This window comes from Burkholderia sp. L27(2015) (assembly GCF_009765705.1).
Lineage (GTDB): Bacteria > Pseudomonadota > Gammaproteobacteria > Burkholderiales > Burkholderiaceae > LMUX01.
In genome coordinates this window covers 287,134-332,290 of the sequence record NZ_LMUX01000020.1, presented here as the reverse complement: position 1 = coordinate 332,290, position 45,157 = coordinate 287,134, and the positions used below count along the sequence as shown (strand labels likewise).

The 45,157-nt window shown below is 60.4% G+C and carries 41 protein-coding genes and 1 pseudogene (1 of these 42 cut by a window edge); 25 read left to right on the top strand and 17 right to left on the bottom strand.

The genetic code is table 11. From position 1 onward, the window contains the following. Positions 1 to 93, top strand: a pseudogene (locus GSQ77_RS18435) (succinyl-CoA--3-ketoacid-CoA transferase); the annotation flags it as partial. A 376-nt stretch (positions 94 to 469) separates the two neighbouring features. Further along, positions 470 to 1,636: a YbfB/YjiJ family MFS transporter gene (locus GSQ77_RS18430; protein WP_158904221.1), complete on the top strand. Its 1,167-nt coding sequence runs from the start codon at positions 470 to 472 to the stop codon at positions 1,634 to 1,636. 60 nt (positions 1,637 to 1,696) lie between these two features. Here the strand turns inward: GSQ77_RS18430 and GSQ77_RS18425 are convergent, their stop codons facing one another. From GSQ77_RS18425 to GSQ77_RS18415, 3 genes are all read right to left on the bottom strand, one after another. Next, entirely contained in the window at positions 1,697 to 1,987 is a 291-nt protein-coding gene (locus GSQ77_RS18425; RefSeq protein WP_158904220.1) for a DUF1330 domain-containing protein, read from the bottom strand. 22 nt (positions 1,988 to 2,009) lie between these two features. Beyond that, entirely contained in the window at positions 2,010 to 3,041 is a 1,032-nt protein-coding gene (locus GSQ77_RS18420) for an NADP-dependent oxidoreductase (RefSeq protein WP_158904219.1), read from the bottom strand. An 87-nt stretch (positions 3,042 to 3,128) separates the two neighbouring features. Beyond that, positions 3,129 to 4,313 (bottom strand): thiolase family protein, encoded by a 1,185-nt coding sequence (locus GSQ77_RS18415; RefSeq protein ID WP_158904218.1) that lies wholly within the window; start codon positions 4,311 to 4,313, stop codon positions 3,129 to 3,131. 434 nt (positions 4,314 to 4,747) lie between these two features. Between GSQ77_RS18415 and GSQ77_RS18410 the strand changes: the two genes are divergently transcribed. Together GSQ77_RS18410 and GSQ77_RS18405 are read left to right on the top strand one after the other, a co-directional pair. Next, positions 4,748 to 6,001 (top strand): cystathionine gamma-synthase family protein, encoded by a 1,254-nt coding sequence (locus tag GSQ77_RS18410; RefSeq protein WP_158904217.1) that lies wholly within the window; start codon positions 4,748 to 4,750, stop codon positions 5,999 to 6,001. A gap of 98 nt (positions 6,002 to 6,099) precedes the next feature. Further along, positions 6,100 to 6,393: an acylphosphatase gene (locus tag GSQ77_RS18405; protein ID WP_158904216.1), complete on the top strand. Its 294-nt coding sequence runs from the start codon at positions 6,100 to 6,102 to the stop codon at positions 6,391 to 6,393. A gap of 30 nt (positions 6,394 to 6,423) precedes the next feature. Here GSQ77_RS18405 and GSQ77_RS18400 read toward each other — a convergent pair whose 3' ends face one another. Both GSQ77_RS18400 and GSQ77_RS18395 read right to left on the bottom strand, forming a co-directional pair. Next, entirely contained in the window at positions 6,424 to 7,368 is a 945-nt protein-coding gene (locus GSQ77_RS18400; protein ID WP_158904215.1) for an ion channel, read from the bottom strand. Positions 7,369 to 7,448: 80 nt separating this feature from the next. After that, complete coding sequence (locus tag GSQ77_RS18395) at positions 7,449 to 7,760, bottom strand: hypothetical protein (RefSeq protein ID WP_158904214.1); 312 nt, start codon at positions 7,758 to 7,760, stop codon at positions 7,449 to 7,451. On the opposite strand from GSQ77_RS18395, the gene GSQ77_RS18390 reads away from it, so the two are divergent. The 4 genes from GSQ77_RS18390 to GSQ77_RS18375 all read left to right on the top strand — a co-directional run bounded on the left by GSQ77_RS18390 (position 7,759) and on the right by GSQ77_RS18375 (position 11,982). After that, positions 7,759 to 9,885 carry a CHASE domain-containing protein gene (locus tag GSQ77_RS18390; protein WP_158904213.1) on the top strand — a complete coding sequence of 709 codons (2,127 nt, stop codon included), beginning with the start codon at positions 7,759 to 7,761 and terminating at the stop codon, positions 9,883 to 9,885. The genes GSQ77_RS18395 and GSQ77_RS18390 overlap by 2 nt on opposite strands. Next, positions 9,882 to 10,529: a response regulator transcription factor gene (locus GSQ77_RS18385; protein ID WP_158904212.1), complete on the top strand. Its 648-nt coding sequence runs from the start codon at positions 9,882 to 9,884 to the stop codon at positions 10,527 to 10,529. The genes GSQ77_RS18390 and GSQ77_RS18385 overlap by 4 nt, the downstream gene beginning before the upstream one ends. A gap of 194 nt (positions 10,530 to 10,723) precedes the next feature. After that, the gene (locus tag GSQ77_RS18380) at positions 10,724 to 11,167 is read left to right on the top strand and encodes a response regulator transcription factor (RefSeq protein ID WP_158904211.1); all 444 of its coding nucleotides are present in this window, start codon (positions 10,724 to 10,726) and stop codon (positions 11,165 to 11,167) included. A 125-nt stretch (positions 11,168 to 11,292) separates the two neighbouring features. Continuing rightward, positions 11,293 to 11,982 carry a helix-turn-helix domain-containing protein gene (locus GSQ77_RS18375; RefSeq protein ID WP_254067695.1) on the top strand — a complete coding sequence of 230 codons (690 nt, stop codon included), beginning with the start codon at positions 11,293 to 11,295 and terminating at the stop codon, positions 11,980 to 11,982. Positions 11,983 to 12,120: 138 nt separating this feature from the next. On the opposite strand, the gene GSQ77_RS18370 is transcribed toward GSQ77_RS18375, so the two are convergent. Next, the gene (locus tag GSQ77_RS18370; protein ID WP_158904209.1) at positions 12,121 to 14,559 is read right to left on the bottom strand and encodes a penicillin-binding protein 1A; all 2,439 of its coding nucleotides are present in this window, start codon (positions 14,557 to 14,559) and stop codon (positions 12,121 to 12,123) included. Positions 14,560 to 15,234: 675 nt separating this feature from the next. Between GSQ77_RS18370 and GSQ77_RS18365 the strand changes: the two genes are divergently transcribed. Next, positions 15,235 to 15,909: a PspA/IM30 family protein gene (locus tag GSQ77_RS18365; protein ID WP_158904208.1), complete on the top strand. Its 675-nt coding sequence runs from the start codon at positions 15,235 to 15,237 to the stop codon at positions 15,907 to 15,909. Positions 15,910 to 16,119: 210 nt separating this feature from the next. Then, on the top strand, positions 16,120 to 17,274 hold the full coding sequence (locus tag GSQ77_RS18360; protein WP_158904207.1) for a tetratricopeptide repeat protein: 1,155 nt from the start codon (positions 16,120 to 16,122) through the stop codon (positions 17,272 to 17,274). Between the two features lie 18 nt (positions 17,275 to 17,292). Here the strand turns inward: GSQ77_RS18360 and GSQ77_RS18355 are convergent, their stop codons facing one another. From GSQ77_RS18355 to GSQ77_RS18330, 6 genes are all read right to left on the bottom strand, one after another. Continuing rightward, a complete protein-coding gene (locus GSQ77_RS18355; RefSeq protein WP_158904206.1) occupies positions 17,293 to 18,165 on the bottom strand; it encodes a carboxylesterase in 873 nt (290 codons plus the stop codon). 245 nt (positions 18,166 to 18,410) lie between these two features. Then, entirely contained in the window at positions 18,411 to 19,814 is a 1,404-nt protein-coding gene (locus GSQ77_RS18350; protein WP_158904205.1) for a methyl-accepting chemotaxis protein, read from the bottom strand. A gap of 124 nt (positions 19,815 to 19,938) precedes the next feature. Then, entirely contained in the window at positions 19,939 to 20,727 is a 789-nt protein-coding gene (locus GSQ77_RS18345) for a molybdopterin-dependent oxidoreductase (protein ID WP_158904204.1), read from the bottom strand. A gap of 9 nt (positions 20,728 to 20,736) precedes the next feature. After that, a complete protein-coding gene (locus tag GSQ77_RS18340; protein ID WP_158904203.1) occupies positions 20,737 to 21,441 on the bottom strand; it encodes a cytochrome b/b6 domain-containing protein in 705 nt (234 codons plus the stop codon). Between the two features lie 27 nt (positions 21,442 to 21,468). Next, positions 21,469 to 22,338: a thioredoxin family protein gene (locus GSQ77_RS18335; protein WP_158904202.1), complete on the bottom strand. Its 870-nt coding sequence runs from the start codon at positions 22,336 to 22,338 to the stop codon at positions 21,469 to 21,471. 213 nt (positions 22,339 to 22,551) lie between these two features. Next, the gene (locus GSQ77_RS18330; RefSeq protein ID WP_158904201.1) at positions 22,552 to 23,532 is read right to left on the bottom strand and encodes a LysR family transcriptional regulator; all 981 of its coding nucleotides are present in this window, start codon (positions 23,530 to 23,532) and stop codon (positions 22,552 to 22,554) included. 200 nt (positions 23,533 to 23,732) lie between these two features. Between GSQ77_RS18330 and GSQ77_RS18325 the strand changes: the two genes are divergently transcribed. The 7 genes from GSQ77_RS18325 to GSQ77_RS18295 all read left to right on the top strand — a co-directional run bounded on the left by GSQ77_RS18325 (position 23,733) and on the right by GSQ77_RS18295 (position 30,452). Further along, positions 23,733 to 25,268 (top strand): efflux transporter outer membrane subunit, encoded by a 1,536-nt coding sequence (locus tag GSQ77_RS18325; RefSeq protein ID WP_158904200.1) that lies wholly within the window; start codon positions 23,733 to 23,735, stop codon positions 25,266 to 25,268. Beyond that, complete coding sequence (locus GSQ77_RS18320; protein ID WP_158904199.1) at positions 25,265 to 27,532, top strand: FUSC family protein; 2,268 nt, start codon at positions 25,265 to 25,267, stop codon at positions 27,530 to 27,532. Before GSQ77_RS18325 ends, GSQ77_RS18320 begins: the two co-directional genes overlap by 4 nt. After that, the gene (locus GSQ77_RS18315; RefSeq protein WP_158904198.1) at positions 27,522 to 27,722 is read left to right on the top strand and encodes a DUF1656 domain-containing protein; all 201 of its coding nucleotides are present in this window, start codon (positions 27,522 to 27,524) and stop codon (positions 27,720 to 27,722) included. The genes GSQ77_RS18320 and GSQ77_RS18315 overlap by 11 nt, the downstream gene beginning before the upstream one ends. Before the next feature lie 107 nt (positions 27,723 to 27,829). Then, the gene (locus GSQ77_RS18310; RefSeq protein ID WP_158904197.1) at positions 27,830 to 28,825 is read left to right on the top strand and encodes an HlyD family secretion protein; all 996 of its coding nucleotides are present in this window, start codon (positions 27,830 to 27,832) and stop codon (positions 28,823 to 28,825) included. Between the two features lie 135 nt (positions 28,826 to 28,960). Next, on the top strand, positions 28,961 to 29,416 hold the full coding sequence (locus GSQ77_RS18305) for a universal stress protein (RefSeq protein ID WP_158904196.1): 456 nt from the start codon (positions 28,961 to 28,963) through the stop codon (positions 29,414 to 29,416). Positions 29,417 to 29,551: 135 nt separating this feature from the next. Next, complete coding sequence (gene mscL / locus GSQ77_RS18300; RefSeq protein ID WP_158904195.1) at positions 29,552 to 29,995, top strand: large conductance mechanosensitive channel protein MscL; 444 nt, start codon at positions 29,552 to 29,554, stop codon at positions 29,993 to 29,995. A gap of 34 nt (positions 29,996 to 30,029) precedes the next feature. Further along, positions 30,030 to 30,452, top strand: a complete 423-nt coding sequence (locus tag GSQ77_RS18295; protein ID WP_216854919.1) for a hypothetical protein — start codon at positions 30,030 to 30,032, stop codon at positions 30,450 to 30,452. A gap of 96 nt (positions 30,453 to 30,548) precedes the next feature. Here the strand turns inward: GSQ77_RS18295 and GSQ77_RS18290 are convergent, their stop codons facing one another. Then, a complete protein-coding gene (locus GSQ77_RS18290) occupies positions 30,549 to 32,912 on the bottom strand; it encodes an AsmA family protein (RefSeq protein WP_158904193.1) in 2,364 nt (787 codons plus the stop codon). A 250-nt stretch (positions 32,913 to 33,162) separates the two neighbouring features. Between GSQ77_RS18290 and GSQ77_RS18285 the strand changes: the two genes are divergently transcribed. The 3 genes from GSQ77_RS18285 to fetB are packed head-to-tail and all read left to right on the top strand — an operon-like array spanning position 33,163 to position 36,407. Continuing rightward, complete coding sequence (locus tag GSQ77_RS18285) at positions 33,163 to 34,794, top strand: cyclic diguanylate phosphodiesterase (protein WP_158904192.1); 1,632 nt, start codon at positions 33,163 to 33,165, stop codon at positions 34,792 to 34,794. A 30-nt stretch (positions 34,795 to 34,824) separates the two neighbouring features. Further along, positions 34,825 to 35,592, top strand: coding sequence for an ATP-binding cassette domain-containing protein (locus GSQ77_RS18280; protein WP_158904191.1), 768 nt, complete (start codon positions 34,825 to 34,827; stop codon positions 35,590 to 35,592). After that, on the top strand, positions 35,589 to 36,407 hold the full coding sequence (fetB, locus tag GSQ77_RS18275) for an iron export ABC transporter permease subunit FetB (RefSeq protein ID WP_158904190.1): 819 nt from the start codon (positions 35,589 to 35,591) through the stop codon (positions 36,405 to 36,407). Before GSQ77_RS18280 ends, fetB begins: the two co-directional genes overlap by 4 nt. A gap of 76 nt (positions 36,408 to 36,483) precedes the next feature. Here the strand turns inward: fetB and GSQ77_RS18270 are convergent, their stop codons facing one another. Continuing rightward, on the bottom strand, positions 36,484 to 37,485 hold the full coding sequence (locus GSQ77_RS18270; protein WP_158904189.1) for a D-2-hydroxyacid dehydrogenase family protein: 1,002 nt from the start codon (positions 37,483 to 37,485) through the stop codon (positions 36,484 to 36,486). 380 nt (positions 37,486 to 37,865) lie between these two features. Here GSQ77_RS18270 and GSQ77_RS18265 point away from each other — a divergent pair, with 380 nt between their 5' ends. From GSQ77_RS18265 to GSQ77_RS18255, 3 genes are read left to right on the top strand one after another with little or no spacing between them, the layout of a single operon-like run. After that, positions 37,866 to 39,164 carry an NAD(P)/FAD-dependent oxidoreductase gene (locus tag GSQ77_RS18265; protein ID WP_158904188.1) on the top strand — a complete coding sequence of 433 codons (1,299 nt, stop codon included), beginning with the start codon at positions 37,866 to 37,868 and terminating at the stop codon, positions 39,162 to 39,164. Then, positions 39,161 to 40,036, top strand: coding sequence for a DUF1365 domain-containing protein (locus tag GSQ77_RS18260; protein WP_158904187.1), 876 nt, complete (start codon positions 39,161 to 39,163; stop codon positions 40,034 to 40,036). Before GSQ77_RS18265 ends, GSQ77_RS18260 begins: the two co-directional genes overlap by 4 nt. After that, positions 40,033 to 41,241: a cyclopropane-fatty-acyl-phospholipid synthase family protein gene (locus GSQ77_RS18255; RefSeq protein ID WP_158904186.1), complete on the top strand. Its 1,209-nt coding sequence runs from the start codon at positions 40,033 to 40,035 to the stop codon at positions 41,239 to 41,241. The genes GSQ77_RS18260 and GSQ77_RS18255 overlap by 4 nt, the downstream gene beginning before the upstream one ends. Positions 41,242 to 41,296: 55 nt before the next feature. Here GSQ77_RS18255 and GSQ77_RS18250 read toward each other — a convergent pair whose 3' ends face one another. From GSQ77_RS18250 to GSQ77_RS18240, 3 genes are read right to left on the bottom strand one after another with little or no spacing between them, the layout of a single operon-like run. Next, positions 41,297 to 42,205, bottom strand: a complete 909-nt coding sequence (locus GSQ77_RS18250; protein WP_158904243.1) for an alpha/beta hydrolase — start codon at positions 42,203 to 42,205, stop codon at positions 41,297 to 41,299. 14 nt (positions 42,206 to 42,219) lie between these two features. After that, the gene (locus tag GSQ77_RS18245; RefSeq protein WP_158904185.1) at positions 42,220 to 43,329 is read right to left on the bottom strand and encodes a cyclopropane-fatty-acyl-phospholipid synthase family protein; all 1,110 of its coding nucleotides are present in this window, start codon (positions 43,327 to 43,329) and stop codon (positions 42,220 to 42,222) included. After that, complete coding sequence (locus GSQ77_RS18240) at positions 43,326 to 44,129, bottom strand: DUF1295 domain-containing protein (protein ID WP_158904184.1); 804 nt, start codon at positions 44,127 to 44,129, stop codon at positions 43,326 to 43,328. Before GSQ77_RS18240 ends, GSQ77_RS18245 begins: the two co-directional genes overlap by 4 nt. Positions 44,130 to 44,297: 168 nt before the next feature. On the opposite strand from GSQ77_RS18240, the gene GSQ77_RS18235 reads away from it, so the two are divergent. Together GSQ77_RS18235 and GSQ77_RS18230 are read left to right on the top strand one after the other, a co-directional pair. Next, positions 44,298 to 44,897, top strand: a complete 600-nt coding sequence (locus GSQ77_RS18235) for a sigma-70 family RNA polymerase sigma factor (RefSeq protein ID WP_158904183.1) — start codon at positions 44,298 to 44,300, stop codon at positions 44,895 to 44,897. Then, on the top strand, positions 44,897 to 45,157 hold the start of the coding sequence (locus GSQ77_RS18230; RefSeq protein ID WP_158904182.1) for an anti-sigma factor. The gene runs 537 nt beyond the window's last position; the window shows 261 of its 798 coding nt (coding positions 1-261); its start codon is at positions 44,897 to 44,899; its stop codon lies beyond the right edge, outside the window. The genes GSQ77_RS18235 and GSQ77_RS18230 overlap by 1 nt, the downstream gene beginning before the upstream one ends.

The following is a 45,157-nucleotide window of genomic DNA, read 5'->3' as shown; positions in this document are numbered from 1 at the left end:
GGCCTCAAACTGATCGAGTTGGCGCCTGGCGTGACGGTCGATGAGGTCAAGCAGAAAACCGGCGCACCGGTGGATACCAGCGCGATTGCCTGAAGTCGGTCTGCAAGCCATGCACCATGGGCTCGAGTTTGAACACCTGGATGTCCAAACTCGACTATCCCTGCGCTAACTGATTCTTGGTCAGAACCGGTCGCGCATTCCCACAAAGCCCAACCCCTGTGTCGGGGCTCCTGAGTTCGCGTTATACGAGCCTATGGATGCGTCAGCCGTGATAAGTTGACCTGTCGTGCCTAGCGATTTACCACTCGCTTTTTGCCATGCAGCCATCACGAACTGAGCCGAACAGCGGATCCGACGAACTAATGAGCGTCGATACGCTACTGTTCAGCCGCAAGGGCTATGCGCCTGCCGCATTCGAGGCGTTCGCGCGCATGCTGGCACCTGCTACAGCACAGGCCGGGGAGGCACGATGAATACCGTCGCACTGCCTATCCCTCGACGCTCGCCGCTCCCAGCAACGCTGGCCGCGGCATTGATACTCGCAGTGGGCATGGGCTTTGGCCGCTTCGCGTTCACCGGCATGTATCCGCTGATGGTGCGTCATGGCGAATTGAGCCTGCGTGCAGGCTCGCTTGCCGCTTCGGCAAACTACGTGGGCTACTTGATAGGCGCGTTATTGCTCAGCTTGGACACGCCTGAACAGTCCGCGCGCCTGTGTCGATATGCGCTGGTTGGCACGGTCTTATGTCTAGCGATGTTGGCCTGGGACGGCGGCATGGGATTTGTGTTGGCCGTGCGTTTGCTGGCGGGAGCACTCAGTGCGGGGACCCTGATCGGGGCGTCTGTGTGGCTTTTCCATGTGGTCAATCATCCGCGCGGCGCGCCCCTGTTGTTTGCCGGAGTAGGGATAGGCATCGCGCTATCGGCCGAACTGATCGCCTTGGGAAATTGGCTAGGCGCCAGCCCATCAGCGTTGTGGCTCGCGTTAGCAGGCGCTGGCGCGATCCTCGCGGCATTGGCCTGGGGCGAACTCAAGTCTTGTCCGAGTGCGACCGCAGTAGCGCCTGCTGAAACGGCGCATGAACCCGACACGAACGACATGCTGCACCCGGGCCCACTCGTGCTCATCTACGGTTTGGCCGGGTTCGGTTATATCGTCACCGCCACGTACCTGCCCCTGTTCGTCAAAAACGTACTGGGTCAGATCGATCCCGCTCACGTGTGGGCTGCTTTCGGCTTGGCGGCCGTGCCATCGTGCTTTGTTTGGCATAAATTGCGCGTGCGCTTTGGGACGCGCTGGGCCATGGCGCTGAATCTGGCGGTGCAGACGGTAGGCGTGGTTCTGCCTGCTATCGCGCAAGACGCATGGGCGTTCCTGGCAAGCGCGGTGCTGGTCGGTGCGACCTTCGTGGGTACCGTGACGATTGCGATGTCCGCCGCTAAACAGGTGGCGCGGCACGTCCGCTTCAACATGCTCGCGACCATGACCGCTGCTTATGGGGTGGGCCAGATCGTAGGGCCGCTTGCCAGCGATGCCCTGTTTGCTTGCGGTCTGACATTCCATGCGCCGCTATTTGCGGCGGCCGCCGCGTTGCTGTTGGCGGCATTGACTTGTTTGGTTGGAAGGTCGCGGTGACGGCAAGCGATCTGTCTTTATGGACCAATCGCAGGCCATCGCCCTACTAAACGCTTATCATCAAGCGCCTTCGACAATCCGGAAATCACGCTCTACGCCGTTGCCCAACGCCGTCAACGCGGCTTTATAAGCGTCGCCTTCATAGACTTCAATTGCGCGCTCGAGGCTGTCGAACTCGATTATCACCGCGCGTTCCACCACACCGACGCCGTGGGCTTGTGCTGCCACGCCCCGCGCGAGAAATCGGCCACCGCCCGCTTCCACCGCAACCGTTGCCAATCCCGCATAGGCCTTGAGCGCATCCGGATTCGAAACCGATCGATAACAGCTAATCCAATATCCTTTTTTCATACCGTTCTCCGTGAATGAATGATTATTGATCCAACGACGTGTCGACACGTACCGATACCTTACCGAAATTTTTCCCTTCAAGCATACCGATGAAGGCTGCCGGCGCACTTTCCAGTCCGTCGACGATATCCTCGCGATATTTGACTCGACCGTCTGCAATCCATCCCCCGACGTCGCGCAAGAATTCCGGACGTTGCACCGCAAATTCATAGTTGATAAAACCACGCAGCGTCAGGCTACGTGACAACACCTCGCGCATGGTGGTGGCGAATCGAGCCCCAACTGCATCAGGGCCCTGATTATATTGCGCGATCAGCCCGCAGACCGGCACGCGTGCATAGGTATTGAGCAGCGGCAACACAGCGTCCCAGATCGGGCCGCCTACATTTTCGAAATACACATCTATGCCGCTCGGGCATGCCTGCCCCAACTGCGCGGCAAAATCCGGCGCACGGTGGTCGATGGCAACGTCAAAACCGAGTTCATCGATCAGATAGGCGCACTTCTGCGCGCCACCGGCAATACCCACTGCCCGAGCCCCGACGATGCGCGCGATCTGACCGACGAGTGAGCCGACCGGTCCGCTCGCCGCGGCGACCACAACGGTCTCGCCTGGCTTCGGTTTGCCTATGGTCAACAAGCCCGTATACGCTGTGAACCCTGGCATGCCGAGCACACCGAGTGCAGTGGTGACTGGCGCGAAATCGGGATCAAGCTTGCGCAGGTCCGCGCCATTCACTACGGCGTGAGTGCGCCAACCCGTTTGACCCAGCACGATGTCGCCGACAGACCAGTCTGGGTGGTTCGACACCAGGACCGAAGCCACGCCCTCGCCCATCATGACGGCGCCCAGTTCGATCGGTTTGGCGTACGATTTTCTGTCATCCATGCGTCCGCGCATATACGGATCGAGCGAGAAATAGTGCACTTTGACCAATACCTGGCCAGCCTCCGGGCGGCCCAGTTCGGTTTCTTCCAAGCGGAAATCGGCGGGCGTGGGCCGGCCCTTGGGACGTGCGGCAAGTACGAATTGGCGTGCGTGTTGAGCTTCCATGGTGTCTCCTTCTTGGCTGTGTCTTTCCACGGGTCAGCGCGACCTGTGGCAATTCTTCTTGGCGCTTCTTTATGTAGCCGTGGCGGCTTAAAGCGCCTCCAGCGCCAGTGCGATGCCCTGCCCGCCGCCTATGCACAGGGTCACGATACCGCGTTTGAGACCGTCGCGACGCATCGAATGCATCAACCGCGTAGCGAGCACCGCACCGGTGGCACCAATCGCGTGACCATGCGCAATGGCGCCTCCTTCGACATTGACGATGTCCTCGGGAAAGGGCAGTTGCCTCAACACGGCAAGCGGTACCGCGGCGAACGCTTCGTTGATTTCGATGCGCTGCACATCGCCGCGCTCCCAACCGGCGCGGGCCAACGCCTGCGTGACAGCCGGGACAGGTCCGAGGCCGAACATGCCCGGCTCGACTGCGGCAATGCCGAAGGCCACCAGGCGTGCGAACGGCGTCAATTCATTGGCGTCGGCAAAAGCGCGATCGGTAACGATCATCGCCGAGGCCCCACTGTTCAGTCCGGGGGCATTGCCGGCGGTAATCGTGCCGGTATCACGGAATGCGGGCCGCAGTTTAGCCAACGTTTCAAAGGTGGTGTCGGGGCGCGGGGCCTCATCGACTTCGAAGCGTGTCGTGCCTTTACGAGCCTTCAACTCGAGCGCTACGATCTCGTCGGCAAAATTACCCTTGGCCTGCGCCGCCGCAAACCGTTGCTGCGAACGAGCGGCCCAACGGTCCTGATCTTCTCGCGTGAGTTCGGCCTTGGTGACCACATCTTCGGTATGCCAGCCCGAATGCTCGCCGGAAAACGCGTCGTTCAAACCATCGCGCAACATGCTGTCGTGAATTTCGGCGTTGCCCATCCGATAGCCCCAACGGCCACCAGGCAGCAGATAGGGAGCACGATCCATGTTTTCCATGCCGCCTGCGACGGCCGCATCGACCAAGCCGAGCGCAACTTCCTGCGCGGCCGAGATGATGGCCTGAGCACCCGATCCGCAGACGCGGTTCACTGTCAGCGCCGGCACCGACACGGGCACGCCACCGTGAATCGCGGATTGTCGCGCGGGATTCATTCGATTGCCCGCCTGGATCACGTTGCCCATGATCACCGAGCCGATTTGCTCCGGTTTCAAACCGGCACGCTTGAGCGTCTCGCGGATCACGGCTGCGCCGAGATCCGTCGCAGGCGTGTCTTTCAGCGCACCGTTGTACGCCCCGATAGCGGTACGCACAGGCGCGCACAGCAAGATTTCACGTTGGTTCATTGTCACACCTCGTTGTCATACCTCGTTGCATGGATTGAATCGCCAATCAGGTCCGCGTTTGATGCGCCGAGCGCGCGGCACAAGGCGCCGCAGAACACGCCGCAGAACGCACGACCGACGCCGACGAGCCAGTATAGTGCCGATTAAGAGTATATGCATTCAATCAGCCGTTCATGCCCGCCGGTGAATGATGCGCCCCTTTACCATGCGCCTTTCGTCGAGTCTGGCGAGGGCATCTCCCATGGGCAGCTTAACGCCTTCCGCGCGCGTGCGCTCGAGTGGGAAATATGGCACGACGCGATGCTAGCGACGTTTATTGCAGATTTTGTAATTGTCGAATTGATGCATAATTCTCGATCTCGAACCCTGCCGCATACCTAAAATCATGCGGGCGCACAAAGCATCCCCGCACCGCGTCCTCATCTGGAAACGACATGTCCAACACGCCACCCTATACACCGATTACCCGCCTGCTCCACGCTGACCGCTTGGCCACCACCGAGCATGGCGCGGTCCATAAACCCCTACACGTCGCGGCGGCATTCGCGTATCCGTCGGCGCGCGACCTTGTGTCGGTGTTTCAAGGCGACAAATCCGGTTTCATTTATGCACGTCAGGGCAACCCGACCGGCGCAGCGCTCGAGGCGAAATTGTCGCTGTTGGAAGATGCGCGCGCCACGGCCTGCTTTTCGACCGGCATGGCGGCCATTGCGGCGCTGCTGGTCGCGTTGCTGCGCGCGGGCGACCATCTTGTCAGCAGCCAGTATCTTTTCGGTAATACCAATAGTCTTTTTCAGACACTGCAAGGCATGGGCGTCGAAGTCAGCTTTGTCGATGCCACGGACACCCGGGCGGTCGAGGCCGCGCTGCGCCCGACGACACGCATGGTCTTCGTCGAGACAATCGCCAATCCGCGCACGCAGGTGGCCGATCTGGCGGGCATCGGCGCCTTGTGCGCACAACGCAACTTACTATATGTCGTCGACAGCACGCTCACCACGCCGGTACTGCTTCGCGCACGCGACGTGCAAGCGAGCCTGATCGTGCACTCGCTCACCAAAGGCATAGGCGGACACGGCAATGCCATGGGCGGAGCCATCTGCGACACGGGCCTGTTCGACTGGACCTCGTTCGAAAACATCGCGCCCGTGTACCGCAAGGGCGACCCCGCCGGCTGGGGTATGTTGCAGATCCGCAAGAAAGGCCTGCGCGATTTCGGCGCCACGCTGCGCGCGGAGGATGCTCACCGTATCGCGATCGGCGCTGAAACCCTCGCCCTGCGTGTGGAACGCGCCTGCGATAACGCGCTGCGGCTGGCGCAGTGGTTGGAGGCGCAGCCTCAGGTGGCACGCGTGCACTATCCCGGCCTGCCCAGCCATGCGCAGCACGCGCGCGCGGCGGCGCTGTTCGATGGTGGATTCGGCGCGCTCATGAGTTTCGAGTTGCGTCCCTGTGCACCTTGCTTCGACTTTCTCGATGCCTTACGCTTGATTCCGCTGTCCAGCCATCTGTCGGACACGCGCACGCTTGCGATCCCGGTCGCTCACACGATCTTCTGGGAAATGGGCAGCGAAAAACGGCAGGCAATGGGTATTGCTGACGATCTGATTCGTTTGTCGGTGGGCATCGAGGATATCGCCGATCTGCAGAGCGACCTTGAGCAGGCCTTGGGGCAATTTCCGGTATAGCGAGCGAGGACGACGGTGTAAGGCCTATCGCGCAGGCAGATAGTACGGGCTCGTCTAAAAATCGCTAAAATAGGCCGCTCTTGAACATCACGCCTATCATGCCTCGTACCCACGACCCCTTCATCGAAACTTACCATGTCCGCGTCACTGGCCGCGTGCAGGGCGTCGGCTACCGCTGGTCGGCGGTGCGCCATGCACACATGATTGGCGTGCGCGGCTGGGTGCGCAATCTCGATGACGGTTCGGTCGAAGCCATGGTTCAAGGGCCGCCCGACCAGGTCGACCGTATGCTCGAATGGATGCGTCAGGGTCCGCCTGGCGCCAAAGTGCTGGAATTGGCGAGCGAGCGGCAATTCATCGACCGCCGCTTCGAGCGTTTCGAGCAACACTAGGCTGAGACCGGTTTTCTCCAACGCATAGGCCTACACAATATCCGCCGACACAACGTTCCCCTGCAAATCGTCCGCCGACAACGGCTCGGTATCGTGGAATTTGGTGTAATCGACGTAGTTCATACCTTGCTCGTCCTGCTCGATGAGATCGGGATAGCGGTGATTCCAGCGGATCACTTCGGAACTATAGATCTGCCGACTGCGCATCGTTTGAGAGGTCGTTTCGTCCACACCGGCTAGCGACAAAATCAAGGTCGTCCCGCTCTCCGCCATGGTCTCAGCCGTTTCGTTGTATAGCGGGCTCGACGCATCGATCACATGGGTCAAATTCCAGCCGAGCGAAAAAATCGGATGTTGCTCGCGGGTGAGAACCAGATCGTATAGCCTGCGGTTTTCATAACCCTCGGTAGTAACGTGCAGCCGCATGAGTCGTAACCGTGCGGACGCTTCCGTGATGACATTCTGACGCGCATTGGCCGCGCGTATCATCAAGGTCGGGATGCCGTCCAAGGGACGGATGATTGGGTGCTGCGCAAACAGGATCTTGGCGTGGGGGCGCGAAAAGCGGGTAAAGATCAACCCGGTAAATACGGCCAGCCCGGACAATCCGCTGAAAATCTCGATGGTCGCAATCACATGCCCATAAAGGGTTTGCGGGTGCATATCGCCGTAGCCCACGGTCGCGAGCGTTTCGACGCTGAAGAAGAATGCACCGAGAAAACCTTCAGGCGCCTGGTTGGCGATCGGGTGGTTACCGAGCATGTACAAAAGCGCGAATCCGCTGTTACCTGCAAAGAACACGCCTGCGATCACCGCAAAAAAAGTCGGCCAGCGGATCGTCATAAATTGATGGTACAAGTCCTGCCAGATATGATCCGGCAAGCCCACCGTGATAAATTTCTGGCTACCGACCTGCACGTGCCGCCCCCTTCCGGACAGGCTGGGCCTTCGAGCCGTGGCTTCAACGCGTTCCATTGCAACTCCCATTTTCTCCATCAGCGAAATTTACCATTGCAGCAGGCGAAAAGGCAGCCGCGTTGTGAACCTTTGGCCATTCAGCCGCGTTCTGCGGCATGAGTGAACAGTGAGGCCTTGCGCCAGAGCGTATGGGTTATGGGAATAGGCCGTATGGCCAAGCGCAACGAAATGGGCAAAAATCCTGTAATAATCCCCATCACACACGCGTCTGCTGCCGTAGTATCGAGAAAATTCGCCGGCCCGTTTTGATTCGCGACGGCCTCCCCGCGCTTTGTTTTGTATTGACCATCGTCCATGGCGGCTAATTTAGAAATGCCCCGCAGCGGGCAACCGAGCGACACCCTGCGAACGCGCCCCTCCTCGATAGAGCGGCGCGGCGCGTGGGTCATGTTGCTGGCTTGTTTGCTGATCACGCTAACCGTATGGGCTACGTTACGCCATCAGGAGAGCGAAGAGGTCGCGCGAGATTTCGAACGGCGCTGCGAGACGGTTACCGCGGCGGTGAAGCGCGAGTTCAGCGCTTACGAGTTGGTGTTGCGCAGCACGGCCAGCATGGTCGCCGCAGCTCAAAACGGGCCGCTGGGCATGGACGCGCTCTCGCAGCCGCTGTGGCACGACTACGCCGCGCGTCTGGATGGCGCACGCACGCTGCCCGGCATCAACGCGCTCGGATTTGCCGAGCCGCTGGCACAGGCTTCGGTTCCCGCCAGCGCCGCGCGACTGGCGTCCAGCATGCCGCCGGCCGCCGCCGGCTCGGCCGTGGGTTCGGCCGTGATAACTCGCTACATCGATCCGCTGAATAGCGTCAATCGCATCCTGCTCGGTTACGACCAGGCGGCCAACCCGGCGCGCAGGGCTGCACTCGAGCTGGCCCGCGACACCGGCGCCATCGCTCTGGCGGCCAACCCTGTGCCCGGAGCGGCAGGCGTGGACGCCATATTTCCCGTGTACCGTAGCGGTCCGCGACCCGACTCCACGGCTGCACGCCGAACTGCGCTCATCGGCTACGTCTTCGCGTGGATCGACGCACGCCGCACCCTTGAAGCGCTGACCACGCAAAATCTGCAGGACGTGCAAGTGGCGGCGTATCTCGATACCGCCTCGCATCAGACGCTGGTGTACAGCCAGCAGTCTGCCGTGCAAGCCTCGGGGGACGACGGGCCTTTCGAAACCGACACCGTCGCCGTCGGCAACAACGCGCTGGTTCTCCAGTACGACGGCAGACAAAGCAGTGTGCCGCGCCGGGTATCGCAGACCGCCTTGACGCTCGGCTTGATCATCAGCTTTGTCGCATTCGTGGCGATGCGTGTGAGCGGGAACAAACGCCACCAATTGGATCGCGCCAGGCAGAATGCGCAACTGAGGGTGAGCCAAAACGAAGCCCGCATGCAGGCGATCGTGCGCGCGGCAGTCGAGGCCATCATTACGATAGACGAAGATCAGAACATCGTTATTTTCAACCCCATGGCCGAACACGTGTTCCGCTGTCCGGCGGCCGAGGCGATCGGCTCGCCGCTGCATCGGTTCATCCCCGAGCGTTACCGTCAGGCCCATGCCGGGCATGTGACGCGTTTTGGCGTCACCAGCGTTTCGGAGCGCGTGATGGGTGGACAGCGCTCGCTGTCGGGCTTGCGCGCGGACGGCGAGGAATTCCCCATTGAAGCGTCGATTTCACAAATCCATGAGGCGGGCCGCAAGCTTTTTACGGTGATGCTGCGTGACATCACCGAGCGGCTGCGCGCCGAAGCCGCACTCGAAGCATCGCGCAACGAGCTGCGACAGCTCTCGGGCAATATCCAGAATGTGCGCGAACAGGAAAAAACACGCATCGCTCGCGAATTGCATGACGACTTGGGGCAGCAACTGACCGCATTGAAAATGGACTTGTCGATTCTCGAATCCGATCTCAGGAAACTGCCGAAACCGCAGGAACAGGCCTCCAGCGGGGACGCAAAGCAGACGGCAACGCCAAACCCGGCAACGCCAGACCCGGTCACCCTACTTTCGCAGACCCGTAATATGCACGCGCTACTCAATTCGACGGTTGCGTCGGTGCGGCGCATTGCCGCCGACCTGCGCCCGGTCATGCTCGACGATCTTGGCTTGGCCCCGGCCATCGAGTGGCTGGTCAACGATTTCGAAGCCCGATACGGTATTACGGTGCAGCTCGAAATGAATATCGACGAGTTCGAATTCGACAGCGCCAGCGCCACGGCCATCTTTCGTATCGTCCAGGAAGGGTTCACCAACATTGCGCGGCACGCCCAAGCGAGTAAAGTCACTCTGTCGCTCAAACGCAATGCCATGGACTGTGTCGTGCAGATCACCGACAACGGTCGAGGCACCGACCTGAGCGCGGCCCAAGCCGGCAAGTCGTTCGGCTTGCTCGGAATCCGTGAGCGGGTGCATTTACTCGGTGGCCAGGTCGAATTGACCAGTCTGCCTGGCAAGGGTTTGACGCTACGTGTGACCTTACCAGAAGCTGCATTCCAGACCGCAAGGACTAACGCATGATCCGTGTCTTGATCGCCGATGACCATACTCTGGTTCGCGATGGCTTGCGACACATTCTCGAAAGCGCACATGGCTTCGAAGTGACGGGCGAAGCCGCAGACAGCGCCGGTGCGCTAGCGCTGGTGCGCACGCATGAGGCCGAAGTGATTTTGCTGGATTTGTCGATGCCCGGGCGCAGCGGACTCGATATGATCAAGCAGATCAAGGACGAAAAGCCGACTTTGCGCATCCTGGTGCTGACCATGCATGCCGAAGAGCAATATGCGGTGCGGGCTTTTAAATCGGGGGCCTCAGGCTATCTGACCAAAGAAAGCGCGGCTGCCGAGTTGGTCGCGGCCGTCACCAAATTAGCGGTGGGCGGAGTCTATGTCAGTTTGACGATGGCCGAGAAATTCGCCCTGAATCTGAACGCACCGCAAACCGCACTGCCCCATCAACAACTGTCGGATCGTGAATTCGACGTATTCAAACGCCTCGTCGCCGGCGTCAGCATCTCCGAAATCGCCAATCAACTCTGCGTGAGCAGCAAAACAGTCAGCACCTACAAAACCCGCGTCATGGAAAAACTGCAGATTTCCACCGAGGCTGCGCTGATCCGATACGCGATCAAGCATCACCTATTCGAAGACGAGCCCGATCTATAGGCCACTTGGCCTATGCGTTGCCCGATCTATACGCTGCTTGATTCATAAACCGCGCAATAAACCACGCGATTAGCCGCACGATAAACCCCGCGGCCCCTCCGTGTAGGCCAATTCCTACAAAGCTTCCCGCGCACCTACATCATTTACGGCGCGCGACTATCGTTTTTCCCAGTGCCTTCCGCAATACTGGGTTCATGAACTCCTCACACGTCCACACCCCTTTGCGGATCTACCTGGTCGAAGACTCGGCGCTGATCCGGCAACGCTTGACAATGTTGCTCAGCAACTTGGCAGGGGTCGAAGTGGTGGGATGGGCAGAGGATCCGCACAGCGCATTGACGGGAATCGCGGCAACGCAAGCGGACCTGCTGGTTATCGACTTGATGCTGGTACGCGGCAGCGGTCTGACGGTTTTGCGCGAGTTGTCGGCGAAGCCCCATGCGCCGGTGTCCATCGTGCTGACGAATTACGCGATTGCGCAGTTCAGGCACGAATCGATTCAGGCCGGGGCAGATTACTTTTTTGACAAGACGAATGAATTCAACCTGGTGCTCGATACCGTACAAACCCTCGCGGATCGACGGATAAGCGCCGCGGCGGTGGGGCCTTCGGCAATGACAGCGGAAGGCACTCACTAATTTTGGAGCAAACCATCATGTCCTTATCCCCCTCTGGCAATGTTGCGACCGTTGAATCACCTATCGCACCGTCCCTGCGCAGCTCGACTCAAATCGGCGCACGCACACACGCGTTAAAGCCCAACATGCAACCCGCCCTGCGCTGTTCGACATGCTCGTTGCGCACGCTGTGCATGCCCGCCGGCCTGACGCACGAGGATTTCGACAAGATCGATTCCATGATTTGCAGCACCCAGATGATCAAGCGCGGCGAGGCGCTGTATAGCGTGGACGCCCCGTTCAAAAACATTTACGCGGTACGTACCGGCTCGTTCAAAACCGTAGTGACCCACCCCACCGGACGCGAACAAGTGACCGGATTCCAGATCGCCGGGGAACTGCTGGGCCTGGACGGCATCTACGCGGGTGCGCACACCGGCACGACGATTGCGCTGGAAGATAGTTCTGTCTGCGTGATTCCGTTCCACTTGCTCGAAGTGCTGTGTCGCGAAATCAGCGCGATGCAACATCATGTGCACAAGTTGATGAGCGGGGAGATCGTGCGTGAATCCACGCTGGTGATGATGCTTGGCAACATGCGCGCCGAAGAGCGCGTGGCGGCTTTTCTGCTGAATCTGTCCAAGCGGCTGAGCGCGCGCGGTTACTCGTCGACCGAGTTTCATTTGCGAATGACTCGCGATGAAATGGGCAGCTACCTTGGCATGAAACTGGAAACCGTCAGCCGGATGTTTTCCAAGTTCCAGCGCGAGGGATTGATTTCCGTGCAAGGCAAGCAGATTCGCTTTCTCGATCTCGAAGGCTTGCGCGCCGTGTAAATCAAGCGCCACGCACGCCGGTCGATAAAAAGCCCGGGTAGCGCTTTGACGCTCCCGGGCTTTTTCCTTTTTCTATCGCTCAGCTCAGCTCAGCTCAGCTCGGCTCCACGCAACGCCCAGCGTCTGCTCAGTGTGTCTTCAATGCCTGAACAGATCAATGATTTGCTGGCGTTCCTGATCGGTTTGCACAGGCGGAGCCGGCGGCGCTTGCGGCAATTCAGCGCCGCTGGGCAGGCCGCTGGCATCGACCGGCACGCCCAGCGTGTCCTGGCCTACCCCGATATTGGTCACGAAGCCGTTGCCTGGCGTGAAATTATCATAGTAGATTTCCCCGCCGATATTGGTGATGCCTGCAGGTACCGGTTGCTGATATTGCGGCACGTTTTTCAACGCGTGGCCCATATAGTCGACCCAGATCGGCAGCGCCAGTTGCGCGCCGAACTCACGCGTGCCCAAGCTCCTGGGCTGGTCGTAACCCATCCAGGCCACGGCCACCAGCGTGTGCTGGTAGCCGGCAAACCAGCCGTCGCGCGCTTCGTTGGTGGTACCGGTCTTGCCGGACAAATCGGTCCGATGCAGGACATTGGTGCCGGCTCCTGTGCCCCCTTGCGCGACCGACTTCAGCAAACTCGTCATGATGTAGCTATTGCGCTCGTCGATCGAGCGTGGCGCGCTCGACTCGGCGACCAACGGCTGCGCCTTGGAAAGCACGTCGCCGCGCGAATCCGTAACATCGTTGATCAAATACGGATTGACGCGGAAACCGCCGTTGGCAAATACCGAATAAGCGCTGGCCAATTGCAACGGCGTGACCTGCCCGGCGCCGAGTGCCAGCGGCAGATAGGGCGGTGTCTTATCCGGATCGAAACCGAAATGCTGGGTGACGAATTGCTGTGCGTAAGTGACGCCTATGAAATTGAGAATCCGGATCGATACCAGGTTCTTCGACTTTTGCAGCGCCGTGCGCATCGTCATCGGGCCTTCCGGCTGATCGTCATCCTTGGGTGACCACGATTCGCCACCCGGCGTGCTCGGCGGGAAATACAGCGGTGCGTCGTTGATGATCGAAGCGGGAGCCAAGCCTTTTTCCAGCGACGCCGAATAGATGAACGGCTTGAAGCTCGACCCCGGCTGGCGCCATGCCTGCGTGACGTGATTGAATTTATTCTTGTTAAAGTCAAAACCGCCAACCATCGCGCGTACCGCGCCATCTTGCGGCGTCAGCGAAACGAGCGCGCCCTCCACTTGCGGCAACTGGATGATGTTCCAGTTATTTTTCTGATCCTGTATGAGTCGCACGACCGAACCCGGACGAATCCGCTCCGCGTCCTTGGCCTTGGGGCTCAGCGCATTGGCCGCAAATTTGAGGCCATCGGGATTGATCGTGAGCTGATCGCCATCGAGATTTTGCACGACCACTTGCTTCGGTGTCGCGGTCAACACCACCGCGGAAGTAATATCGCCATCGTCGGGGTGATCGGTCAGCACATCGTCGATAGCCTGGTCGCGGTCATCCGTATCGTTGGGCAGTTGGATATAGGCTTCCGGCCCACGATAACCGTGGCGCCGATCATAATCGAGCACCCCTTTGCGCAAGGCCTGATAGGCGTTTTCCTGATCGCCGGAATCGATGGTGGTCGTCACCACCAGGCCGCGCGTATAGGTGTCTTCCTTGTACTGCGCATACATGATCTGCCGGACCATTTCGGCAACGTACTCGGCATGCACGCTGAACTCGGTGCCGGCCGTGCGGGTGCGCAGCTCTTCGTGGATCGCCTGGTCGTATTGCGGTTGCGTGATGTAATTCAGCTCGAGCATGCGCTTCAGGATGTATTCCTGGCGTATCTTGGCGCGCTTGGGATTGACGATCGGATTGTAGGCCGACGGCGCCTTGGGCAAGCCCGCCAACATGGCCGCTTCCGCCAGCGTGACGTTTTTCAGGTCGACGCCGAAATATACGCGCGCTGCGGCCGCGAAGCCGTAGGAACGTTGCCCCAGGTAAATCTGGTTCATGTACAGCTCGAGAATCTGATCCTTGCTCAGCGCGGATTCGATCTTGTAGGCCAACAACATCTCATAAACCTTGCGCGTAAGCGTCTTCTCGCTGGAGAGGAAGAAATTGCGCGCGACCTGCATCGTGATCGTACTAGCCCCTTGGCTCGGACCGTGCATCAAATCCACCAGCCCGGCGCGCAGGATGCCGATGAAGTCGACGCCGCCATGCTCGTAGAAGCGGTAATCCTCGATCGCCAGGACGGCCTTTTTCATCACGTCTGGAATATCCTGGAACCGTGCCAGATTGCGCCGCTCGTCGCCGAACTCGCCGATCAGGACGTGATCCGAGGTGTAGACGCGCAACGGCACCTTGGGCCGATAGTCGGTCAACGCCTGCAGGGAAGGCAGATTCGGTTCCATGACGATCAGCGCGTAGCCGACCACGAGTGCGCCGATGACGCCCAGCGCAACCCCCGTACCCAACACGCCGAGCAGGAATTTGGCCAGGAACGAACGTCTGCGCGGCTCATTGCGACGTTCTGGATCACGCGGTGAATTCGAAGGTGTGTTTGGTGTGGACATGAATTATGGTGAAAGGGATACGCCGGGCATGATAAACCCTATGCCCCGGCCACGAACCGCAACTGCGATTCGGGCGACCCTAGGCCGGTCCCGTAGCGAAACGCCACGGGTTCGTGGAAAAGTCGGTCAGCTATGACAGACTCGCATTTTAATGAAACATGCGGACCGCCATAACTTTTTTTGCGCTGGGTGGCCCGATTTGGCCCGAAGACATCTGCCCCCATGCCCGCGCGCATGGCTCGCGATCGCGCGCAGGGCGTTTGTGCATCGGATACATGCAAAGTTATCCCCGTTTTTTGTTGATAGGCTTGTTGATAACCTTTAGCAAAGTCACCCAAGTCATTGAAAAATATAAATTTACAGCCATAGCCTGCGAACCGTGCAATAGCGGCGCAGGAAGGCTGCGACTCACCTTAACGCCCATTTAAGCTTGGGTGTTCAGGCTAATAAGCGCAATAGGGACAGGTGTTGCTGCGGCAATGCGTGGTGTAGACTCGATGAAGGTCCGGGAGTTGCATACCGCCTCTCGCGAGCAGCGCAAATTATTGTGGTAGCGACCCTTGGTTTTGTTTAACCTCGCTACCATCTTGAGTATGGCAGACACCCGCGCCTCATTGCAGCCAGAGGCCCGGTGTGGTGATACCAGCCGAGCTGCTTTTTAATTTAGGGGATTCCATGTCACTCTTGAATACCGTTACGCGAACCTTGAAGGGCCTACTCAACGATGCCGCCGATTCGGTGCAGGATCCTTCGCGCGATGCGCGCCAGATCGTTCGCGAACTCGATGACAGCATCGGGCGCGCCGAGAACTCGCTGGTCGAGATAGAAGCGCAGGTCAGCACGCAACAAAGCAAGCGCGATATAGCCGATCAAAAGGCCCGCAAATATCAGGATGGCGCAAAGCGCGCGCTGCAAAGCGGTGACGAAGCGCTGGCACGCGAAGCATTGGCTGCCCAGTCCACCGTGGAAGCCGAGCGCGATGCGTTGAGCCAGGAGTTGAACACCTTGGTGCCGTCCGTCGATCATTTGAAAGAACAGATCAACGAAATGCGTTCGCGCCGCAACGAACTCAATTCGCGTTCGAACATCCTGCAGGCCAAGCAGCAAATCGCCCAGGCCAAAGACACTGCGGCCACAGCGCTGGGCGGGATCGGCGGAAAGAACCTGGCCGAAGATTTCAACAAATTGGAAGACAAGGTCAATCTGTCGAACGCACGTAGCGACGCTCGACTGAACTCCGCCGACCAGAAAAGCGGCAAGGCGCTCGACGACAAGCTCGCCGACCTGAACCGCGGACCGTCGATCGACGAACGCCTCGCGGCGATGAAAAAAGAGATCGGCGGCGGCTAAGCCGTGTGGTCCGGCAAGCGTTCAGCCTCGTGGTTCGTTTTCGAGGCTGCTCTGCGCCCCGGGTCGTCAGTGGTCGAGGCGCAGGCAATCTGTGCCCAACGCCACGCTGACCGGCACGGTGTCGTGTCGGACTTTTTTTAAGCGTCGCGCTCCTTTTTTGCGCGCGTCAACTCTACGGAAACCGGACGGCGCCCCCGTCCGGCTGTTGCCATGAAAAAGCTTTTCTCGCGGATTTTTGTCAGTGCTGCCCTGCTAGGCTTGCTTGGCGTCGCGCCGTTGGCGCAGGCCGCGCCGCCGACCCTCAAGCAAGTCGAGACGACGCTGAACCAGGGCGATTTCGGGCGAGCGCAGCAAATGCTGGCCGAGGTGGTGCAAGCCTATCCGCGCGACGCCCGCGCCCGCTACCTTTATGCACAGGTGCTGGATCGCAATGGCCAGCCCGCTGACGGTCTGCAGCAGCTCGCGCAGGCGCAGCAGCTCGATCCCGCGTTGAAGTTTGCACAGCCGGGCCGCTTCGCCGAGGTCCAACGCAAGATCGGGGCCGACGCGCAGCGTGCTTCCAACTCCGGTGTGACGCCGCGTGCGGATGTCGCCTCGGTGACGCCGGCCGTAGCGCCCCTGGCCGCCGCCGGTGCGACTGAGCATCATGGCTCAGGCTTCGGCATGATCTTGCTGGTGCTGGTATTGGTCGCGGTGGGGGCCCTGATGGTGTGGGGGGTACGGCGCGCGCGCCGTAACGAAGAAAACCGCGCTACCGTGAGTCGCCGCGAGCAACTGCGGCAGGCCACCGACTTGCTCAATGGCGTGCGCGCACTCAAGCTCGATATTCGCTTATCGACACAGGAGGGCCACGAGCTATTCGCAACCGAAGCGCAAACGCTGGAAAGCCAGTTGCTCAAGGTGATCGAAGGTCTCGGGGACGGCTCAGGCCGCCCGACGAATCCCACCGACTTGCCTGCGTTCGAGCAACTTGGGTCGCTGTCGCGTCAGTTCGAAAGCCTGAAAGCGCGAGTGGAAGGCCGGCCCGACCCCTACCCGCCGCAACCGGCAGGCAGCGGGCAATATGCCAATGAGGCAGACCGCTTCAGCCAGGCTAGGGATGCCGCGCCGCAGACCGTCATCGTGCAGCAACCGGGCGGTGGCATGGGCATGGGCGGTGGTTTGCTGACCGGCGTGTTGCTCGGAGAAATGCTGGGCGGCGGCCGTGATCGGGTTGTCGAACGTGACGTGCTGGTGGATGACCAGCGTCAGCGTCCGTCCGACCCCGGTGTCGACTTCGGACAGGGCGGTAACGACTGGAATGACGGCGGCAGCAATTTCGATGTCGGCAGCGACGACTCGGGTGGCTGGTCCGATAATAACTAAGCTAGGTCCCCAACCTATTCAAGCCCGCGCCGCCGCGCGTTGTGCCCGGCGCAGGGCTTTCGAAATAATGTGAGTCTCCGAGGGCCGTCCGCTGCCGTTGAGCCGGCGGATGCTGTCCCGAAAGAACGCCACCGTTTCATTGGCGACGATTTCGCGTTCGTTATCCATCGTGATGATGTGGTAGCAATCATCGAGCAATATCTTGCGTTTAATCGGCGAGCTGATTGTGTCGTAGACGTGCAAGGTATTGCGCGGGCTGGTGGTGTCGTCGTCCACGCCGTGAACCAACAGACAGTCGTTACGTATCTGCGAGAGCCGCGCGTTCACATGCCGGGTTAGCAAGTCGGCCTGATGAATATGGTCGATCGATGTCGAAGCTTCGCCCACTTCCGACTCCGCGTGCTGCTTCATGGCCTTGGCCACGCGTGCGCGCAGCGCCTCGTTTTTCAAGCCATAGGGTTCGCGCTCGAAAAACGAATACTTATTGCGCCACGGCGTCAGGTACCACACCTTCAACAAAACGCGATACCAGGGGATAGCCCAGCCGTCCCACTTCAGGGTCACCGCGTACAGCGCCAGCGAATTAATGCTCGGCTCTTCCACTGCCAGCGCCAGCGCCAGGGCTCCCCCGATGCACAGGCCCCCGACCGACACCGTCTCGTGCGTCTTGCGCAATTCACTGTAGTGCTCGCGCAAAGAGGCCAGCCACGCTTTCCAATTCGTGGCACGACTGCCCATCGTATAGCCGGGGATGACCGGCACCGAAACGGTGTAACCCTCGTTGACCAGAGCTCGGGCAACGAACCGCATCTCACGTGGCGTGCCCACCAGCCCCGGAATCAGCAAAACAGCATGCTGTTTGCCTTGATAAAAAATTGCCTCGTCAGCCATTCAACTAGATCCTGTAGTGCGCGTTTCGTGCAACGTGTGAGCCTGGATGCAGCGCCCGTCATGGTCCCATTCTGACCTCGGTAGCGCATGCGCGATAGCGGCCATTATAGAGAGGTCGCGTGCGCAGCCCTCTAAATTGGGCCAAACGCCAGCGGCGCCCCGTCCGCCGAGACCATGCGCGTGGCCACGGCACACGCGCCGGACGACCGAGGAACGATCACAAAACGACCGCGGAACAACCGCAATCAGGCCGTATAGGCCAGCCGCAAACCACCCCAATGGCGTCCGCCAACCATGATGGGAGCGGAGACATCTTTCATCACCGTATGTTGACCGCCGCCCATGTCACGCCGGTAGGTCTGCAGCAAAAAGGGCTTTTGATGGGTGGCCGCCGCCAACCCGGTCCGATCGTTGAAAATCCGTCGATTGCGGCAATTCCCTGCGTTCCACGCCGGATCGTCACTCTGAGGGTGGGCGAATTTCTTGTTATGAGTGGGTAAATAGCCTTGTTGATCGACCGCCGCGCAAAACACCACGCGCGAATCCAGTGCGAGCGCCGGTTCGATAATCGACGGCAACAGGCGATCCGTCAGGCCGACATAACGCGTCGTGAATTGTTGCGGGTCGGTGCGCGCGATCGGTTGATAGTGTCGATCGAACAGATCCTCCAACGTGACTTCGCGGCGTGCCACGGCCTGTTCGAACGCCGCACCGATCCTGCTCGCCGCAGCGATGGCCGCCTTGATAAACCGCGTATCCGGCGTTTCGATACCGGTTTCCGCCGTCAGTTCGATCAGTGTTTCCGAAACGCCCAGCAGATTGCCCAATTGGTCACGCGCCTGCATGAAGTTGGCATTGCACCGCTCGACGCCGACGACCATTTCCTGCACCTGCGATTCGAGGTCGCCGCATTGCCGTTCGATCTGATCGGTTTGCAGTGCAATTTGTCCGGTTTCCCGGTTCAGTTCGGCAAGGGCTTCGCCGGCCAATCCCACCACCTGGCCGATCGCACGAGTCCCTTCCTTCACACGCTCGGCCCGCTGCGCACTGGCGGTGCTTTCGGCGATCAGCAAATCCGCCTGGGCAGTCAGCGACGCCAGCGTCGACTCGATCTGGGCGGTGGCCTGTTCGGTTTTGCCGGACAGGTTCTTGACCTCGGAGGCCACGACCGCAAAACTTTTTCCGTACTCACCGGCACGGGCCGCTTCGATCGCCGCGTTCAGCGCCAGCAAATGCGTCTGCCGGGCAATCATGGAGATCTCTTCCGAGACGCGGCTGACCTGGGCCAGCGAAGCGCGCAAGGTGCTGATTTCGCGCGCCATCACCGAGACGCTATCGACCAGCGTATGGATTTCGCTCAGAGAAAGCGTGACGGTGGCATGCGACTCGCTTACCTGGCTAGCCGCCTGCTCGGCGACGCTACGCATCTGGCGCGCCGCCACCGCAATATGCTGATTGCCCTGCATCGTGGAGACGGCGGCATTTTGCACCGCGTGACAGAGGTCGGCCTGGCGTTGCACCCGGCTCGCAACCTCTTCGACATTGCCCGATACATCGCAGATCTCGATGCCGAGCTTGCCGGCTTGTTCTGCAATCTTGGCTACCGAGCCGTGGTACCTGCTTTGACGTGTAAACGTGAAACCGGCCATCCGTCGTCTCCCCTTTTTTTCGGCAGCGCGCGCAATCGTTACTCGCCTTGCACGGCTGCACGTTCGTGGTACGAATATATACGGAACCGCGCCACAGAACTTGAGGGAAGATACCTATGCCGGCTCAGGAACCGCCGAACCAGTTGTATCCCTGATCGACCCAATAGCCACCGGGATAGGTATTGGTTACGAACATCGAGACGATATGCTTGGGATTTTTGTAGCCCAGCTTCGTCGGCATGCGCAGCTTCATCGGATACCCATATTTGGGCGGCAGCGTCTGGCCGTCATAGGTGAAGGTCAACAAGGTTTGCGGGTGCAGCGCCGTCGCCATGTCGATGCTTTCGTAATAGTTATCGGCGCACTTGAAACCGATGTACTTGGCGGTCGTATCCGCGCCGATGCGCTTCAAAAAGCCCGCGAACGGCGTGCCGCCCCAGTGCCCGATCGCGCTCCAGCCTTCGACGCAGATATGCCGGGTGATCTGGCTAGCCTGCGGCAGCGCGTAGAGCTCAGGCAGCGTCCACGCATGTTTGTCCTGCACGAGGCCGCTGATCTCGAGCTTGTAGCTCGCGCCATCGACTTCCGGCGCGCTATCGATGTCGTAGAACGCGTTGAAGGGAAACGGCTTGGTCAGCATCGACTCCGGATAGGTCGGCGCCAGCCGGTTCGGGTCGAAGAGCAAACCCTGCACGCGGTCGTTCATGCGCGACACCGCGGTCAGGAAGCTGTTGACCGATTTGTCGTCGGTAATCGAGCAGCCCGTGAGCATCGACAGGCCGCCTAGCGTGATCGCGCGTTTAGCGAACAAGCGCCGGGCCGGAGCCTGTAGCTCGCGCTGCGCATCTTTCAAAATCAAGCGTCGATCCAACGATGGATCGATCAATGAAGGCTTTCGTTTCGGTGTGGTCATGGCGATCTCCTAGCGGCCCCGCAACATCGTCAACAGCGAGCGCGGCACCAGCGCGACCATCGCAATATGAACAAAAAAGAACAGCACGATAAACGTCATCGCGCAGAAATGCACAATGCGTGCCGTGTCATAGCCACCCATCAAATCGCGCAGCAACGGCAGTTGCACCGACTTCCAGATCGCCAGCCCCGACAGGACAACCACGATCAGTGCAACAACCACCGAGAGGTAGGCGAGTTTCTGAACGGCATTGAAATGCCGCAAATCCTCATGGCCCAGCTTGCCGGTCAATGCCTTGACCAGATCACCGATCACGGCTTTGGGCGAAAGCGGAAAGAATTTGCGAAAGAAGCGGCCGGTGAACAGATTCATCGTCAGATACACGAGGCCGCAGCCGAACACCAGCCACATCGCGGCAAAATGCCACTGCAGCGCGCCGCCCAGCCAACCACCCAAGGTGAATTGAGGCGGAAATGTCCAGCTCGGGAAAATCGGCGAGGCGTCGTAAATACGCCAGCCCGAAAGCACCATGATCACGACGGCAAAGGCATTGAGCCAATGCGTGATGCGCACCCATAGCGGATTGATCGGCTTTGTGTCGCGCGAACGTAGCGCCTGAGGTGCATGGCGCTCCTGGGGCGTATGTGGCGCCGTACTTTCAGGTGGCGCCGCACCTTCAATAGGTGGCGCCGCACCTTCAATTGATGTTGTCATGGTCTCTTTCCTGCAGTTTGAGTCGATTCAATGGCATTCGGGTAAAGCCAACGCTTGTAGGATGTCACCCTGACTATTCTGCACGAAAGCGACGACGCCCGTCGGCCTGTCAGAATGCGCGTTTGCGTCGGGCGCCAAGGCAATTTTTTGCGTAATGCGTGCGCGGCCGTCGGTGATGGGCACGGGGCCCAGCCATTGCCGCACGACGAATTGATGATGCAAGGTTGCGCCCATATTCTCGCCAGCCTTTACCTGACTGGTCAGATTGTTTTCGAACACCGCGACGTAAGCTTGGGCCCCTTGGGCTCCCGCACCGGCGGGCAATGTGAAATGCGCGTCCAGATCAGCGGTCGTGGGGCCAGCACTGTCCGGCGCCAGACTCAATTGAATATCGGCACCGCTGGGTTGGGCATTGATCTTCGCCACCGAGCTCTTGAACGCGGCGGCCGAATTCCAGTCGCGCAGTTCGAAGCCGCCAACCGCGACCTCCGGCGTGTAGACGATGTGGCTGCCGGCACGCTCGCTCAAGCTTTGCTGGCGCTCGGTAAATTGATGTTGGGCAAAGCGATCGTGCCAACCCAGGCTATCCCAGTAGTCGACATGTAATGCGAGGGGAATAAAGTGAGCTTGCTGGTCGGTGCCGCCGGTGTTGCCACGGGTGTTGCCAATTTCGCCCAGCCACTGATCCGCAGGCGGGCAACTGCTGCAACCTTCCGAAGTGTAGAGTTCGACCAGTGCCAGGCGCTGCGCGCCGCTGTGAGCCGTGCACTGCTCAGCGGCCCATAATGTGCACGACCAGAGCATCGCCAGAGCGGCGAACACCAAGCCAGCATGGCGGCCGACGCGTCGCAGCACGGTCCGAGCTTGCGCGGCGGTATGGAAAAAAGAGGATTTCATGGCTCACGTCCGTTCGGTAGGATGATTCTTGGTCGCAAGAACGATCGATACCTTACAGCAGTGACACAAATAAATCCGTGTCGCGGGCGGCGACAAGGCAGTGATTGATTACCGTTTGCTACAAAGGCTTACTACGAAGACTTACTGCGAAGGCTTGCAAGGGCGTATTGCAAGCGCTTTACTACAACGCTGCGACGGCCCATCCAAACGATCTCACAAGGCTTCGGCCAGCACCCCAACAGAAGCACGCGCCGTCGGCGCCGCGGCTGAAAACCTGGCCAGGGCATCCTCATCGCCCTGCATCGCGGCCGGCAGGGTCTGGCGCAGCACGTCGATCCAGGCCTTTATCTTGGCATCGAGATATTGGCGCGACGCGTAAAGCGCGTACACGTTCAGGTGCTGTAGACCGTGCTGCGGCATGACTCTGACAAACTCGCCGCTCTTGAGCCCCTCAACCGCCGAATAAACCGGCACCGACCCTATCCCCATGCCTTCGCGCACGGCGACGAGCATGGACTCCGCCACGTTGACCTGAAACGAGCCGGTGATCGGTACGTTTTCGATACCGCCCGGCCCCTGGAAGGCCCACACATCGGGCACGAATACCGGGCTCACCAATTGCAGGCAATTGTGCTGCTGCAATTCCGCCAAAGTGCGCGGCGTGCCATAGCGTTCCAGGTAGTCCGGGGACGCGCACAAAATACTGTAGCTCACTCCCAGTTTCTGCGCGATCAACCCGGAATCCGGCAAGTCGGTCGCCAGAACCACCGAAACGTCATAGCCTTCGTCGAACAGATCCGGAATGCGCGGCGCCAGCGTCAGTTGGACGTTGACTTCGGGGTAAACTTGCTGATATCGCGAAATGGCGGGAATTACATAGTGCTGGCCAAGGCTGCTCATGGCGTGCACGCGCAAGGTGCCCGACGGGCGTGCGTGCGCATCGCTCGCTTCCGCTTCCGCTTCATCGACGTAGGCCAGAATCTGCTCACAGCGCTGCAAATAGCGCTCGCCCGCCTCGGTCATGGCAATGCGCCGGGTGGTACGATTCAACAGCCGCGTACGCAAATGCGTCTCGAGGTCGGAGATCGCCCGGGACACATAAGCTGTCGTCGCGTTCAGGTGGCGGGCGGCGGCGGTAAAACTGCCATCCTCCACTATGCGCATAAAAACGCGCATGTTTTGTAGCGTATCCATGATGCAGCTTTGGTCGTTTCAGAATGGTCCTATTGTTACCCAAAACATCACAAATATTATTGCTGAAAATGCAATAAGCCTTTACTGCAATACCGCTTAGTGGTTTGATACCACCCCCATAGAATCGACCACTTTTGGATGCATAGGGAGAAGTCGCGGTGTTTTCCATATTGCGCAGAATCACGTCAATGCGGCGGTTCTTGACCGTATCGATCACAATTTTCGGTTGCGCGGTGTGTGCAAGTTGTGCCGACACGCACGGAATCGCGCCGCAAGCGCATCCGCTTGCGGCGAGCCAGATCGATCAGGGTGTAGCGCTACGTACGGCAAGCCAGAACGCTGCGTGGCCGAGCGACGCTTGGTGGCGCGATCTCCACGACGCGCAACTCAACCAATTGATCGCCGTCGCGTTGCAGGACAACCCCACTCTCGCTGTTGCCGCCGCGCGCACGCGGGAAGCCACGGCGTTGGCGCAGGAAGCCCGCGCCGACACCCTCCCGCAACTGAATCTGGACGCGAGCGTGGCGCGCGAACGTTGGCCCGATAACTTTTTCTATGGCCCTGGCGCTCTCGGCGGCGCGACCACTTGGAACAACACCGCCACACTTGGCCTGTCGTACGATCTCGATCTGTTCGGACACAATAAAGATCTTGCCCGGCGCGGACTGGATGTCGCTCACGCCACGGCCGCGGACCAGCGGGCCGCACAGTTAAGCCTGGAAACGAACATTATTCGCACCTATGTCGAGTTTTCGCTGAACTATGCGCTGCGCGACAAATTGACCGCAATTCTGGGCGAACAGACCCACATCGTAGAGATTGCCGATAAGCGCTTAAGCGGCGGCATCGGCACGCAGTTCGACGTCAGCCAGGCTCAAGTGCTGTTGCCCGAGACACGTCGACAGATCGAGGCGCTGGACGAAAGCACTGCGCTGTTGCGTAACGAGTTGGCGATACTGATGGGCAAAGGCCCCGGAGCCGCCGATGGGCTGCAACGTCCGAGCCTGATCGATATCGTCCAGAATGGCGGCGCGCCTGCGTTGCCTGCCAATTTGTCGCTCGACCTGCTCGGCCATCGTCCGGACGTCGTGGCACAACGCTGGATGGTCGAAGCACAAAGCCAGGGCGTGGCGGCCGCCAAAGCGGCGTTCTATCCCAATGTAAGCTTAGTGGCTACCGCCGGCGGCTTTGCAGCAGCGGGTGGTCCGATCGGGGGCGGCCTGTTTACCTTCCTGGCCGCCAAGAATCTGAGCTATACGGCCGGACCGGCATTATCGTTGCCGATCTTCGACGGCGGCCGGTTGCGCGCGCAATTGGGCGCGGCATCAGCGAGCTACGACGTCGCGGTGGCTCAATACGACCAGACGGTGTTGAACGCATTTAAACAAGTCTCGGATCAAATCGTCACGCTCAACTCCCTGGCGCGGCAGCAAACCCAGGTCGATCAGTCGCTCACCATCGCGCAGAAAAACGACCGGCTCGCGACCGAGGGTTTTCGTCGCGGCTTGACCGATTACCTGAATGTGCTCGATGCACAAACGCGTTTGCTGACCGAGCAACAAGCGCAACAGCGCCTGGTCGCCAGCCGGATCAATGCTTACGCGACCTTGATGAGTGCGCTGGGTGGTGGCCTGCCGCCAGAAAATCCGAATACCGCGCCGTCTGACGTCGCCGCGATGCCGCCCGCGATGTCCCCGGCAGCGACGCCGGCGGTTTCCCCCGCGGTGTCCCCATGAGCCCTACCCCGAGCTCGACTCCAGCCCCACGCGCGGCCCACGGTTGGGAGCCGTGGCGAGACGGCGCCCAGGAGTGGCTGAGCAGCTCCTTGCCGTCCTGGCTATTCATCGCGAAAACACTCGCCGCCGCATTGCTCAGTTTGTGGATCGCGATGCGCCTCGAACTGCCGCAACCGCGCACGGCGATGACCACCGTGTTTATTGTCATGCAGCCTTATAGCGGCGCGGTGATCGCGAAAAGTTTTTACCGGATCGCCGGCACCGTCATCGGGTCCCTGGTTTCGCTGCTTGTGGTGGGGTTGTTCGCGCATGAACCGACCATATTGCTGGCGGCCACGATCGTATGGATCGCGATCTGTACCGCGGGTGCCACCCGCAATCGCAACTTTCGTTCGTACGCGTTTGTGCTGGCGGGATATACCGCCGCCTTGGTGGCAGTCCCCACGATAGCGAACCCAGACAGCATTTTTCAGGCGGCAGTAACGCGGGTCAACGAAGTGTCGTTGGGCGTGATCGTTTCCACCGTTATCAGCGCGCTGGTATTCCCTCAATTTGCCGGTGACGCGCTGCCGCGTGCGGTGCGCTCGCGCTTTACCGGGTTCGTCGAATTTGTCGCAGCCACCTTGGCGGGTCGTATCGACCGCGCCGGGATCGAGGACACCAACGTGCGTATCGTGGGGGACGTGATCAGCCTCGAAGCGACGCGTAGTGTCGCAGTCTTCGAACATCCCGAGATCCGGTTGCGCAGCCCGATCCTGATGCGGATGAATCACGATTTCATGGCGGTCTCGACTCGCTTGCATGCGCTGCACCAGTTGTTCAACCGGCTGCGCGACGGGCAAGAGGCCGGTAGCAGTCTGGTGCGCGAATACTTCGAACCGTATTTGCGCGAAATTGCTCCGCTGCTCAGCCCCGAAACGGCGCCCGTACTGAAGCCTGCGGATGCGCGGGCGTCGGTCGAACGCCTGATGTCGTTTCGCGCGAGCTTGCCGCAACGCCTGCGTGCCACCCGTGTGCAATTGACCGCAGCCGGGCTGGCCGCAAACCAGAGCACCGGTTTGCTACTGGACTTCGACACTGCATCGGAACTGCTGCTGCGTTTTGTCGACGAGTTGTATGCCTACACCGACAGCTATGCTGCGCTAGCCAAGCCGACCGCTAGCCAGACGCAGCAAGCAGCGCGACCCTATGTGCCCAAAACCGGCCTGCTCAGCTCCGCGGTATCGGGCCTGCGTGCCGTCGTAGTCCTGAGCACGGTGGGCCTGTTCTGGTTCGCCACGGCGTGGCCCGGTGGCGAATTGATGATGATCCTGGCAGGCACGGCGGTCGCACTGGCGGCCACCACAGCGAACCCGGTACGCGTTGCCACCGGGCTGTTATTCGGCGCCGTGCTGGCGTTGCCGGCCGGCGCGATATGCGTGTTTCTGCTTTATCCCCTTATCGACGGATTCCCGCTGCTATGCGTGGTGCTCGCGCCATTCCTGGTCGGCGCACTTGCGCTCACCACGCATCCGCGCTGGGGCGGTGTGGGCACGGGCTTTCTGATTTTCTTTTGTTTTAGCGCCGGACCCGACAATGTGATCCATTACGATCCCATCGGTTTCTTCAACAACATGCTCGGGATCATTTTCGCCAACGGGATAGCCACGGCGGCGTTTGCCTTGATCTTGCCGCCCACCAGCGGCTGGTGGCTGGCGCACATCGTGCGCGATTTGCGACGGCAAGTGGTGATGGCCTGCAGCAGCGACCGCGCCGGCCTGCCGGAACGCCTGGAAGGCGGCACGCGAGATCTGATGCAGCAGGCCAGCATGTTGGCGACGGAGCGTCTACACGCCCCACAGGTCGCGCTTTCCTGGATGTTTCTGGTATTGGAAATCGGCCATGCCGTCCTGGAATTGCGCGACGAGATAGCCTCGATGGGCATCGTTACGCCGATCCCCGCAAGCGCCGGTGAGCGCGGCGGCTGGCAGCAAGCGTTGCGCGCCACTCGGCTCGACATCGAGCAGTTGTTTCGCAAACCCACGGTAGAACAACGCATGAATACTTTGCGCACCACATCGCACGCGATCGCGGTCATGCAGGCCACGATCGAACGCGTATCCGCCGGCGTCGCGCCCTTCAACGAAGCGCATATTGCCAGCATGAACCGTATCGCCAGCTACTTGCATTTTATCCGCAGCGCTCTGCTCGATCCGGTCTCGCCGTTGCCAGGCGGCGCGAGCTTTTGCGCAACCGCCCCGACCGGAGTGCCCAATGTCGCGTGATTTCACTTTTTTCGGTATCTATGTACCGAGCTTGTTAATCATCCTCTTTGCCAGCATTCCGCTGACCTGGCTGGTCGACCGGTTGGTACTGTGGACCGGTGCGTATCGCCTCGTATGGCATCCACAGCTCTTTCGCGTCAGTTTTTTTATTTGCATTTTCGGTAGCTTGGGTCTTCTCGTTTATAGGTAAAACCCGAGGTAAAACCCGAGGTAAAACTCAAAATAAAAACCCGTGGTACAAACTACGGCGCCAGACTAGCGCGGCCCATTCCTTCCTTTGATTTGACGCTTGCCATTATGTTTATCCGAAATTTTCTTCGCGTGCTCGCGACGGTTCTTATTGCAATTGCGGCGATCGTTATCGGTCAAGCCCTTTGGCATAACTATGAGGACCGCCCATGGACGCGCGACGGCCGCGTGCGTGCTTATGTGCTCAATATCGCACCCGATGTGTCCGGTGCCGTGACCGGCCTGCCCGTCTACGATAATCAATGGGTCAAGCGCGGTGACGTACTGATGCAGATCGATCGATCGCATTATGAGATCGCGCTGGAGCAAGCCGATGCGGCCGTGGCCGAGAAAAAGAGCATCTGGGCCATGCGGGTCTCCGACGCCCGACGCCGAGCCGATCTCGATAGCCTGGTGGTTTCGGCCGAACAACGCGAGAACTCCACGCTGGCGGCACAGTCGGCCTATGCGGATTACCAGGCAGCGCAGGCACAGCGTGCCGCCGCCCAGTTGAATCTGGATCGCACCACGGTGCGCTCGCCGATCAACGGCTACGTGACCAACCTGCAGGTTCAGAGAGGCGACTACGCCATCGCAGGGTCCGCCCGCCTGGCGGTCGTCGACAGCGATTCGTTCTGGGTCTATGGCTACTTCGAAGAAACCAAGCTGCCGGCCATCAAGATCGGCGCGCCCGTGCGCATTGAACTGATGAACGGGGGCCGTCTGACGGGGCACGTCGAAAGTATCGCGCGCGGTATTTACGATCGCGACAACCCACAGAGCCGGGACCTGACAGCCGATGTCAATCCGACGTTCAACTGGGTCCGCCTGGCGCAACGGGTGCCGGTACGCATCAAGCTCGATCCGGTACCGGGCGGAGTGCTGCTGGCTGCGGGCCTGACCTGTACAGTGATCGTGCAAACTGGCGCTGAGGCCGATCGGGCGGCGGCAAATAATGCGCCGGCCAGCGGCGCCGTTGCCGCAGCGAACCCCACTGCGAACCCCGCACCGGCTTCATCAGGAGCAACGGCATCGGACCATGCCGCCAGTGCGCCCGCACGCTGAGCATTGACTCGCGTGCACTTGCGGGAGGATGATGGGGTGCATATACGCTAACCCCAAGCGCAGGTTTGGGAGGCGCTTATACAGTTCGCAAGATATTGCGGCGGCTTGTTCTGATTCTGATTCAAGGAGAACGTCATGTACGCCAAGATTCTAGTCGCCATCGATGGCAGCGAGACCTCGAAACGCGCGCTCCGTGCGGCAATTCAGCTAGCTTGCGATCATCACGCGCAGTTGCAGGCGCTGTACGTCATAGACAATCCTCCCGTGCTCTCGGAGGCCGGCTATTACGATCCGACAACACTGCGCGCGGCGTTGATCGAAGAAGCCGAACGGGTTTGCGCCGACGCGAGCAAAGCCATGCAGGCGGCAAGCGTCGCCTCGGCCACCGAACTGGTGGAAGTTGAGCTGGTGGGCGATGATATTGCCCACCAGATCGAACAGGGCGCCAAACGCTACGGCGCCGACCTGGTGGTGATGGGCACGCACGGGCGCCGCGGCATGCGGCGGCTGCTGCTGGGCAGTGTCGCCGAACGCTTCCTCAGAATTTCCACCTATCCTATCCTGCTCATTCCTGCGCCGCATGATGACTGATTTGGCTCAATGATATCGCGTGAGTGTTTCGCGAATTCGCCAGAGCGTTTATCCTGTGGCTGAGGGCATGTTCCGGACGTCGCTTTGTTCGCGCCGGACAGGATTTCATTTACCACGTCTTAAGGAGACGTCTTCATGAGTATGGTCCAGGAGTTCAAAGACTTCGCCGTCAAAGGTAGCGTGGTCGATCTGGCAGTCGGCGTGATCATCGGCGGGGCATTTTCCGGGATCGTGACCTCGCTGGTCAAGGATCTGATCATGCCGGTGGTCGGGCTCGTTACCGGTGGTCTGGACTTCTCGAATAAATTCGTACTGCTCGGGACTATCCCTCCATCGTTCAAGGGGAGTCCCGAGTCCTATGCCGACTTGCAGAAAGCCGGAGTGGCCGTGCTGGGCTATGGCAGCTTCATCACGGTGGCAATCAATTTCCTGATTCTCGCGTTCATCATTTTCCTGATGGTGAAATCGATCAACAAACTGCGCGCACCGCAGGCTGAAGCACCTGCGCCGCCGGCGGCGCCCAGCGAAGACGTGCTGCTGCTGCGCGAAATTCGCGACTCCCTGAGAAAACAGCCCTAGGGGCTGAACGTTAAACAAAGATAGGGCAATCCTCATGCCGGCTTCCCGAAAACGCGTTCCATTCCGTGCCGCGCCTGCGGCCCGGTGTTTCTTGACTGCCTTGCAGAGCTTCGATAATTTTTCCCAGCTCGGTGCAAAGATTGCACGTGCCCGTACCCAGGATCGTCCGGTTCTCTATGCGGGCGTGCTACCTGGCCTCGATGTGTTGATCTGCAAAATACGCGGCGCCCAGCCACCTTATCCGGAAGAGCACGTATTGCGTAGTGCGTGCATCGAGTCGATCGCCAATGCGCTTGAACAGCCGATCGCCGGCCTGCAGGCGGGCGGTCACTGGTACGAAGCCGGCGGCCTCGGTTTTCTGATTTTTTCTGCGCAGGTACGCGAACGGATCATGGTCGAATTCAGCGCGAGCGGTCAACCGCGACCCGTGCGCGACATGTTTCGCCAATCCCGCTAGATCATTCGCGCTAGATCAATCCCGCTGATTTAGTCCCGCTGGTTGAATCCTGCTGGTTCAGTCCTGCTGGTTCAGTCTTGTAACTCGCCCATCGTATCAATGCTTGTATTGCTCGGCTTTTGCCGATTCGGGTGCGTGCTGCGCGCTCGCGTCACCGCGTACGCTCGACGAAGGAACACGCTGTTCGGTGCCGAATGCCGTTTTGCTTGCCGCATGCTCCGCGTCATCCGAGGTCGCGTCCAGCGCAGGCCTGGCCTTCTCACGTTGCCCTGGAGGCGGTGCCTGCGAAGGCTTATCGAGTTGCCCGAGAATCTTCGTACACGGCAGGTCGACGTTATGACTCGGCGAAAGCAGCGCCAACAACGCGGCCGGCGGCGCCAATAATCCCAGACCGATCGCTACGCCGCCACGCACCGCCAGCGACATCGCGTTCACGCCCACATCGGGCTTCTTAAAGGTGCCCTTCACGTAAAGCGGCGAGCGCAGCGAAATAATCCGGAACCCTTTGGTACGTGGCCGCACGTCGAGATCCATCTGTTCGTTTTTAAGGTTGATCTTGCCCGTCGTGGTGATGATGGCATCGTCGGTGTCGAGCGCAAAAAAGCGACTGTCCCAGACACCATCGGTTGCGATGAAATCGGAGGCCCCGCAATTGATCTTGACGTCCTTTTGCCCAAACAGTTTTTCGACCACGATATTGGCGACGTTCAAACCGGCTTCCTCCAGCAGTGTGCTGGAGATTGTGCCATCCGTGACGATCAGCTTGACCTCCCCGTTGGACGCAGCGGCCAGCGCCGCCATCGAATTACCTTCCGCCGTCAAGGCCGCATCGCCATTCATTTCGCCCAGGGCCGTCTGCACCGCTGCCGCACTCGGGAACAGTTGCTTGAGCTTGAGATGGCGGGCCTCGACTTTGAGCTGCGCTTTCAGCGGTACGCTGCTGCCGTCGAGTATCCAGCTACTGTCGAGCGTGCCACCCGCCACGCCGAATTTCAGCGGATCGAGGGTAAGCTTGCCATTGTCCATGATGACGTGAGTCGAGACATTTTCGATGGGTAAATTCGCGGTGCGCACAATGCGCTTGCCGGTGAAATTCAGGTCGACGTCCAGCGCGTTCCATCGGTCCGTTTTGAACGGTTCTGCGGGTAAGGCGCGGTCGTCAGGCTGGCGGAAACTGTCGCCCCGGTTGGCCTTGCTGGCATTCGAATCGGCTCCGACCAAAGGCGCCAGGTCGGAAAATTGGAGCAAATTGGAAACGAGCGAACCGGTAAGCAGCGGGCGCGGCTGTTTTTGCTGATAGACGAGCGAGCCGCTCAAGTCGCTGCCGCCGACCCGTCCGGTGAAGTCCCGATAACTGAGGCGAGTCGCGCCGGTGTTGAAGTTACCTGTGAGTCGACCGTCGATTGAATACGGCGGGGTCGCCGGCAGGCTCGCACCCGTCAACGGATAAAGGTTGGCGAGGCTGGGGCCGCTCAACTGCAAGCGCATATCGACCGCCGCCAGATGGACGGGGTCAGTCAGCGTGCCAGCAACGTTGATGTGCGACTCGCCGAATTGCATCTGTGCCTGGATCGGGAACGGTCGATTGGGGTCGTCAAGCGCGAGAATGCTGCCGAGTTTGGCATTGCCTTTTAGTGCTGCGCCTTTATAAGTGCCTGCTACCGTCAAGCCAATTGCGTAAGGCGGCACAGGCCGACGTGCAGGGGGCGCAGACTGCGCCTGCGTTGCCGAAGCGCCGCTGCTGCTGTCGCTGCTTGTACCGCTTGTACCGCTTGTACCGCTTGTACCGCTGGCAGCGCTGGCAGCCGACGCAGCCGCGTCGCTCGCGTGAAATTTGGCCAGCGTATCTTCAAACGGGATCGATTGCCCCAACGTGTCGACGCCAATTTGCAAACGCGCGGAGGTCATTGCGTCGTTCACACTGATTTTCCCGGCAGGGAATTCGATGCGTCCCAACGCGAGCTGCCAACCGGTGCCACCGCTCTCCCCTTGAACCTTGAACAGCCAGTTCTGCGTGCCGTCGGCGAGCCGTTCGAGATCAACCGAAGGATTTTGCAAGCTCAGCGCCGGTACCACTACACGATGGATCAGCAAAGGCAGCAGCCGAAGATCGAACTGCATGCCGTCGAGCGTGGCAAATTCGGGCGTATGCGCCCACGCGGGGTTGCCGATTTTCAGATGCTGGACGGAAATATGCAACACGGGCACATAATCCGACAATGTGTCGGACGCAGCCGCATCGGCATCATCGGTACTGCTATGCGAAAACGCGGGAACGCGCCAGCTCAACGTGAGTGGACCGTCGATCTCAACGGAGCGCCCAGCCGCTTGTGACAAGCGTTGGTTCAGCCAGGGCAGCGTGCGATTCCAGTCAAAGGCGACCAACCCGATGGCAAGCAACACGACGGTTGCGGCAATACCGCCGACAATATAAGCCAGCAATTTGCCTGATCGGATCATAAAAACTCCACATTTTTAATCGCGGCATTAGGTTGCTGAATTGATTCGCGGCATACTATCGGCAATTCGCCGAGTATGCTGGCGAACCGCAGGAGATGCGCCGGCGGCACCCGAGTTATCGGACACGGACCCCGAACGCGTCTGGCAAGCACTTAAAAACACAAAAACACGAAACTGTCACCGATGGCTAACACCGTTTCCACCGTTTCGATCTAATGACTTGCCGGATTCTAGCCCTGGATTATCAAAGTTGATCTCATCGTCTGCGCCTCAGCCTGCTTATACAGCCCCTGAAACAGCCTCTGAAACCCTGCCCGACCTGGATATCGACATCGGCCGCGGGATCGATTTCTACAAATGGGCGGTCTGCGGTTTCGCGCTGTTGATGTTCGGCATATTTATCGCACTGGGCTTCTGGCGCACCCATTTGGATATCGCAGAGCGCCAAACAAACCTGAGCACCGATACCGCCGCCGCCGTCGACGCCATTCTCGACCGGGTCGAAACGCCATTACCCGAGCTTGCCGCATTGGTCGGACGCAACTGCGATGCCGCCCACGCGGCGCTCGTTTCGGCCACCGACGCCGTGCCCTACCTGCGCGGTGCGATGCTGGTACGGCACGGTCGCACCTATTGCGCTACCGACACTGCTCTAGTTGACTCTTCGCTCACCTCATGGTTCCCGCAATCAACGGCCACGCCACAATACCGCTTCAAGCCCAGCACCCTGATAGGCCCCGGCTTTCCGCTGCTGATGATGTTTTATCCGGGCGCCACGGCCGATAGCGGTGTCATTCTGGTCGTCGAGGCCACGTATTTCCTGGACATGCTGCGTTACGCGCAGCATTTCGGCATGACGGGCACCTCGCTCTCCACGGGCCACGAGGTACTCCGCACGGATGGGACGGTGACCACCGTGCCGGCCGGGCTGGAACCCGATGCGCGCACCGATATCGCCCACGCCGTGCACCATCCGTTCAATGTGGAAATGCACGCCTCAGCCGAACTGCGCAACGCGAAACGGGAGCGCGAATTGCTCGTGTTCGTGCCGATCGGCTTGATCGTCAGCGTGCTGGCGGCCGTGCTTGGCCTGACCACGCTCGCGCCCCGACGGCGCCTGCTGCGCACCGTACGCATGGGCCTGAAGCGCAATGAATTTTTCGTTCATTACCAGCCGCTGATTGCCTTGCGCACAGGCGAGTGCGTCGGCATCGAAGCCTTGCTGCGATGGAACCATCCACGCTGGGGCCGTATTGGTCCGGGCTCGTTTATCGGCGTAGTCGAGGCGACCGCGTTGATCGTGCCGGTCACCCGTGTCGTGCTGGCGCGTGCCTTCGCTGAAATGGCCCGCCATGGGATACCCGACCACCTGCATGTCGCGCTCAACCTGGCGCCGCGCCATCTGATGACCGATCAGATCGTGGCAGATATTGCGCAGGCGATGGCAAACGGCACCGTGCGCAAGCACCCCCTCATCCTCGAAATTACCGAACGTCACCTGATCGAGGACCACGCCGTTTCAGTGCGCACTTTCGACGCGCTGAAAGCGCTCGGTATATCGCTGGCCATCGACGATTTCGGCACCGAAAACAATAGCATTAAGCAGTTGCAGGAATTCCGTTTTGACTTCCTCAAGATCGACCAGCGCTTTGTGGCCGAGCTGGATCGCGACCGGCTCGATATCGTCAAGGGCATCGTTGCCATGGCTCGTCAGCTCAACCTGAAAGTGATTGCAGAAGGCGTTGAAACGGAGCGTCAGGCAACCCACCTGCGCGAGCTCGGCATCGATTATGCGCAGGGCTTTTATTATGCTCATCCGATGAGCGCTGAAAGCTTGAAGAACTGGCTGGGCTCACGTCAGCCCGCGGTGGTGTTGCATTAACCTTTAGTCCAGCGATTTTAGTCTAATGACATGCCGTCAATAAGCGCCGACCTACCGCATCCTTCGCAACAACGTGGCAGCGTGGTGATCGAGGCCACCCACTTGCGACGCACAGCACCCAGCTTACCTAGTCAGGTTCTTCTGCACGATGCTTCCATCGCGTTGTGTGCCGGCGATCGAGTGGCCGTAGTCGGTCCTTCCGGCGCTGGAAAAAGCGTGCTGCTGCGCCTGCTCGCATCGCTCGATGCGCCCAGCTCAGGCAGCCTGACATGGCGAGGTCAAGCCGTGACGCGTCGCAATATCCTCGCTTACCGTCGCGCGATCGCTTACCTTGCGCAACGTCCGGCCATGTTCGACGGCAGTGTCGAAGACAATCTTCGCCTCCCCTACACACTGGCGATCTACCGCGATTCGCGCTACGACCGTGCCACCGTCGAGACGTTACTGAAGGCATCCGGCCGCGATGCGCACTTTCTCGACAAGAGCGCCGATCAACTCTCGGGCGGCGAGGCACAAATCACCGCACTGATCCGCGTATTGCAGTTGCGCCCGGCCGTCCTTCTACTGGACGAACCCACCGCCGCATTGGACCCGGATTCGGCGGCCACCGTGGAAGCCATGGTCGATAGCTGGTTCCAGGCTAGCCCTGCTGCCGCGCTCGCCTGGATTTCGCACAATCCGTCTCAGGCGCAACGCATCGGCAATCGCACGCTGTACATGGAAGCCGGACGGGTACAGGAGCAGGAACGGGGGCAGGAGCGAGTTCGGAAGCGCGTTGAGGAGGGTAAGCACGAGTGAACGCAAGCTATACAAATCTGAGCAATCTCGACCTGGCGTTCGCTGCGGCCCTGATACTGGTCAACGGCGCCTTGTCGGTTGCACTCGGCCTGGGGCTCGAGCGGCGCCTCCTGGTCGCGGCCGTGCGTACCGTCGTGCAATTATTGCTGGTCGGGCAAGTGCTGGCATGGGTATTTCGCTCGCGTCACTGGTACGTCGCCCTGGCGATGATGACCGTGATGACGGTGGTCGCCGGGCTGGCCGCGAGCCGGCGCGGCGAGCGTGCCTACCGCGGCATGCGCGCCGACGGCATGGCGTCGATCTGGATAAGCTCGTGGCTGGTTACCGCCTTCGGCTTGTTCGTGATCATCCGCATACGCCCCTGGTACGAGCCGCAGTACGCCATTCCGATTCTCGGCATGGTGCTGGGCAACACACTCACCGGGGTGTCGCTCGGGCTCGAACGCATCACCGAAGAGCTGACCGCACACCGCTCCCAGGTCGATCTGCTGCTGGCTCTCGGTGCGAGCCGTTGGGAAGCGGCGCGCCGACCCGCGGTACAGGCCGTACGCGCCGGCATGATACCCACGCTGAATGCGATGTCCATCGTCGGTGTGGTCAGCCTGCCTGGCATGATGACGGGCCAGGTACTCGCTGGACAGTCACCGGTCGAAGCGGTGCGCTACCAGATCGTCGTGATGTTTCTGATCGCGGCTGCGTCGGCGCTGGGCACGACGCTTGCTGTGCTGTCCACCTATCGGCGCCTATTCAGCGCCGAGCATCGGTTTCGGGCGGAACGGCTGGTGGCACGCACGACGCGTGGCGCGAGCGGCTGAGCAGTTGGAGACCGCGACTAGAAGCAGCGGCTAGAAGCAATGGCAAAAACACGATATGCCATGTCGTGAATTTTTGTTATGAAGCGGGCGGGGGCTGGTCCGGCTTCAAATGTAATACATCCGGATTGACCACATTTGTCGGCGTACCCGCCTCATAGGCGATGACCTGGTCGAAAATATCCGTGAAATGGATTTCATACTCATCGCGGGTTACATAGCCGATATGCGGTGTGCAAATCACGTTATCCATTGTGAGCAATGGATTGTCCACATCGAGCATCGGCTCACTTTCATAAACATCTAGCGCGGCCATACCTGGGCGACCAGACTTCAAGGCCGCGCATAGCGCGCCCGCTTTGATCAGTTGCGCTCGACTCGTGTTGACAAGAAGAGCCGTAGGCTTCATGCGTGCGAGGTCGGCTTCCTCGATAATTCCGCGCGTGGCATCGACCAGACGCATGTGCAGGGACAAAACATCGCACTGCTCAAAAAACGAGTCTTTGCTTGGGGCAATCGCGTAACCATCAGCGCGTGCGCGCTCGAGCGATGCCTCGCGCGCCCAAATCAAGATGTTCATGCCGAAGGCTTTGCCATATTCGGCGACCGCGCCGCCAATTCGGCCATATCCGTAGATACCCAAGGTCTTGCCGCGCAAAGTATCGCCGATGCCCATTTGCCATTTCCCGGCCTTCATCGCGCTCACCTGCTGAGGGATCTGGCGGCTTGCCGCTAGTACGAGTGCCCACGTTAATTCGGCCGCAGCGTAGGATGGCACGCCTGCATGCTGGCTGGACGAGACGACGACACCGAGACGTGTACAGGCGGCGATATCGATGTGCGGATAGACGCTGCGCTGGCTGATCAGTTTCAGTGTGGGAAGGCGCTCCAAGAGTGGCGCCCCAATCTTGGTGCGCTCTCTGATAAGGACGAGAACTTCGGTGTCTTTCAGGCGCTCAGCCAGGACATCATCGTCTTGCACGTGATCGTTCCAGATTGTTACGTCATGCCCGCCCAGCTTGCTGAAGCAGCGAAGACCCCGCAACGTGTCGAAGTAGTCGTCAAGAATCGTAATTTTCATGGATGCACTGCCCCTGCATGAGATGTTTCGATGACGGGTCTTGGTCGCGTGCAACCCTGTTAGGTAGGTCCGGAAGGTTTTCGCGAATGAGGAACGACTGATATTACCGTGCACCGGCCCTGTGGTCCACTTGCCCACCCCTGGTTTCCAGCCCCGTGTTTCCAGCCCCTCGTTTCTCGCCCCTTATCGCGGCAGCCAATTTTCGTTTCCGAATCCCTCTTCCCCTTCCCTCCCCGCGCTCACAAATGTCCGGCCGTGCATCCAATTGCCGACGCGATACGTATTTTGGACATGATGCGAAAAATTTCCCATTCACGCCCGTGTTTACCCCGGCGCTCTTTCTCTTGCGATTTCGTCCCATTGACTTCGGAGGGCCGGCCATGAGCTACGCGCAGCACATCCCGCCGCCGGGCCAGCGTGTCGCGGTCATCGGCGCCGGCATTGCCGGCCTCGCGAGTGCCTATCTGCTGTCGCGCCGGCATCAGGTCACCGTGTTCGAAGCGGGCTCTTACCTGGGCGGTCACACCAACACCGTCGACGTGACGCTGGAGGGCGCGACACACCCGGTCGATACCGGCTTTTTGGTGTTCAACGACCGCACTTATCCGAATCTGATCGCGCTGCTCGCCGAGCTTGGGGTGGCCGCGTATCCGAGCGATATGTCGTTTTCAGTATCGCTCGACGCCGGTCGGCTCGAGTGGGCCGGCACCACGCTGAACACGGTATTCGCACAGCGGCGCAATGCATTTTCACCAAGCTTTCTCGGCATGCTGCGCGATATCTTGCGTTTCAACCGGGGCGCTCAAGATCACCTGGCGGTTGCCGTGCGAACCCGCTGCTCGATGGGCGAGTTGCTCACGGCCGGTGGTTACGGCGACGCATTCCGCCATCAGTATCTATTACCGATGGCGGCCGCGATCTGGTCGAGCGCAACCGCGGACATCCTGCGCTTCCCGGCCACCACGTTTCTGCGTTTCTGCCTGAACCATGCACTGCTACAGATCGACCATCGGCCGCAATGGAAGACGGTGCAAGGCGGCGGCCGCGAATACGTACGGCGCATTGCCGCGACCCTGGGCGATGTGCGTATCGACACGCCGGTCATCGCGGTTCGCCGCGATGCACAAGGTGTCGACGTGCTGACCCAAGCCGGTTCGCAGCGCTTCGACGCGGTGGTGCTGGCCACGCATGCGCCCACCAGCCTGCGGTTGTTGGCCGACGCCGATGCGGATGAGTGTGGCGCGCTGGGCGCCGTGCACTATCAGCCGAACGTCGCCGTGCTGCATACCGATCCAACGCTATTGCCACAGCGGCGCCGCGTGTGGTCGGCGTGGAATTACCTGGGCGGCGGCCTGGGCAGCCGTGACGCGCAGGCCGTCTGCGTCAGTTATCTGGTCAATCGGTTGCAGCCCTTGCCGTTCAAAACGCCGGTCATCGTGACGTTGAATCCGATTACCGAACCCGCGCCCGGTACCGAGTTGCAGCGCTTCGTCTATGAGCATCCGCTGCTCGATCTGCATGCACTGGATGCGCAACAGCGGCTGCCTGAACTGCAAGGCAGCCGCCGCACGTGGTTTGCCGGCGCGTGGACCGGTTACGGCTTTCATGAAGACGGCCTGAAGTCGGCGTTGCACGTCGCAGCGGATTTCGGTGTGCTGCCGACTTGGGCCGCGCTATGAACACGGCAGTGACGAGGCCGGCCGCGCTGCTTCTGCTCGGGAAGGTGGTGCACGAACGCTTGCGACCGGTGCGTCACCGTTTCGTCTATCCGGTGTTTTGTGTACGTTGCGACCTCGCGCGCTTGGCTGAACTCGATAGTTGGTGGCTGGGCGTAAACCGATGGGCGCCCCTGAGCTTATATGCGCGCGATTACGGTCCGCGCGACGGCACCGACCTCGACGCATGGATGCGCGCGCAATTGAGTGATGCCGCGCTGCCGGCCGACGGCGAGATTTGGCTGCAGACATTCCCGCGTGTGTTCGGTTATGCGTTCAACCCTGTCAGCTTTTGGCTTTGCCACGACCGCGCTGGTCACTTGCGTGCGCTGCTGGCCGAGGTGCGCAATACCTTCGGCGCGCGGCATGCCTATTTGCTAAGCGCGAACGACCGTGGGGTGATCGATGCACGCACTGTGCTGGTGTGCCGCAAAGTATTGGATGTGTCGCCATTCTGCCGTGTCGAAGGCCATTACGCGTTTCGGGTGCGCGATAGTCGGCGTGCTCAGGCCCAACGCACGGTATCGACCGCGATCGACTATCACGATGCGCAAGGTCTGTTGATCCGCACCGTGATCGCCGCGCGGACGGTGCCGCTCACATGCGCCAGCGGCCTGCGCGCGCTCGCGCGCCAGCCATGGCTGACTTTCGCGGTGGTCATGCATATCCATTGGCAGGCGCTGCGGCTGTGGGTCAAGAAGGTGCCGTTCCATGGGAAATGTCCTGCCCCTCGCACCGGCGACGGCATGCCCGAGACCACCGACGCCATAGCCGCATCGAATCAGCAAGACAGCCGGCACGCTTCGCATTCGTTATCCAAGGAGACCCAGCCATGACGCTATCTCGGACGCTTTCCGCGCCAACGCGCATTCCGGCTTCGGCTCGCATCTTTATGTCGCTGCTCAGGCGCATTCATGTCGGACACCTGGTGCTGGTCACGCCCGACGGCGAACAGCAGGTGTTCGGCGATCCGCACGCACCGCCCAGCGCTCGGCTGGAGCTGCGCGACTGGCGTGCTTGCGCGGCGATCCTGCGCGCCGGCGACATCGGTTTTGCCGATGCGTATCGGGCCAATTGGCTGGAGACACCTGACCTCGTTGCCTTGCTGGTCATGGCGATACGCAACGAAAGCGCGTTGCCCGACACGGTCTCGGGCGGATGGCTCGCGCAATTCTGGTACAGCTTGCGGCATCGGCTGCGGGCCAACACCCGCGCGGGCAGCCGACGCAATATTCACGCGCACTACGACATCGGTAACCCGTTTTATGCGCTATGGCTCGATGCTACCTTCACCTATTCGAGCGCACTGTTCGAAGGCCACATGGACCGGTCGCTCGAAGCGGCGCAGACGGCGAAATACCAGCGCATCGTCGATACGCTCGGCCTGCGAGCCGGCATGCGTGTGCTGGAGATCGGTTGCGGCTGGGGTGGGTTTGCCGTGCACGCGGCGCAGCAAGGGATCCATGTGCATGGTGTGACGATCTCGCCGGCGCAGCTCGACGTGGCGCGTGCACGCGTGGCGCAGGCGAGTGCTGGTCACCAGGTGTCGCTCGAGCTGCAGGATTATCGCGATGTGCGTGGACAATACGATGCGGTCGTATCGATCGAAATGTTCGAGGCGGTCGGCGAGCGCTTTTGGCCGACGTATTTTCAGGTCGTGCGTGACCGTCTGGCGCCCGGCGCCCGCGCGCTTGTGCAGTCGATCACGATAGATGACGCGCGCTTCGCGGCCTATCGCGGTTCCAGCGACTTTATCCGCGAAACCATTTTTCCGGGCGGGATGTTGCCCAGCCCAACGCGTTTCGTGCGTGCCGCGCTTAAGGCCGGGCTGGTCGCGCAGGCCTCGCTGGCATTCGGCCGCGATTATGGCGAGACGCTACGGCGCTGGCGTTACGCGTTCGAGGCTCAGCTCGACGCGATTCGCGCACAGGGTTTCGACGAGAGCTTCGTGCGGACCTGGCGCTTGTATCTGGCTTACTGCGAAGCTGGCTTCGATCAGGGCCGCACGGATGTCATGCACTTCTTGCTGAACCGCGAATGACCCGCCAGCCCATTGAATGCTGACCCGCCAGCTCAATAAATGCTGACCCGCCAGCTCAATGTGAGTCGATAAATTGCGTGACATCGCTCAGCACCGGTGCGAGCGTCCGCAATGGCGCTCCGAGCGCACCGACCAGTAGCGCGTGGTCGATGCCCGCATAATGCTTGACCTCCACCGTGTCGTCGGCGGCGCGTAATTTTGCAGCCAGCCGGTCGGTATTGCCGGGGTCGACGGTCTTGTCGCGCGTGCCTGCCGCGAGGAACATCGCAGGCTCGTCGCCGGTGACGAAATTGATCGGCTGGCTCGCCTGGCGCAGCGCGCTCGGAAAGATGCGTTCGAGTGTCGCGTCGTTGAGCGGCAGGAAATCGTACGGACCGGCCAAGCCGATGAAGCCACGCACGTCGTGCTTGCTCATCCGCTGCGCGGCCAGATACTGTCCGTCTGTGGCGAGCAAGGCCGCAATCTGTGCGCCGGCCGAGTGTCCCATCAGGAAGAGGTTAGCCGGATCGCCGCCGAATTCTTGAGCGTGATCGTGAGCCCAACGCACGGCTGCCGCCGCGTCGTCGACAAAGCCCGGAAACACCGTTTGCGGATAGGTCCGGTAGTCAGGCAGCACCGCGACAAAGCCGCGCGAGGCAAGCGCTTCGCCTACGAACAGATAATCGGCGCGATCGCCGTTCTGCCAGCTCCCCCCGTAGAAGAACACGACGATCGGGCGGCCTCGCTGCCCGGAGCTTGAGCCAGAGCCGGAGCTGGAGCCCGATCGCGGTATTGCGCGTGCGATCGCGGCGCCAGCCGGTACATATACATCGAGCCGTTGGCGCGGATCGCTGCCATAAGCCAGACCCTGAGTTTCGCTGAACGTGCTGCGCGGTGCGGCATCGTTAAGTATGACGATCGGGCTGCAAGCACTCAACAAGGTAAGCGCGAGCGCAGCTACCCAGACCAACCTTCGCTGTGGCATCACGAGTTGGGCGATCATGCGGCGCGTGTCCGCTTGTCGAACAGATAGTGCCCGACGCCCCATTCGTTACCGCCGCCCAAGCCGAACAATTCGGCAACCGCCATGTAGAACATGCGCCAGCGCTGCAACCAAATCGCCGCGTCACGCGCGCCGTAGGTTTGCACCAGCATTGGCATCACCCGCTCACGGGCGGCATCCAGCGCGACTAGCCACTGATTCGCGGTGCGCTGGTAATGCGTGCCGCTTACCCACCACTGCCGGCTGATACGCAGGTCGTCTTGGAAGTTGAGCAACAGCGCCTCGGACAGCATGGTCCCGCCGGTAAAGAAGTACTTCGACATCCAGTCGCTACCGTCGCGTGTTTCGAAGTGGTACGCAAGCGTGCGATGCACGAACATATGCACAAACAGCTTCCCGTCGTCGTGCATCCAGCGGGCGAGCTTCGCCAACAGCAGCCCATAGTTCTTCATATGTTCGAACATCTCGATCGAAACGATGCGATCGAAACCGCCGGCGAGTTGCGTGCCGGAGAAGTCGATATCGACGATATTGCCCGTCACGACATCGAGGTTGCGCAAGCCGCGCTCGGCGGCGCAGCGTTCGATGAACGCGCGCTGACCATGCGAATTGGACAGCGCCACGATCTGTGCGTGCGGATAGCGTGCCGCGAGCCATAGCGACAACGATCCCCAACCGCATCCGAGATCGAGGATATGTTGTCCGTCGGCCAACTCGGCGCGCTGGGCATATAGTTCCAGCATCTGCGTTTCGGCTTGCGCTAGCGTTTCGTGCCCGGTTGGATAGAGGCAGCACGAATATTTCAGGTGCGGCCCAAGATGGGACTCGAAGAATGGTGCAGGCAGTTCGTAGTGCTGGGTATTGGCCGCCTGCGTTTCGATCGCGATCGGGCTTGCGCGCAAGTCGTCGAGCAAGTTGCCCAGTCGTTGTGCACGAAGCTCACCATGCCCGGCACCTTCGTCACGCAGGCGACGTCGCATCAACTGCCGCATGCCGAGCCGGATCAACGGGTCGGGCAGCCAGCCGCGCTCGCAACACCGGATCAGCAGGCCGTCATCGGCGGCTGCGCCAAGCGGTAATGCATGTTCGGTCGTGGACATAGTCATCGAGCAGGTTCCTCAGGGTCAGCAGTGCAGCGCGGCGGCCATGGAATCAGCGCGCTGGTGGTGCGCCGGTATTCAGCGTAGCCGGGACGCGTCTGTTCCGATTGCGCCTCGACCAGCGGCAGGCCCGATACCTTGAGCAGCAGCCATGCCATCAGCAAGGGCGGTGCGAGCGCAAGCCAGGCGAGCGGCGCGCCGATCGATAGCGCGAGGTACGCGAGCCAGTGGACGCATTCGAAGAAATAGTTAGGGTGACGCGAATAGCGCCACAGGCCTGCGCGACAGACCGCACCACGGTTCGCAGGATCTGCCTGGAAATGCCGCAGTTGGCGGTCGGCCCACCCTTCGCCCGTCACCGAGACGATCCAGATGCACACCGCCACGGCGGTCCAGCCGGCCGCGGGCGCGCTGTTTCGATACGACGGAACCAGAAAAGCGATCGACAGCAACATCGAAATCACCCCCTGCAGTTGGAAGAACGCGAACATCTTGCGATTGGCCGCGGCACCCCATTCATTGCGAAAGCGGCGGTAGCGAGCGTCCTCAGGCTTGCCGTGATTGCGTTGCCACAAATGCATGCCCAAACGCGCGCCCCAGAACAGGCCGCCGATGCCGCTCAGCGCACGGCTCGATGGCGCGCCGGTTCCCAGCACCGCGTAGAGCAGCGCGACGCCGCCGAGCGAATACGCCCAAACCGGGTCCACCATGCCGGCGTTCTCCGTTTTCAGTTGCCATGCCCAAACTGCGGTGAAAACCAGTGCTAATGCAATCCAGGCGAGCCCTAGGGCAGCGACAGGCGACATGTAACCCTCATCGATAGTCTTATGCGGCTTATACGTGCCGGCAGCCGGATCGGATGCAAGAAGCGAACGCAACAAGCGGGTGCAATATCTACCCGTTTGGACCCATGCAATGGATTTTTATCCTCGTAAGTTGGGTAAGATGGCTACATAGTCCACCCAAACGGTCACATGACAGCCCTTCCAGACGATACGACTTCCCAAGCAGATGCAACGCCGCAGGCGCTGGCGCTGCTGCTTCAGCGTGTCGTCGGCCACGATGAACGGGCCCTGCGCGCGCTCTACGACCTGACATCGCCGAAACTGTTTTCGCTTGCGCTACGTATATTGGTGAAGCGCGAGTGGGCCGAAGAAGTTTTGCAGGAAGCCTTTGTCAATATCTGGCGATACGCGGGCGACTATCGCGATAGCCTTGCCGCGCCGATGACCTGGATGGCGGCAATCCTGCGCAACCGGGCGCTCGACTATCTACGGCAGCAGAAAGCCTTCGGGGCAAGCGCCGAAACGCCATGGAGCGACGCGTTGGATGAAATCTTGCCGACCCAGGACGATGGGCCCTCGGAGCGTGTCTTGTTGAGCCAGGAGGCCCGCCGGCTTGAGGTCTGCATGGCCCAGTTGGAAGCCAGGCAGCGCCAGGCGGTGGCACTCGCCTATCTACGCGACCAAAGTCACAGCGAGGTGGCTGCGGTCCTGAAAGTGCCGCTCGGGACCGTGAAATCGTGGATACGACGCGGGCTCGAGAAGCTCAAAACCTGTCTTGGGAGCTGGTGATGGATCTGCATCGTTACCCAGGCTTGGTGGACCGGTTAGCTGGCGAATACGTGCTCGGCGTACTGCGTGGCGGTTCGCGGCGACGCTTCGAGCATATCGCGCGTAGCGATGCTGCGATTCGCGTCTCGATCGAAGGCTGGCGCGCCCGGCTGCAATCGATGGCCGAACTTGGCGCTGCGACAACTCCGCCGCCCGAGGTCTGGCTGGCAATCGAGCGGCGCCTGGATCTTGTCAACGCGCGCCGCGGCGTCCCAGTTGCG

What these genes read in the sequence shown, in the direction of transcription:
- GSQ77_RS18430 (WP_158904221.1), top strand. Translation starts at nt 470, where the DNA reads ATGAATACCGTCGCACTGCCTATCCCTCGACGCTCGCCGCTCCCAGCA.
- GSQ77_RS18425 (WP_158904220.1), bottom strand. Translation starts at nt 1,987, where the DNA reads ATGAAAAAAGGATATTGGATTAGCTGTTATCGATCGGTTTCGAATCCG.
- GSQ77_RS18420 (WP_158904219.1), bottom strand. Translation starts at nt 3,041, where the DNA reads ATGGAAGCTCAACACGCACGCCAATTCGTACTTGCCGCACGTCCCAAG.
- GSQ77_RS18415 (WP_158904218.1), bottom strand. Translation starts at nt 4,313, where the DNA reads ATGAACCAACGTGAAATCTTGCTGTGCGCGCCTGTGCGTACCGCTATC.
- GSQ77_RS18410 (WP_158904217.1), top strand. Translation starts at nt 4,748, where the DNA reads ATGTCCAACACGCCACCCTATACACCGATTACCCGCCTGCTCCACGCT.
- GSQ77_RS18405 (WP_158904216.1), top strand. Translation starts at nt 6,100, where the DNA reads ATGCCTCGTACCCACGACCCCTTCATCGAAACTTACCATGTCCGCGTC.
- GSQ77_RS18400 (WP_158904215.1), bottom strand. Translation starts at nt 7,368, where the DNA reads ATGGAACGCGTTGAAGCCACGGCTCGAAGGCCCAGCCTGTCCGGAAGG.
- GSQ77_RS18390 (WP_158904213.1), top strand. Translation starts at nt 7,759, where the DNA reads ATGTTGCTGGCTTGTTTGCTGATCACGCTAACCGTATGGGCTACGTTA.
- GSQ77_RS18395 (WP_158904214.1), bottom strand. Translation starts at nt 7,760, where the DNA reads ATGACCCACGCGCCGCGCCGCTCTATCGAGGAGGGGCGCGTTCGCAGG.
- GSQ77_RS18385 (WP_158904212.1), top strand. Translation starts at nt 9,882, where the DNA reads ATGATCCGTGTCTTGATCGCCGATGACCATACTCTGGTTCGCGATGGC.
- GSQ77_RS18380 (WP_158904211.1), top strand. Translation starts at nt 10,724, where the DNA reads ATGAACTCCTCACACGTCCACACCCCTTTGCGGATCTACCTGGTCGAA.
- GSQ77_RS18375 (WP_254067695.1), top strand. Translation starts at nt 11,293, where the DNA reads ATGCAACCCGCCCTGCGCTGTTCGACATGCTCGTTGCGCACGCTGTGC.
- GSQ77_RS18370 (WP_158904209.1), bottom strand. Translation starts at nt 14,559, where the DNA reads ATGTCCACACCAAACACACCTTCGAATTCACCGCGTGATCCAGAACGT.
- GSQ77_RS18365 (WP_158904208.1), top strand. Translation starts at nt 15,235, where the DNA reads ATGTCACTCTTGAATACCGTTACGCGAACCTTGAAGGGCCTACTCAAC.
- GSQ77_RS18360 (WP_158904207.1), top strand. Translation starts at nt 16,120, where the DNA reads ATGAAAAAGCTTTTCTCGCGGATTTTTGTCAGTGCTGCCCTGCTAGGC.
- GSQ77_RS18355 (WP_158904206.1), bottom strand. Translation starts at nt 18,165, where the DNA reads ATGGCTGACGAGGCAATTTTTTATCAAGGCAAACAGCATGCTGTTTTG.
- GSQ77_RS18350 (WP_158904205.1), bottom strand. Translation starts at nt 19,814, where the DNA reads ATGGCCGGTTTCACGTTTACACGTCAAAGCAGGTACCACGGCTCGGTA.
- GSQ77_RS18345 (WP_158904204.1), bottom strand. Translation starts at nt 20,727, where the DNA reads ATGACCACACCGAAACGAAAGCCTTCATTGATCGATCCATCGTTGGAT.
- GSQ77_RS18340 (WP_158904203.1), bottom strand. Translation starts at nt 21,441, where the DNA reads ATGACAACATCAATTGAAGGTGCGGCGCCACCTATTGAAGGTGCGGCG.
- GSQ77_RS18335 (WP_158904202.1), bottom strand. Translation starts at nt 22,338, where the DNA reads ATGAAATCCTCTTTTTTCCATACCGCCGCGCAAGCTCGGACCGTGCTG.
- GSQ77_RS18330 (WP_158904201.1), bottom strand. Translation starts at nt 23,532, where the DNA reads ATGGATACGCTACAAAACATGCGCGTTTTTATGCGCATAGTGGAGGAT.
- GSQ77_RS18320 (WP_158904199.1), top strand. Translation starts at nt 25,265, where the DNA reads ATGAGCCCTACCCCGAGCTCGACTCCAGCCCCACGCGCGGCCCACGGT.
- GSQ77_RS18315 (WP_158904198.1), top strand. Translation starts at nt 27,522, where the DNA reads ATGTCGCGTGATTTCACTTTTTTCGGTATCTATGTACCGAGCTTGTTA.
- GSQ77_RS18310 (WP_158904197.1), top strand. Translation starts at nt 27,830, where the DNA reads ATGTTTATCCGAAATTTTCTTCGCGTGCTCGCGACGGTTCTTATTGCA.
- GSQ77_RS18305 (WP_158904196.1), top strand. Translation starts at nt 28,961, where the DNA reads ATGTACGCCAAGATTCTAGTCGCCATCGATGGCAGCGAGACCTCGAAA.
- mscL (WP_158904195.1), top strand. Translation starts at nt 29,552, where the DNA reads ATGAGTATGGTCCAGGAGTTCAAAGACTTCGCCGTCAAAGGTAGCGTG.
- GSQ77_RS18295 (WP_216854919.1), top strand. Translation starts at nt 30,030, where the DNA reads ATGCCGGCTTCCCGAAAACGCGTTCCATTCCGTGCCGCGCCTGCGGCC.
- GSQ77_RS18290 (WP_158904193.1), bottom strand. Translation starts at nt 32,912, where the DNA reads ATGATCCGATCAGGCAAATTGCTGGCTTATATTGTCGGCGGTATTGCC.
- GSQ77_RS18280 (WP_158904191.1), top strand. Translation starts at nt 34,825, where the DNA reads ATGCCGTCAATAAGCGCCGACCTACCGCATCCTTCGCAACAACGTGGC.
- GSQ77_RS18270 (WP_158904189.1), bottom strand. Translation starts at nt 37,485, where the DNA reads ATGAAAATTACGATTCTTGACGACTACTTCGACACGTTGCGGGGTCTT.
- GSQ77_RS18265 (WP_158904188.1), top strand. Translation starts at nt 37,866, where the DNA reads ATGAGCTACGCGCAGCACATCCCGCCGCCGGGCCAGCGTGTCGCGGTC.
- GSQ77_RS18260 (WP_158904187.1), top strand. Translation starts at nt 39,161, where the DNA reads ATGAACACGGCAGTGACGAGGCCGGCCGCGCTGCTTCTGCTCGGGAAG.
- GSQ77_RS18255 (WP_158904186.1), top strand. Translation starts at nt 40,033, where the DNA reads ATGACGCTATCTCGGACGCTTTCCGCGCCAACGCGCATTCCGGCTTCG.
- GSQ77_RS18250 (WP_158904243.1), bottom strand. Translation starts at nt 42,205, where the DNA reads ATGCCACAGCGAAGGTTGGTCTGGGTAGCTGCGCTCGCGCTTACCTTG.
- GSQ77_RS18245 (WP_158904185.1), bottom strand. Translation starts at nt 43,329, where the DNA reads ATGACTATGTCCACGACCGAACATGCATTACCGCTTGGCGCAGCCGCC.
- GSQ77_RS18240 (WP_158904184.1), bottom strand. Translation starts at nt 44,129, where the DNA reads ATGTCGCCTGTCGCTGCCCTAGGGCTCGCCTGGATTGCATTAGCACTG.
- GSQ77_RS18235 (WP_158904183.1), top strand. Translation starts at nt 44,298, where the DNA reads ATGACAGCCCTTCCAGACGATACGACTTCCCAAGCAGATGCAACGCCG.